Annotated in this window: 52 protein-coding genes; 23 read left to right on the top strand and 29 right to left on the bottom strand. The window is 56.8% G+C overall.

Going from position 1 to position 53,922, the window contains the following annotated elements; translation table 11 throughout:
* On the top strand, positions 1-930 hold a 930-nt coding region (gene ttcA / locus QRD42_RS15185), incomplete at its 5' end, for a tRNA 2-thiocytidine(32) synthetase TtcA (protein WP_321987534.1).
* A 42-nt stretch (positions 931-972) separates the two neighbouring features.
* On the opposite strand, the gene dbpA is transcribed toward ttcA, so the two are convergent.
* The 4 genes from dbpA to QRD42_RS15205 all read right to left on the bottom strand — a co-directional run bounded on the left by dbpA (position 973) and on the right by QRD42_RS15205 (position 4,946).
* Positions 973-2,346, bottom strand: a complete 1,374-nt coding sequence (dbpA, locus tag QRD42_RS15190; RefSeq protein ID WP_318363633.1) for an ATP-dependent RNA helicase DbpA — start codon at positions 2,344-2,346, stop codon at positions 973-975.
* A 61-nt stretch (positions 2,347-2,407) separates the two neighbouring features.
* A complete protein-coding gene (locus QRD42_RS15195) occupies positions 2,408-2,557 on the bottom strand; it encodes a hypothetical protein (protein ID WP_318374986.1) in 150 nt (49 codons plus the stop codon).
* A 275-nt stretch (positions 2,558-2,832) separates the two neighbouring features.
* Positions 2,833-3,816 carry a zinc transporter ZntB gene (gene zntB / locus QRD42_RS15200; RefSeq protein WP_318363634.1) on the bottom strand — a complete coding sequence of 328 codons (984 nt, stop codon included), beginning with the start codon at positions 3,814-3,816 and terminating at the stop codon, positions 2,833-2,835.
* Positions 3,817-3,851: 35 nt separating this feature from the next.
* The gene (locus tag QRD42_RS15205) at positions 3,852-4,946 is read right to left on the bottom strand and encodes a methyl-accepting chemotaxis protein (protein WP_415877717.1); all 1,095 of its coding nucleotides are present in this window, start codon (positions 4,944-4,946) and stop codon (positions 3,852-3,854) included.
* Between the two features lie 594 nt (positions 4,947-5,540).
* Between QRD42_RS15205 and QRD42_RS15210 the strand changes: the two genes are divergently transcribed.
* Complete coding sequence (locus tag QRD42_RS15210; RefSeq protein WP_318375502.1) at positions 5,541-7,121, top strand: sensor domain-containing diguanylate cyclase; 1,581 nt, start codon at positions 5,541-5,543, stop codon at positions 7,119-7,121.
* Between the two features lie 26 nt (positions 7,122-7,147).
* Here the strand turns inward: QRD42_RS15210 and QRD42_RS15215 are convergent, their stop codons facing one another.
* Positions 7,148-8,764: a peptide ABC transporter substrate-binding protein gene (locus QRD42_RS15215; protein ID WP_321987536.1), complete on the bottom strand. Its 1,617-nt coding sequence runs from the start codon at positions 8,762-8,764 to the stop codon at positions 7,148-7,150.
* 159 nt (positions 8,765-8,923) lie between these two features.
* On the opposite strand from QRD42_RS15215, the gene mpaA reads away from it, so the two are divergent.
* Positions 8,924-9,637, top strand: coding sequence for a murein tripeptide amidase MpaA (mpaA, locus tag QRD42_RS15220; protein WP_072568584.1), 714 nt, complete (start codon positions 8,924-8,926; stop codon positions 9,635-9,637).
* Here the strand turns inward: mpaA and ycjG are convergent.
* The gene (gene ycjG, locus QRD42_RS15225; protein ID WP_318375503.1) at positions 9,628-10,593 is read right to left on the bottom strand and encodes an L-Ala-D/L-Glu epimerase; all 966 of its coding nucleotides are present in this window, start codon (positions 10,591-10,593) and stop codon (positions 9,628-9,630) included. The two genes, mpaA and ycjG, sit on opposite strands and share 10 nt — an antisense overlap.
* Positions 10,594-10,710: 117 nt before the next feature.
* Between ycjG and tpx the strand changes: the two genes are divergently transcribed.
* A complete protein-coding gene (tpx, locus tag QRD42_RS15230; protein ID WP_072568586.1) occupies positions 10,711-11,217 on the top strand; it encodes a thiol peroxidase in 507 nt (168 codons plus the stop codon).
* Positions 11,218-11,287: 70 nt separating this feature from the next.
* Here tpx and tyrR read toward each other — a convergent pair whose 3' ends face one another.
* Positions 11,288-12,829 (bottom strand): transcriptional regulator TyrR, encoded by a 1,542-nt coding sequence (gene tyrR, locus QRD42_RS15235; RefSeq protein WP_072568587.1) that lies wholly within the window; start codon positions 12,827-12,829, stop codon positions 11,288-11,290.
* Positions 12,830-12,958: 129 nt separating this feature from the next.
* A complete protein-coding gene (locus tag QRD42_RS15240) occupies positions 12,959-13,861 on the bottom strand; it encodes a LysR family transcriptional regulator (RefSeq protein ID WP_321987537.1) in 903 nt (300 codons plus the stop codon).
* Between the two features lie 97 nt (positions 13,862-13,958).
* Between QRD42_RS15240 and QRD42_RS15245 the strand changes: the two genes are divergently transcribed.
* Positions 13,959-14,738 carry an SDR family oxidoreductase gene (locus tag QRD42_RS15245; protein WP_321987538.1) on the top strand — a complete coding sequence of 260 codons (780 nt, stop codon included), beginning with the start codon at positions 13,959-13,961 and terminating at the stop codon, positions 14,736-14,738.
* Position 14,739: 1 nt separating this feature from the next.
* Here the strand turns inward: QRD42_RS15245 and QRD42_RS15250 are convergent, their stop codons facing one another.
* From QRD42_RS15250 to pspA, 6 genes are all read right to left on the bottom strand, one after another.
* Entirely contained in the window at positions 14,740-15,795 is a 1,056-nt protein-coding gene (locus tag QRD42_RS15250) for a YcjF family protein (RefSeq protein WP_321987539.1), read from the bottom strand.
* Positions 15,792-17,189, bottom strand: a complete 1,398-nt coding sequence (locus QRD42_RS15255) for a YcjX family protein (RefSeq protein WP_321987540.1) — start codon at positions 17,187-17,189, stop codon at positions 15,792-15,794. Before QRD42_RS15255 ends, QRD42_RS15250 begins: the two co-directional genes overlap by 4 nt.
* Before the next feature lie 129 nt (positions 17,190-17,318).
* Positions 17,319-17,561, bottom strand: coding sequence for a phage shock protein PspD (gene pspD / locus QRD42_RS15260; protein ID WP_072568592.1), 243 nt, complete (start codon positions 17,559-17,561; stop codon positions 17,319-17,321).
* A gap of 27 nt (positions 17,562-17,588) precedes the next feature.
* Positions 17,589-17,948, bottom strand: coding sequence for an envelope stress response membrane protein PspC (gene pspC / locus QRD42_RS15265; RefSeq protein ID WP_072568593.1), 360 nt, complete (start codon positions 17,946-17,948; stop codon positions 17,589-17,591).
* Positions 17,948-18,172: an envelope stress response membrane protein PspB gene (gene pspB, locus QRD42_RS15270; protein ID WP_072568594.1), complete on the bottom strand. Its 225-nt coding sequence runs from the start codon at positions 18,170-18,172 to the stop codon at positions 17,948-17,950. The genes pspC and pspB overlap by 1 nt, the downstream gene beginning before the upstream one ends.
* Positions 18,173-18,222: 50 nt before the next feature.
* Entirely contained in the window at positions 18,223-18,891 is a 669-nt protein-coding gene (gene pspA, locus QRD42_RS15275; protein ID WP_318375509.1) for a phage shock protein PspA, read from the bottom strand.
* A gap of 152 nt (positions 18,892-19,043) precedes the next feature.
* Between pspA and pspF the strand changes: the two genes are divergently transcribed.
* Positions 19,044-20,033, top strand: a complete 990-nt coding sequence (pspF, locus tag QRD42_RS15280) for a phage shock protein operon transcriptional activator (RefSeq protein ID WP_321987541.1) — start codon at positions 19,044-19,046, stop codon at positions 20,031-20,033.
* Positions 20,034-20,036: 3 nt separating this feature from the next.
* On the opposite strand, the gene yajD is transcribed toward pspF, so the two are convergent.
* Both yajD and QRD42_RS15290 read right to left on the bottom strand, forming a co-directional pair.
* On the bottom strand, positions 20,037-20,381 hold the full coding sequence (yajD, locus tag QRD42_RS15285) for an HNH nuclease YajD (RefSeq protein ID WP_072568597.1): 345 nt from the start codon (positions 20,379-20,381) through the stop codon (positions 20,037-20,039).
* Between the two features lie 41 nt (positions 20,382-20,422).
* Positions 20,423-21,331 (bottom strand): LysR family transcriptional regulator, encoded by a 909-nt coding sequence (locus tag QRD42_RS15290; protein ID WP_321987542.1) that lies wholly within the window; start codon positions 21,329-21,331, stop codon positions 20,423-20,425.
* A 147-nt stretch (positions 21,332-21,478) separates the two neighbouring features.
* Between QRD42_RS15290 and QRD42_RS15295 the strand changes: the two genes are divergently transcribed.
* The 10 genes from QRD42_RS15295 (at position 21,479) to pdeR (ending at position 34,844) form a co-directional block, all read left to right on the top strand.
* Positions 21,479-22,861 carry an MFS transporter gene (locus QRD42_RS15295; protein ID WP_321987543.1) on the top strand — a complete coding sequence of 461 codons (1,383 nt, stop codon included), beginning with the start codon at positions 21,479-21,481 and terminating at the stop codon, positions 22,859-22,861.
* 99 nt (positions 22,862-22,960) lie between these two features.
* Entirely contained in the window at positions 22,961-24,607 is a 1,647-nt protein-coding gene (sapA, locus tag QRD42_RS15300; protein ID WP_321987544.1) for an ABC transporter substrate-binding protein SapA, read from the top strand.
* Entirely contained in the window at positions 24,604-25,569 is a 966-nt protein-coding gene (gene sapB / locus QRD42_RS15305) for a putrescine export ABC transporter permease SapB (RefSeq protein ID WP_321987545.1), read from the top strand. The genes sapA and sapB overlap by 4 nt, the downstream gene beginning before the upstream one ends.
* A complete protein-coding gene (gene sapC / locus QRD42_RS15310) occupies positions 25,556-26,446 on the top strand; it encodes a putrescine export ABC transporter permease SapC (RefSeq protein ID WP_072568601.1) in 891 nt (296 codons plus the stop codon). Before sapB ends, sapC begins: the two co-directional genes overlap by 14 nt.
* Complete coding sequence (sapD, locus tag QRD42_RS15315) at positions 26,446-27,438, top strand: putrescine export ABC transporter ATP-binding protein SapD (RefSeq protein ID WP_072568602.1); 993 nt, start codon at positions 26,446-26,448, stop codon at positions 27,436-27,438. The genes sapC and sapD overlap by 1 nt, the downstream gene beginning before the upstream one ends.
* Position 27,439: 1 nt before the next feature.
* Positions 27,440-28,246, top strand: coding sequence for a putrescine export ABC transporter ATP-binding protein SapF (sapF, locus tag QRD42_RS15320; protein WP_321987546.1), 807 nt, complete (start codon positions 27,440-27,442; stop codon positions 28,244-28,246).
* A gap of 158 nt (positions 28,247-28,404) precedes the next feature.
* On the top strand, positions 28,405-29,193 hold the full coding sequence (fabI, locus tag QRD42_RS15325; RefSeq protein WP_072568604.1) for an enoyl-ACP reductase FabI: 789 nt from the start codon (positions 28,405-28,407) through the stop codon (positions 29,191-29,193).
* A 181-nt stretch (positions 29,194-29,374) separates the two neighbouring features.
* On the top strand, positions 29,375-30,523 hold the full coding sequence (locus QRD42_RS15330) for a carboxymuconolactone decarboxylase family protein (RefSeq protein WP_321987547.1): 1,149 nt from the start codon (positions 29,375-29,377) through the stop codon (positions 30,521-30,523).
* 78 nt (positions 30,524-30,601) lie between these two features.
* Positions 30,602-32,536: an exoribonuclease II gene (locus QRD42_RS15335; protein ID WP_321987548.1), complete on the top strand. Its 1,935-nt coding sequence runs from the start codon at positions 30,602-30,604 to the stop codon at positions 32,534-32,536.
* A gap of 316 nt (positions 32,537-32,852) precedes the next feature.
* A complete protein-coding gene (gene pdeR / locus QRD42_RS15340; protein ID WP_321987549.1) occupies positions 32,853-34,844 on the top strand; it encodes a cyclic di-GMP phosphodiesterase in 1,992 nt (663 codons plus the stop codon).
* Here pdeR and QRD42_RS15345 read toward each other — a convergent pair.
* Positions 34,841-35,707, bottom strand: a complete 867-nt coding sequence (locus tag QRD42_RS15345; RefSeq protein WP_321987550.1) for a crotonase/enoyl-CoA hydratase family protein — start codon at positions 35,705-35,707, stop codon at positions 34,841-34,843. The two genes, pdeR and QRD42_RS15345, sit on opposite strands and share 4 nt — an antisense overlap.
* A 191-nt stretch (positions 35,708-35,898) precedes the next feature.
* Here QRD42_RS15345 and QRD42_RS15350 point away from each other — a divergent pair, with 191 nt between their 5' ends.
* The 3 genes from QRD42_RS15350 (at position 35,899) to osmB (ending at position 37,331) form a co-directional block, all read left to right on the top strand.
* Positions 35,899-36,081, top strand: coding sequence for a hypothetical protein (locus QRD42_RS15350; protein WP_072569456.1), 183 nt, complete (start codon positions 35,899-35,901; stop codon positions 36,079-36,081).
* 10 nt (positions 36,082-36,091) lie between these two features.
* Positions 36,092-36,850 (top strand): DNA-binding transcriptional regulator YciT, encoded by a 759-nt coding sequence (locus QRD42_RS15355; protein WP_321987551.1) that lies wholly within the window; start codon positions 36,092-36,094, stop codon positions 36,848-36,850.
* 262 nt (positions 36,851-37,112) lie between these two features.
* Entirely contained in the window at positions 37,113-37,331 is a 219-nt protein-coding gene (osmB, locus tag QRD42_RS15360; RefSeq protein WP_072569457.1) for an osmotically-inducible lipoprotein OsmB, read from the top strand.
* Positions 37,332-37,437: 106 nt separating this feature from the next.
* Here the strand turns inward: osmB and yciH are convergent, their stop codons facing one another.
* From yciH to pgpB, 5 genes are all read right to left on the bottom strand, one after another.
* On the bottom strand, positions 37,438-37,764 hold the full coding sequence (gene yciH, locus QRD42_RS15365) for a stress response translation initiation inhibitor YciH (protein ID WP_321987552.1): 327 nt from the start codon (positions 37,762-37,764) through the stop codon (positions 37,438-37,440).
* Positions 37,765-38,502: an orotidine-5'-phosphate decarboxylase gene (gene pyrF, locus QRD42_RS15370; RefSeq protein ID WP_105310582.1), complete on the bottom strand. Its 738-nt coding sequence runs from the start codon at positions 38,500-38,502 to the stop codon at positions 37,765-37,767.
* Positions 38,503-38,691: 189 nt separating this feature from the next.
* A complete protein-coding gene (gene lapB, locus QRD42_RS15375) occupies positions 38,692-39,861 on the bottom strand; it encodes a lipopolysaccharide assembly protein LapB (protein WP_321987553.1) in 1,170 nt (389 codons plus the stop codon).
* Positions 39,862-39,867: 6 nt separating this feature from the next.
* On the bottom strand, positions 39,868-40,176 hold the full coding sequence (locus QRD42_RS15380) for a LapA family protein (RefSeq protein ID WP_072568613.1): 309 nt from the start codon (positions 40,174-40,176) through the stop codon (positions 39,868-39,870).
* Between the two features lie 182 nt (positions 40,177-40,358).
* Positions 40,359-41,120 carry a phosphatidylglycerophosphatase B gene (gene pgpB / locus QRD42_RS15385; RefSeq protein WP_318374463.1) on the bottom strand — a complete coding sequence of 254 codons (762 nt, stop codon included), beginning with the start codon at positions 41,118-41,120 and terminating at the stop codon, positions 40,359-40,361.
* Between the two features lie 200 nt (positions 41,121-41,320).
* Between pgpB and ribA the strand changes: the two genes are divergently transcribed.
* Positions 41,321-41,908: a GTP cyclohydrolase II gene (gene ribA, locus QRD42_RS15390; protein WP_072568615.1), complete on the top strand. Its 588-nt coding sequence runs from the start codon at positions 41,321-41,323 to the stop codon at positions 41,906-41,908.
* A 47-nt stretch (positions 41,909-41,955) separates the two neighbouring features.
* Here the strand turns inward: ribA and acnA are convergent, their stop codons facing one another.
* The 5 genes from acnA to topA all read right to left on the bottom strand — a co-directional run bounded on the left by acnA (position 41,956) and on the right by topA (position 49,429).
* On the bottom strand, positions 41,956-44,631 hold the full coding sequence (gene acnA / locus QRD42_RS15395; protein WP_321987554.1) for an aconitate hydratase AcnA: 2,676 nt from the start codon (positions 44,629-44,631) through the stop codon (positions 41,956-41,958).
* A 170-nt stretch (positions 44,632-44,801) separates the two neighbouring features.
* Positions 44,802-44,894 (bottom strand): small membrane protein YmiC, encoded by a 93-nt coding sequence (gene ymiC, locus QRD42_RS15400; RefSeq protein ID WP_234007187.1) that lies wholly within the window; start codon positions 44,892-44,894, stop codon positions 44,802-44,804.
* A gap of 306 nt (positions 44,895-45,200) precedes the next feature.
* On the bottom strand, positions 45,201-45,341 hold the full coding sequence (locus tag QRD42_RS15405; RefSeq protein ID WP_234007231.1) for a YmiA family putative membrane protein: 141 nt from the start codon (positions 45,339-45,341) through the stop codon (positions 45,201-45,203).
* Between the two features lie 338 nt (positions 45,342-45,679).
* A complete protein-coding gene (cysB, locus tag QRD42_RS15410) occupies positions 45,680-46,654 on the bottom strand; it encodes an HTH-type transcriptional regulator CysB (RefSeq protein WP_072568618.1) in 975 nt (324 codons plus the stop codon).
* Between the two features lie 177 nt (positions 46,655-46,831).
* Positions 46,832-49,429, bottom strand: a complete 2,598-nt coding sequence (topA, locus tag QRD42_RS15415; RefSeq protein ID WP_321987555.1) for a type I DNA topoisomerase — start codon at positions 49,427-49,429, stop codon at positions 46,832-46,834.
* Between the two features lie 397 nt (positions 49,430-49,826).
* Here topA and QRD42_RS15420 point away from each other — a divergent pair, with 397 nt between their 5' ends.
* Entirely contained in the window at positions 49,827-50,078 is a 252-nt protein-coding gene (locus tag QRD42_RS15420; RefSeq protein ID WP_072568620.1) for a YciN family protein, read from the top strand.
* Between the two features lie 40 nt (positions 50,079-50,118).
* On the opposite strand, the gene sohB is transcribed toward QRD42_RS15420, so the two are convergent.
* A complete protein-coding gene (gene sohB, locus QRD42_RS15425) occupies positions 50,119-51,165 on the bottom strand; it encodes a protease SohB (RefSeq protein WP_321987556.1) in 1,047 nt (348 codons plus the stop codon).
* 256 nt (positions 51,166-51,421) lie between these two features.
* Between sohB and QRD42_RS15430 the strand changes: the two genes are divergently transcribed.
* Both QRD42_RS15430 and cobO read left to right on the top strand, forming a co-directional pair.
* Positions 51,422-52,183, top strand: a complete 762-nt coding sequence (locus tag QRD42_RS15430; protein ID WP_321987557.1) for a YciK family oxidoreductase — start codon at positions 51,422-51,424, stop codon at positions 52,181-52,183.
* Positions 52,180-52,770, top strand: a complete 591-nt coding sequence (gene cobO, locus QRD42_RS15435; RefSeq protein WP_321987558.1) for a cob(I)yrinic acid a,c-diamide adenosyltransferase — start codon at positions 52,180-52,182, stop codon at positions 52,768-52,770. The genes QRD42_RS15430 and cobO overlap by 4 nt, the downstream gene beginning before the upstream one ends.
* 93 nt (positions 52,771-52,863) lie before the next feature.
* Here cobO and rluB read toward each other — a convergent pair whose 3' ends face one another.
* Positions 52,864-53,760, bottom strand: a complete 897-nt coding sequence (gene rluB / locus QRD42_RS15440) for a 23S rRNA pseudouridine(2605) synthase RluB (protein ID WP_072568624.1) — start codon at positions 53,758-53,760, stop codon at positions 52,864-52,866.
* Between the last annotated feature and the right edge of the window lie 162 nt (positions 53,761-53,922).

The following is a 53,922-nucleotide window of genomic DNA, read 5'->3' on the forward strand; positions in this document are numbered from 1 at the left end:
CAAAATCAAGAAGTTAACAAAAAAGAACAGTATAACCTGAACAAACTCCAGAAGCGTCTGCGCCGCAATGTGGGTGAAGCCATTGCGGACTTCAACATGATTGAAGAAGGCGATCGCATTATGGTGTGTCTGTCAGGCGGTAAAGACAGCTACACCATGCTGGAGATCCTGCGCAATCTGCAGCAGAGCGCGCCGGTCAATTTCTCGCTGGTGGCGGTGAACCTCGATCAGAAACAGCCTGGCTTCCCGGGTCATATTCTTCCTGAATATCTCGAACAGCTCGGCGTCGAATATAAAATCGTTGAGGAAAATACCTACGGCATCGTAAAAGAGAAGATCCCGGAAGGTAAAACCACCTGTTCACTCTGTTCGCGTCTGCGTCGTGGCATTCTTTACCGTACCGCCACCGAGCTGGGCGCCACGAAAATCGCCCTCGGCCATCATCGCGATGACATTCTGCAAACGCTGTTTTTGAATATGTTCTACGGCGGCAAAATGAAAGGCATGCCGCCGAAGCTGATGAGCGACGACGGCATGCATATTGTGATCCGTCCGCTGGCCTACTGCCGCGAGAAAGACATCGAGCGTTTTGCCGAAGCGAAAGGCTACCCGATTATTCCGTGCAACCTGTGCGGTTCGCAGCCGAACCTGCAACGTCAGGTGATTGGCGACATGCTGCGCGACTGGGATAAACGCTATCCGGGCCGTCTGGAAACCATGTTCAGCGCCATGCAGAACGTGGTGCCATCGCACCTGAACGACGTTAACCTGTTTGATTTTAAAGGTATTACGCAGGGGGCTGAAGTGGTGGATGGCGGCGATCTGGCCTTCGATCGTGAATCCATTCCGCTGCAACCGGTAGGCTGGCAGCCGGAAGACGAAGACGCTCAACTCGATGAGCTGCGCCTTAACGTTGTTGAAGTGAAATGATGTTGCGCCTCTCTGGTCATATGGCCAGAGAGGCATTAAGGCTTATTTCAGTAAACGTACGCGGCAGGTCTTGCCCTTAATTTTCCCGCTCTGGAACTGCTTCCACGCCTGACGCGCCACGCCCTGACGCACCGCCACATAAACATGCGCCGGATGAATGGTAATCTTACCGATATCTGCGCCATCCATGCCCATATCCCCGGTCATTGCCCCCAGCACATCCCCGGCGCGCATTTTGGCTTTTTTACCGCCATCAATGCACAGCGTCGCCATTTCGGCTTCCAGCGGCACAACTTTCACGTTTGCTGGCGGGTTCAGCCAGTTCAGCTTCAGTTGCAGCATTTCAGACAGGATATTGGCGCGCTGGGCTTCTTCCGGCGCGCAGAGGCTGATCGCCAGACCGCTGTTACCGGCTCGCGCCGTACGACCAATACGGTGCACGTGCACTTCCGGATCCCACGCCAGCTCGTAGTTCACCACCAGTTCGAGGGATTTGATGTCCAGCCCGCGCGCCGCCACGTCGGTGGCCACCAGCACGCGTGCGCTGCCGTTGGCAAAGCGCACCAGCGTCTGATCGCGGTCGCGCTGCTCCAGATCGCCATGCAGCGCCAGCGCGTCCTGCCCTGCTTCGTTCAGCGCATCGCATACTTCCTGACAATCTTTTTTGGTGTTGCAGAATACCACGCAGGACGCCGGGCGGTGCTCGCTCAGCAGCTTTTGCAACAGGCTGATTTTGCCGTTGCGGGAAACTTCAAAAAATTGCTGCTCAACGGCAGGCAGATCGTCGACGGTATCAATTTCGATAGTTTCCGGATCGCGCTGCACGCGTCCGCTGATGGCGGCGATAGCCTCCGGCCAGGTGGCGGAAAACAGCAGCGTCTGGCGCGAGGCGGGCGCAAAGCGAATCACCGCGTCAATGGCATCACTGAATCCCATATCCAGCATGCGATCCGCTTCATCCATCACCAGCGTTTGCAGGTGATCGAGCGCCACGGTGTTCTTTTGCAGGTGATCCAGTAAACGCCCCGGCGTGGCGACGATAATATGCGGCGCATGTTGCAGCGAATCGCGCTGCGCGCCGAATGGCTGGCCGCCGCACAACGTCAGGATCTTAATGTTCGGCATAAAACGCGCCAGTCGGCGCAGTTCGCTGGCAACCTGATCCGCCAGTTCACGGGTCGGGCATAAAATCAGCGACTGCGTCTGAAACTGGCTGGCGTCAATGTGCTGCAACAGCCCTAAGCCAAAAGCCGCCGTTTTCCCGCTCCCGGTTTTTGCCTGCACGCGGACATCTTTCCCGGCAAGGATCGCGGGCAACGCCGCTGCCTGGACAGGTGTCATGGTCAGATAGCCCAGTTCGTTCAGGTTTTCGATCTGGGCGGCGGGTAGAGCATTCAGGGTAGAAAAAGCGGTCACAGTATATTCTCGCGATAAAAGGCCAGGTTCAGCAGGCGCGTATCCTCTCAGATCTGCCCGCTCAACGCGACAATTTAATCGGCACCTCGTCCGGCGGCGGATCGGGTAATGGCTGTGGATGGGGAATGGGATCGGGCACCGGAACCGGGTCAACGGGGATCGGGTCGGTGGGCAGCGTATCAACAGGACTGAACAAATTGAGACGGGACATAGTTACCTCCGCATGAATGAAGCACACCTTAAGGGTAGAAGCTCACGGAAAAGAGGCAAAAAAAAGCCGACTCTTTAAAGCCGGCGTCGTACGAATCAATTGTGCTATGCAGTAATTCAAAAAAAGGAAGTAAGACAATATGGAGCGCAACGCCCATCGCTTGACGTTGCATTCACCTGCGGGAGAGATAGTGCCCTGAATGAACCGGCGTTTTATTGATTTCGCTCAACTAAGGTGGCCTTTTCATGTTTGCATTTTGTTAAAAACGTTAAAATTTACAACCATTTACTGCGATGTAACCACCAGGTAACTCCGCCGATCAATACCACCAGCATCAAGCAGAAGATCGCAAAGCCCAGATGCCAGCTGCCGCCGGGAATGCCGCCAAGGTTAACGCCAAACAGCCCGGTCAGGAAAGTACTGGGTAAAAATACCATTGCCATCAACGACATGGTGTAGCTGCGTCGTGACAATGACTCCTGCATCACCTGGGTGATCTCATCGGTCATCACGCCGGTACGGGCGATACAGGCGTCGATTTCATCCAGCCCGCGTCCCAGCCGGTCAGAGATATCCTGCATGCGGCGGCGCTGATCGTCATTCATCCACGGAAAACGCTCGCTGGCGAGACGGGCATACACATCCCGTTGCGGGGCCATATAGCGACGCATTACGATCAGCTGTTTGCGCAGCAGGGCCAGAAAACCCCGCGGGGGAATTTGCTGATCGAGCAGGTTATCTTCCAGATCGATGATTTTGTCGTGCAGCACTTCGATAAATTCGCTGGCATGATCGGTCAGGGCATCGCAGACATCCACCAGCCAGCCGCCGACGTCCGTCGGCCCGGTGCCTTCCTGGAGATCGTGTACCACGTCATCCAGCGCCAGCACTTTACGCTGCCGTGTCGAGACAATCAGCCGCTCATCCATATATAAACGCATCGCCACCAGCTGATCCGGGCGCTCATCGGTACTGCCGTTAATGCAGCGCAGCGTGATCAGCGTCCCCTCGCCTAAGCGGCTGACGCGCGGCCGCAGGCTGTCGCCCGCCAGCGCATCGCGCACGTTGTTGGGAAGCAAAGGCGTGGTCGCAAGCCAGGCCGCGCTCTCCTGATTGGTATAGTTGAGGTGCAGCCAGCAAGGATGCTTGTCGTCAATAACGTCTTCATCGCTCAGCGTCGTCACGCCGCCTTTGCCATCCAGCAGCCACGCATAGACTGCATCCGGGACGTTAACGTCCGATCCCTTAATTGCCTCCACGGCCCCTCCGCATTCAGCACTGTAATGAAAACAGTCTAGCTGTCTGCCGGGCTTAAGCAATCAGAAAAGGTGCCAGTGCGCTGAATTTTATGGAGAAATGCCGCGCCTGCCTGCGCCACAGGCTGCGGCGCGTTTTCCAGCCGGAAACTGCGCGTTCTGCCCTGGAGTTCAAGCACCTGGTTTTTCAGCACATCCGCCGAGCCGGACAGCTCATCCACCATAGTGACATTGCTTTGGGTGAGTTTTTCCAGCTCAGACAGCGCCTGGCTGATTTGCGCGATACCTTTTTCCTGTTGCAGCGTTGAAACCGAAATCTCATCCATAAGCTGGCTCACCTGCCCGGCCCCGGCGACGATCTCGTGCATGTTTTTACCTGCTTCTTCGACCACCTGCGCGCCCTGGCTGACGTTTTGCGTCGTCACCGCGATCAGCGATTTGATGCTTTTGGCGGCTTCGGCGCTGCGGTGCGCAAGGGTTCTGACCTCTCCCGCTACCACCGAGAAACCTTTACCATGATCCCCCGCACGGGCGGCTTCCACCGCGGCGTTAAGGGCCAGAATATTGGTCTGGAATGCGATGCCGTCGATCATGGCGATAATATCAGTCATCTGCTGCGCACAGTCGGTAATGGACTGCATATTGTTCGAGACTTGATCCATTAGCTCACCGCCCCGGCGCGCGCTGCCGGTGGCTTCGCTGGCGTACTGCGTGGCGCGCTGGGTGTTTTCCGCGTTATTTCTGGTGCTGGCCGCCATTTGCTCCATGCTGGAAGCGGTCTGGATCAGCGCGGCGGACTGTTCTTCGCTTTTCACCGCCAGCTCCGCGCTGCGGGAGTGCAGCTGCCCGGAAAGATCCATGGCCGCCTGCGAGGAGGCGCGGATTTCCCGCACCAGCGTGGCGATGTTACTGGAAAGATGATTGATGCCAGGGATCAACCGCCCCGCACAGTTGTTACCGAAAATCGGGATGGTAATAGATAAGTTACCGGCGATGACTTCATCGATGCTTTTTTTAACGGTATTGATCGGCGAAACTAAATAAAACGTCATATATGCCCATAATAAACCGAGCGTTATCAGCGATAAAATAGCCAGCAGAGTAATTAAGGTGACGTCTTTTGAGACGGCCATCACTATTATTTCCATGACAACAAATGTACTCAGCAGGAATAACATGATGAAGGTTCGAACACTAATATGTTTAAGCATAAACAGGCCTGCTAATACGTCAGGGAGGGATTCAGTAGCTTTATAGCATCTGGAATACCCTTTTTCACTCTCATTTTTAAGGCGCATCATGTTCGCCGTTAATAGCGGAAAGTTTTACCCAAGGGATAGTTTTTCACTGCTTAAAATATTTTTATAAGTGGATAACACTACATCTGTAGCATAAACGTTTTTGACGCCGCAGCGCGATTGTCTCAGGGATAAGCATGGCGGTATATTTAGCGTCCTTTCACGCTCTGCCCCTGAAATTTAATGTAGCCGTACTTAAATACGAAGAAATAATGTGCAACGCAAAAGCTAATGCGCCTTTTTAATAATTCGGTGATAAAGGCTAACGTCAGCCAAAAATTCCGGCGCGCATAATCTGTTATTTGACCGCTTTGTTACAGCGCCTCCTCCCGCCGGGACAGGGTAAAATCGCTTAATAAACAAACAGCTTTTTAGCGCCTGGTTTGCTAACATAGCGCCCCTTTTACCTGCTATCGACGACCAACCGGCATGTCCAAAAAAAGAATCGGGCTTCGTTCGCTATTGATCATCCTCTCTGTGGGCAGCGTCACGCTGACCTCCCTGCTTCTGCTCAGCACGCTGTGGCTCATACAGAAAGAAAATATTGAGGACAGCCTGCTGCGCAGCAATATCGCCTATGCGCGCAAACTGGCGGACACCACCGACGGCTACTTTTCCACAGCGCAGCGCGAACTTGCCTATAGCGCACAGCAAATCAAAACGCTGCGCGATGAGGATAATCTGCATCGCGAAGCGGAACGGTTACGCCTGCAATCCGGATTTTTTAACTCGGTGGTGATCGTCACCTCCCAGGCGGTGGTGGCTGCCGCCTCGCCTGAAAGTCTGGGGCTGGTCGGGCAAAAGCTCACCTCTGACGCCACCAGGCGCGCCATCGCCCTTAAACAACCCTTTATTTCCAGTCCGTTTATGTCAGCTGCCGGAAATTATGTGGTGTTTATCTCCCAGCCGCTTTATGCCGCTGACGGACATTATCTCGGCTTTGTCGGCGGCTCTATCTATCTGAAAAAGCCGAGTATGCTGAGCAATATTATCAGCCAGCATTTTTATGAAGATGATTCTCAGGTGAGTATTGTCAGTAACGATGGCAAAGTTATTTATAATCACGATCCCTCCCTCGTCGGTGGCCATATCGCGGTTAATCCTGAGCTTAAAGATAAATTAATCCACGAACAGAGCGGTAAATATTTACTGACTCATCAGGGACAGGAATATCTGCTCGGCTATGCCAGCCTGAAGGCGACCGGCTGGAATGTCTTTATTTACGGCACCTCAGATAATGTGCAGCGTATTCTGGCGCTGACGGCGGAAAACGCCACCTGGATCCTGCTGACGCTGATCAGCCTGATGATCGCGCTGGTGGCCTGGCTCTCCTCGCGAATCTCCGCGCCGCTGGAAAAGCTGGCGGAACTGACGCGCTCGGAGGACAGCACCCGCACGCTGAAAGCGCTGCCGGGGATCCAGGCCTGGTATGCGGAGGCGGCGAATCTGCGGGAAGCGGTGTATCACCACGTGCTGATGATGGTCAACCGGGTCAGCGCGCTGAACGACGAGGCGATGACCGACCCGCTTACTGGCCTGTATAACCGTCGGGGTTTCAGAGAGATGACCCGCCGCTACCGGCACAGCGATCACCACTGCCTGCTGGCGTTGGATATCGATCACTTTAAGGTGATCAACGACGAGCACGGCCATGACGCCGGGGATGCGGTGCTGATAAGCCTGGCGGTATTGCTGAAAGCCGTCTGCCGCGAGAGCGACATTATTAATCGCTTCGGCGGTGAGGAGTTTGTGATCTTCCTGCCGGACACCTCGTTGAGCGAGGCCATCGCGCTGGCGGAGCGTATCCGTAAAACGGTGGAAAACACCGATTTCCCGTACACGCACCAGATGCGGCTTTGCGGCGGCGTGGTCAGTTTGCAGGATGAGGGTAACGACATGGAAGCGGCGCTGCGGCGGGCAGATGTGGCGCTTTATAATGCCAAAGCCAGCGGCCGCAACCGCGTAATGTTCAGCAAAGGCGATGAGATTTACCCTCACCAGGCGGGATAACGGGCTGGCAAGCCAGCCCGCGTCTGTCAGTGCTGCAAAATATACATCGTGCGGGTGTAAGCCACGTCTTCCGGATTGTTAATCGGATAGCCTTTCAGCCAGGGTTTGATCAGTCGTCCGTTACTGTACTGGTAGATAGGGGCAATCGGCGCTTTTTCGGCAATGATTTTTTCCGCTTCGTTATAATCGGCATTACGCGCTTCCGCAGTGGTTTCCTGCGCGGCCTGATTCAGTACTTTATCGTAAGCCGGATCGTTAAAGCGCGAAATATTGCCGCTATGGCTGGAAGTCAGCAGCGACAGGAAAGTTGACGGCTCGTTGTAATCCCCCACCCATGACGCGCGGATCACATCAAAATTGCCGGTGTTGCGGCTGTCGATGTAGGTTTTCCACTCCTGGTTTTGCAGCTTCACATCCACGCCCAGATTTTTCTTCCACATCGACGCCACCGCAATGGCGATTTTCTGGTGCGTTTCCGAGGTGTTATACAGCAAGGTCAGATTCAGCGGGCGCTGCGGGCCGTAACCTGCCGCCTGCAACAGGGTTTTCGCCTGCGCGTTCCGCTCTTCCTGGCTCATGGAAGCAAAAGGCGATGGCGAAGCTTTAAACCCGGCCGTCACGTCCGGCGTGAAATGCCACGCGGGTTTCTCGCCGGTGCCCAGCACTTTGTCCGCCATCAGCTGGCGGTCAATGGTCAGGCTCAGCGCCAGCCGCACACGCGGATCGGCGGTCGGGCCTTTCTGGGTGTTAAAGGCGTAATAATAGGTGCCCAGCTGCGGCGGCGTGTAGACCTGGCCCGGAATGTCTTTCATCAGCTTCTGATAGAGGTTTTTCGGGAAGGATTCGGTGATATCAATATCGTCCGCCAGATAGCGTTTGGTGGCGGCGCTCTCCTGGTTGATCGGCACAAAAGTGACCTGCTGGATCACCGTACGGGCGTTGTCCCAGTAATTGACGTTCGGCACCGCCACCAGTTTTTCATTCACCACGCGATCTTTTAATACATAAGCGCCGTTACCGATGAGCTTGCCGGGCTTCGTCCACTCCGCGCCCTGCTCCACATTCGCTTTCTGTACCGGATAAAACGCGAAGCTGGCGGTCAGATTGGCAAACCAGGGCAGCGGTTTATCAAGCTGAACGCGCAGCGTGTGGGGGTCAACGGCAGTGACGCCGAGCTTGTCCGGCGTGGCTTTGCCGTCAATGATGTTTTGCGCATTGCTGACGCCCGCCAGCGCCGCAAACCAGGCGAATGGCGAAGTGGTTTTTGGATCGACCAGCCGCTGCCAGCTGTAGACAAAATCCTGCGCGGTCACCGGCGTGCCGTCCGACCATTTTGCATCGTTGCGCAGAGTAAAAGTCCAGACGCGGTTATCGTTGCTCTGCCATTTGGTGGCGACGCCGGGCACCAGCTCGCCCTTCTCATTCTGATTCACCAGCCCTTCGAACAGATCGCGGATCACCTGGATTTCCGGCAGGCCAACGGCTTTAGCCGGATCCAGTGATGCAGGCTCGTCTTTAATGTGGCGCACCAGCACCTGCTTTTTCGCCAGCACTGCGCCCGCTGGCACCTCGGCGGCAACAGAAATCGACGAAAAGCTGCACATCAACAGCGCACAACAGGTTAGCGAAACGGAATGTTTCATGAGATCCCCTCAAAAGTAGGTGCCGGCCGGCGAAAGATGAGGTAATTATTTGTTTTAACAACAGGGAAAGCAAACATATCCCTTCAGAAAATAACGATTTGAAAAGGATCGTGTTTTGCTTAACACTTTTAACCATCACCCGACAGAGTAAGGATGTCTATGTCCGTTTCCCTTCCGCGCGCCGAACGAGGGGCTTTTCCCCCGCTGACGGAACATTATGGCATCTCCGGGCTTGGGGCGCCGCTGATCTGGTTTCCCGCGCCGCAGGCCTCGTCGGACAGCGGGCTGATCATTGCCGGAACCCATGGCGATGAAAATGCCGCCGTGGTTACGCTGTCATGCGCGCTGCGGACGTTAAGCCCGCAGTTTCGTCACCATCATGTGGTGCTGGCGGTGAACCCGGACGGCTGCCAGCTCGGTTTACGCGCCAATGCGAACGGCGTCGATCTGAACCGCAACTTTCCGGCGGCCAACTGGCGGGCCGGGGACACGGTGTATCGCTGGAACAGCGCCGCCGAGGCGCGGGATGTGGTATTACAGACCGGCACGACGCCCGGCTCCGAACCGGAAACGCAGGCGCTGTGCCAGTTGATCCACCGTATTCATCCGGCATGGGTGGTGACCTTTCACGATCCGCTGGCCTGTATTGAAGATCCCGCGCAAAGCGAGCTGGGGGCGTGGCTGGCGCAGGCGTTCGCCCTGCCGCACGTCACCAGCGTCGGCTATGAAACGCCCGGCTCTTTTGGCAGCTGGTGCGCCGACATAGGCCTGAACTGCATCACCGCCGAGTTTCCGCCTATCTCAAACGATGAGGCGAGCGAAATCTATTTGCAGGCGATGATGGATCTGCTGCGCTGGACGCCTCAGAGGTGAAGCTGACCGGTGGAGAAGCGCAGTCCCGGCTCCACGTCCACCGCCAGCCAGGTCGGGCCATCCAGATCGGCGAAACGCACTTTGCCCGCCAGCGGCAGCGCCGCGCTGATGGCCCGCGAGGTGCAGAGCATACAGCCGAGCATCAGTCCCAGCCCCTGCGCTGAAGCGGCGTCGGCCAGCGCCAGCGCCTCGGTCAGGCCACCGGTTTTATCCAGCTTGATGTTGATCATCTCGTAGCGGCCCTGCAAATTTTGCAGGCTGCTGCGCGTGTGGCAGCTTTCATCGGCGCAGATGGGCAGCGGATGGATAAAATTCGCCAGCATGGCGTCATCGCTGGCGGGCAGCGGCTGCTCCAGCATCGCCACGCCCAGATCCGCCAGCAGCTGGCAGCGCGCCGCCAGCCCTTCGCTGTGCCAGGACTCATTGGCATCGACAATCAGGGTGGCGTCGGGCACCGCCGAACGTACCGCCACCAGCCGTTCGCTGATAAACGTATCATCGAGTTTCACCTTCAGCAGACGCGCGCCCTTTTCCCACAGCGCCGCCGCGCTGGCCGCCATCTGCTGCGGCGTGCCGATCACCACCGTTTGCGCGGTGGTCACCGTGCCCGTCAGCGGCACGTGCAGGAGATCCATCAGATTCTGTCCTGCGCGACGCGCCTCCAGATCCCACAGGGCGCTGTCCACGGCATTACGCGCCGCGCCAGGCGGCAGGAGCGATTGCAGATCCTGACGCGTCAGCCCGCCTTCCAGCTGCGGCACCACGGTCATGATTTGCGCGATCACCGAGGCATCGCTTTCACCATAGCGCGGATAGGGCGTACATTCGCCCACTGCCCGCACACCATTCTCTTCCAGTTCAACCACCACCACCCGCGCTTCATTGCGGCTGCCACGCGAGATCACAAAGGGCGTATGCAGCGGCCAGTTCTCTTCATAAACCTTGACGGTTCTCATTCCGTTACTCCTCAGGCGCGATGTGGACAGTATAGTGATGAAAATAGGTTTGCCGAGTTCCTGAATAATCCCGTAAACTAGCCGCGACGTTAACTATATGTAAACAGGAAGCTATTTATGTCACAACTCGTTCATTTTCAGGGCAATCCGGTCGCTGTTGCCGGCACCATTCCCCAGGCTGGCAGCAAAGCGCCGGCATTCACGCTGGTGGCAAAAGATTTAACGGATGTCACGCTGGGCCAGTTCGCGGGCAAACGCAAAGTACTGAATGTCTTCCCGAGCATTGATACCGGCGTCTGCGCCGCGTCCGTGCGCAAATTCAACCAGCTCGCCACCGAGATGAAAGACACCGTTGTGCTGTGCATCTCTGCGGATCTGCCGTTCGCCCATTCCCGTTTTTGCGGCGCGGAAGGTCTGAGCAACGTCATCACCCTTTCCACCCTGCGTAATGCAGAGTTCCTGGAAAACTACGGTATCGGCATCACCGAAGGCGCACTGAAAGGCCTGGCGGCCCGTGCAGTTGTGGTGATCGACGAGAACGACACCGTGCTGTTCAGCGAGCTGGTGAACGAAATCACCAACGAACCGAATTACGACGCCGCGCTGGCTGCGCTGAAAGCGTAATTTCAGGTTAGTTCGCCCGGCGGCGCAGGCTTGCCGGGCTTATCCATTGCACCCGGCACTCATTTCCCGCTTACTCCTCGCCCTTCTTCTGGCTTAAGCCGTATTCCCGCAGTTTATTGGCAATCGCCGTATGGGATACGCCAAGGCGTTTCGCCAGTTTGCGCGTGCTGGGATAGCTCCGGTAGAGCTGCGTCAGCACCGAACGCTCAAAGCGGCTGGTGATGTCATCCAGCGAGCCTTCCATCGCCTCTTCGCCCACGGCCAGGCTACCGGCGTCATAATCGGGCAGCAAAATATCCTGCGAGCGTAACTCATAACCTTCGAGCTGCGTCAGCGCGCGATAAATGGCGTTTTTAAGCTGACGCACGTTGCCCGGCCAGCCATAGCGCATCAGCACCGTATTCAGCTCGGCGGACAGTTTCGGGCGCGGCACGCCCTGCTCATCGGCAAAACGCGCCACGAAAAGTTCGGTCAGCGGCATGATATCCTGCGGACGATCGCGCAGCGGCGGCAGATTGAGCGTCAGCACGTTCAGACGATAATAGAGATCTTCCCGGAACAACCCTTTCTGCACCAGTTCCACGAGGTTTTTCTGCGTGGCGCAAATTACCCGCACATCCACATGCACCTCATGATCTTCCCCGACGCGGCGGAACGTGCCGTCATTAAGGAAGCGCAGCAGTTTGACCTGCATGCGCGGCGACATTTCGCCGATCTCATCCAGCAGCACCGAGCCGCCGTTTGCCTGCTCGAAAAAGCCTTTTTTGCCTTCCGGCGCGTGACCAAAGAGTTCGCTTTCCACCGCATCCTCCGGAATGGAGGCGCAGTTTAATGCCAGATAGGGCTTAGCAGCGCGCGGGCTGGCAAGATGACAGGCGTGCGCCAGCAAATCTTTGCCGGTACCGGTATCGCCGACGATCAGCAGCGGCGCGGTAAGCATCGCCAGTTTGCGGGCCTGATCCACCACCTGACGCATTTTCGGGCTGACGGCGACGATCTGGCTGAAGGCGCTGACGTCCTGCGTGGTCATATTTTGCAGCTGGCGGCCCATGCGGATGGTCGAACGCAGCATCACCACCGCGCCGGTCAGCACCGGCGTCCCCGCTTCGCCTTCCAGATGCACCGGGGTGATTTCCATCAGGAAATTTTGCCCGTTGATCACCACATGTTCGTTATGGGACGCCTGCGGATTCCCCTCCAGCCAGCGCTGGAAGTTAAAACCAGGGATAAGCTGCATCGCGGTATGGTTGCGCAGCTTTGCCTGCTCAAGCGCGAACAGCTGGCAACTGGCCGGGTTCGCCAGCTCCACTTTGCATTTCATATCGACCGAGAGCACTGGCTCCGGCAGCGCTTCCAGTAAGGCGCTGAGCGCCAGATGTTCACGCTCCGACGGCATCCACAGTACGGTGCGCACGTCGGTGACGCCCGCGATACGGCGGATCTCCGCCATCAGGCTGCTGAAGGTGGTGAACTCCAGTTCAGCAAAATTAAGGTAGATGCGACCGATAGGGTCGATTTCGATACCGCGCAGATCTATGCCGCGTAATACCAGCAGATCGAGCAGCTCGCGGGCCAGACCAAGGCGGTCTTCACAAAACACTTCCAGACGCATGAGGGCTTCACCCTGAATAGTTAACCTATGATGAAATGATAAGCCACTTATTGGCTGGCAGGAAGCTGTCTGTCAACAAATATTGACAGCCTGACGGAAAAACAGGCACTCACGCGTAAAGTTATAGGTTCAGGGCGTGTTCTGCGTCAGCTCACGAGCCAGCGCGAGGAAGGCAGCCAGCCCCGCCGACGGATGACGCCGTCCAGGATAATAGAGACACAATCCGGGGAACGGCGGCGTCCACTCCTCCAGCAGGCGCACCAGCCGTCCGGCGCGCAGGTCATCAATAATGTCCTGTTCCAGAAAGAAGCCGATGCCGACATCCTGCAATACCTCCGCCCGCACCAGCGAGGCCTCGTCCAGCGTTAGCGGCCCGCGCACCTCCGGCAGCACGACCTCGCCCTGCTTTTCCAGATGCCAGCGATACAGAGATCCATCGGGTAAACGTACCCGAATACAGGAGTGCGCCAGTAAATCCATGGGTTTGAGGGGACGGGGATGTCGGGCCAGATAGGCGGGGGACGCCACCACCGCAAAGCGCTGCGGTTGCCCCAGCGAGACGGCAATCATATCAGCGGGGATCAGATCGGCGACCCGCACGCCGATATCAAAGCCTTCCGCCACAATGTCGACGAGTTTGCCTTCGGTGACCAGATCCACATGCATTTCCGGAAAGCGACGCAAAAACTCCAGCACAATGCTATTGAGCAGCGTACGGGCGGCAAAGGGCGGCGCGTTAATGCGCAACACGCCCGTCGGGGTTTCCCGCCGGGAACGCACCGCGTCCAGCGCGTCATGCACGCCCTGCAACGACGGCCCCATGCGCTCAATAAAAAGCCGCCCGGCATCGGTCAGCGCCACGCTGCGGGTAGTGCGATTGAACAGCCGCACACCCAGAGTGGCCTCGAATTTTGCCACCATATGACTCAGTGCCGTAGTGGATACGCCCAGTTCAATAGCCGCCGCCCGGAATGTTCCCCGGCGGGCAATAGCCATCACTGCGTCCAGATCTGACAGTGCAATACGTGACATTATCCCGCTCCTTTCATCACGGCATCCCGGTTTGTCCCGATTGTTTAAATTATAAAGCCTTCTTAAAGTGAACGGACACACTACAGGAGAAAAACGTATGCATGATTTTCTGGCACTGACTGACAAACGTGTCCTGATCACCTCTGGCACTAAAGGCGCAGGCGCGGCAACCGTAGCGCTGTTTCGCGAGCTGGGCGCGCAGGTGATGACCTGCGCCCGCCATCATCCGGACGATCAGGCGAGCGATCTGTTTGTCGTCGCCGATCTCACCACCGAAGCGGGATGCGCGCAGCTGGCAGAGGCAGTACAGCAACGGCTGGGGGGCGTGGACGTCATCGTGCATATGCTGGGCGGCTCCTCATCGCCAGCCGGAGGGTTTGCAGCGCTTGACGACGCGCAATGGCAGCGGGAGCTGGCGCTCAATCTTTTCCCTGCCGTCCGGCTGGATCGTCTGCTGGCGCCGGGCATGGTGAGTCAGGGCAGCGGTGTGATCGTTCATGTTTCGTCTATTCAGCGCACATTGCCATTACCGGAGGCCACCACCGCTTACGCCGCTGCGAAAGCCGCACTGTCCGTCTACAGCAAAAGTTTGTCCAAAGAGATATCGCCGAAAGGCGTGCGGGTAGTGAGCGTGTCGCCGGGGTGGATTGAAACCGAAGCTGCCGTGCGTCTGGCAGAACGGCTGGCGGTGCAGGCAGGAACTGATTATGACGGCGGTAAAAAAATCATTATGGATGCGCTGGGGGGTATTCCGCTGGGACGTCCAACGCGGCCGGGGGAAGTCGCGAGCCTGATTGCGTTCCTGGCCTCCGATCGCGCCGCCGCCATTAACGGCACCGAGTACGTTATTGACGGCGGTACCATCCCGACGGCGTAAATCAGGCCGCCGGTTTGCCCTTTTGCAGCGTCTCTTTCATCTGGCTGATGAGCTGACGGCGGAAATCGCCAAGGCGCGGTTTGTCGTCGTCGATCCACGGCAGCGGGCGGCACAGTTCCATTGCTTTAATACCCAGACGCGCCGTGAGTAACCCCGCGCCGATCCCCTGCGCGGCACGGGCGGAAAGCCGCGCCGCCAGATCCTGCGACACCCAGTCCATGCCAACTTCCCGCACCAGTTCACTGGCCCCGGCGAAGGCGATATTCAGCAGCACCAGACGGAACAGGCGCAGACGACTGTAATACCCCAGCTCAATGCCGTACAGCCGGGCGATACGGTTGATCAGCCGGATATTGCGCCAGGCGATAAACGCCATGTCCACCAGCGCCAGCGGGCTGACGGCGATCATCAGGGTGGATTCCGCCGCCGAGCGGCTGATCTCCCGCCGCGCCTGGGCATCAAGCACCGGCTGCACCAGATGGGCATACAGGGTGACGATCTCGCGATCGCTTTGGGTTTCATGAATGGCGGCGTACCAGCGCTGGAGCGCCGGATGGGATTTATCAATGCCCGCCTGCTGCGCCAGTTTTTCGCAGAAAGCCCGCCCCCTGCCCGCGCCGTGGCTGTGCAGCAGATCGCGCGCTTCATCCCGCTCCTGCGCCCGTTCCCGCAGCCGCCACAGCCGACGCCATTCAGTGGCCACCGATCCGACGCCAGCGCCGATGATCAGCGCCCCTGCGGCACAGCCGCCGAGCGCCACCCAGTCCTGCGTCTGCCAGGCGTGCATTGTCCACTGTACGCCCTGGCCAACCACGCTTACGCCGAACAGCGCCAGACCGGCCATCACCATTTTGCGCCACAGGCTGCGGCGCGGACGCAGCGCCGCGTCAATCACCGCTTCGGGCTTGTCATCCACGAGTAGCGTCTCATCGGTGACGGCTGGCGAGAAATTATCGGCTTCCGGCCCGGCGAACGTCTGCGCGGTTTTGAACGTCTCCGCCTGCTCTGACTCCAGCGGACCGGCAAAGTCGATGCGCGGTTTTAAAGGTTCGTTCATCGCAGTTTATCTCCTATTAAAAACTCCAGCGCCGCATCCAGACGGATATGCGGCAGCGGTTTGTCCACATCCATGACCTGCGGGCGAAACGCCTCAAACTGAAAGCCCTGTTTTTCCCAGAAGGCCTGCCCCGGCAGCCGCGCCGGAACTTCGCCGGGATAGACCGTCAGCGGCGCGCCATCGCTTAACCGGTTGCCGCGCAGGGCGGGAATTTTCTCGCCCCTGACGTCAATCAGCCCGCTTTGCGTCGCCTGCACGGCGGCAAGCCCCATGCAGTCCATACTGATACCTTCAAAGGCGGCGTTTTGCCAGGCGTCCTGGATCAGCTGCTGCAACAGCGACACCATATTGGCGTGCTGGTCGAGGGTCACATGGTCGGCTTTGGTGGCGGCGAACAGGAGTTTGTCGATCACCGGCGAGAACAGACGGCGGAACAGCGTGCGCTGTCCGTAATGAAAACTCTGCATTAACTGCGTGAGCGCGAGGCGCATATCATTAAACGCCTGCGGCCCGCTGTTCAGCGGTTGCAGACAGTCGACCAGCACGATTTGCCGGTCAAAGCGCAGGAAGTAATTTTTATAAAAGCCCTTCACCACTTTTTCGCAGTAGTAGTTGTAGCGCTCGCGCAGCATACCGGCGTTGGTGCTTTTATCCGCCTGCGCCAGTTTCGCTTCGCCGCTGGCGTCCACGTCCGGCCACGGAAAGAATTGCAGCGCGGGGGCACCGGCCATATCGCCGGGCAGCACAAAACGTCCCGGCTGAATAAAATGCAGCCCCTGCTGTTTGCACTGGTGCAGATAGTCGGTCCAGGCGGCGGCGATTTCCGCCAGGCGGTTTTCATCGGCGGGCGCCAGCGGATCGAGACCGTCGCACAGTTGCCGCCAGCGGGCAGACCACTCTTTTCTGTGACCCTGTAACAAACCGGTCATTTGTCGCGACCAGGTCAGGTAATCCTGCGCCAGCATCGGCAGATCCAGCAGCCATTCACCTGGATAATCGACGATTTCCAGATACAGCGTGGACGTGTCTTTAAAATGGCGCAGCAGGGAGTCATTTGAACGATAGCGCAGCGCAAGGCGCATCTCACTGACGCCACGCGTCGGCGTCGGCCAGTCCGGCGGCGTGCCGTAAAGCTGGGCGATGCCTTCATCATAGGTGAAGCGCTGAATGCCAAAATCCCGCTGCGGCACCCGTTTCACGCCAAGCAGCCGTTCTTCACGCACGGCGCTGAGCAGCGGCAGACGCGCGCCGTTGTGGACATTTAACAGCTGATTGACCATGGCGGTAATAAAAGCGGTTTTCCCGCTGCGGCTAAGACCGGTCACTGCCAGCCGCAAATGGCGATCCACGCCGCGATTTACCAGAGCACTGAATTCGTTTTTTATTCTGTTCATAAGCATCCAGGTTGCATGAGGGATCCAGAACGTACAGATCAGAAGGTTTCACTACATGAGAAGCAGTATGCCATTAAAAACGGGGGAATTGAGAGGTCGGGATGAAAGGCTTCACCCCGACAAAAGCCGTTAACGAACGGGTTTAACAGGTTTGTTGTTAAAACGGGCGGAAACTTTGCGCGCCATGCGTGACAGCAGAGGTTCCAGCACCAGCGCCAACAACATTTTTGCCGGACGACGGGCAACGGATTTCACCGCCCACCCCGCCACACCGGCCGGACCGTAACGCAGCGCTGTCAACAGCACCAGTTTTCCGGCGATTTTCAGACCGGGTTTCATTTTTTGTCCTGCCTGTTGCCAATTACGCGCCATCAGAAACCTCATTCGTTAAACAGTTAATTATAGCTGGCGAAAACGGCTGCGCAGGGAGAAGGTGTCAGAGGTGACATAGCGCTCCATGTCGCGCAGACGCTTCTCGCCCGCGGCCAGCTCGGCATCGACCGCATCCAGCAATTCGCCGCTGGTGGGCACCGCCTCGCCGTCGGCCAGATTATCCGGCATCGGGTCAAGCATGAATGTCATGATGATGTAGGCCACCACCACAAAGAAAAACAGCCCGAAAAACATCGCCAGCACGGTGATCAGGCGAACCAGTTTGACCGGCACGTCGAAGTAGTGCGCCACGCCGGCGCAGACCCCTTTCACCATGCCCTGCTGCGGCATACGCCAGAGCTTTTTATTCAAATCTAATCCAGCCATTAGCGATCCCTCCAGTTCGGATGTTCAGCATCCAGGATAGATTCCAGCGCCTGGATGCGTTCGCGCATACGTTGTGCGTCGGCATTCAACTGCGCCAGGCGTTGCTGTTCGCTTTGCGACAGCGCGTTGCGGGACGACCGGTTGTTGTAATGCAGCCACAGCCAGATGGGCAGCACGAACAAAATAAACAGCGTCAGGGGAATAGCCAGAAACAGCGCGCTCATGTGTACTCCTTACAGGTGAGGTAAAGGCGCGCTCAGGCGCCTTATCGTTATTATTGAAGATCCTGTTTCATTTTTGCTTTCAGCTGCGCCAGCTGCTCGCTGATGGCGTCGTCGGCTTTCAGTTCCGCAAACTCCTGATCCAGCGATTTCTGCTTACCGAAAGCATGGCTTTCCGCCTCGGCTTCCATGTGGTCGATACGACGCTCGAAAGATTCAAAACGCGCCATCGCTTCGTCGATTTTGCCGCTGTCGAGCTGGCGTCGCACATCACGGGACGAGCTGGCCGCCTGGTGGCGCAGCGTCAGCGCCTGCTGGCGGGCGCGGGTTTCGCTGAGTTTGTTCTCAAGCTCGCCGATCTCTTTCTTCATGCGCACCAGCGTATCATCCACCAGCGTCACTTCATGTTCGAGGGTGGCGATCACGTCAGTTAATTTCTGTTTTTCGATCAGCGCCGCACGGGCCAGATCATCTTTTTCTTTACGCAGCGCCAGTTCCGCTTTTTCCTGCCACTCTGCCTGCTGGGCGGTGGCCTGTTCAATACGGCGTGACAGCTGTTTCTTTTCAGCCAGCGCACGGGCTGAGGTGGAGCGAACTTCGACCAGCGTGTCTTCCATTTCCTGGATCATCAGACGCACTAATTTTTGCGGGTCTTCAGCCTTTTCCAGCAGTGAGTTGATGTTGGCGTTCACGATGTCGGCGAAACGAGAAAAAATACCCATAATTCAGTCCTCATATTTTCTGTTATCGGGCCAGGCCCTGCTGATTGAGTAATACAATTCTCGTGCCAGCTTTTTATCTCACTGATAATAAAGGAAATGATTAATTTTACCGCAGCGGTGAAATGGGTTAGAGTGGTGAAATACACCAACCATTGGCGAATTTCATCATGGCGGAATACAAAGATAATCTTCTTGGCGAAGCAAACAGCTTTATCGATGTGCTGGAGCAGGTTTCCCGTCTGGCGCCGCTGAATAAACCGGTGCTGATCATCGGCGAGCGCGGCACCGGCAAGGAGCTGATAGCCAACCGCCTGCACTTTCTCTCTTCCCGCTGGGACGGGCCCTTTATTTCGCTTAACTGTGCCGCGCTGAATGAAAATCTGCTGGATACCGAGCTGTTTGGCCATGAAGCCGGGGCTTTTACCGGCGCGCAGAAACGCCATCCGGGACGCTTTGAACGCGCCGACGGCGGCACGCTGTTTCTCGATGAGCTGGCGACCGCGCCTATGCTGGTGCAGGAAAAACTGCTGCGCGTGATCGAATACGGCGAGCTGGAGCGCGTCGGCGGCAGCCGTCCGTTACAGGTGAACGTACGGCTGGTGTGCGCCACTAACGCCGATTTACCACAGATGGTGGAGAATGAAACCTTCCGCGCCGACCTGCTCGACCGGCTGGCCTTTGATGTGGTGCAACTGCCGCCGCTGCGCGAACGGCAAAGCGACATCATGCTGATGGCCGATCACTTTGCCATTCAGATGTGCCGCGAACTGGGGCTGCCGCTGTTTCCGGGCTTTACCGAACGCGCCCGCGATACGCTGCTGGGCTACCGCTGGCCGGGGAATATTCGTGAACTGAAAAACGTTGTCGAGCGCTCGGTGTACCGCCACGGCAGCAGCGATACGCCCCTTGATGAGATTATTATCGATCCCTTTCACCGCGTCCCGTCGCCGGTCAGATCAACGACGGATAGCGAAGCGCTGCCCGCCCTGCCGCTGGATCTGCGCCAGTTTCAGCAATCCCAGGAAAAAGCGCTGCTGGAAAGCAGCCTGCAACAGGCGAAATTTAACCAGAAACGCGCGGCGGAACTGCTGGGACTGACTTACCATCAGCTGCGCGCGCTGCTGAAAAAGCACGCGCTGTAAGGGCTATTTTTTATTCATCATCGCTTTCAGATCGGCGAAAGGATTATATTTCGCCTCGCCGACATCTTTCTGCGCATCTTCCCCGGCGATCACCGTTGAGCCGTACTGATCCGCCTCGGTGTATTTCGAGTGCTCATGATCGTGGCAGTACAGGCACAATAGCTCCCAGTTGCTGCCGTCCGGCGGGTTGTTGGTATGATCGTGATCGATATGGTGCACCGTTAACTCACGCAGGTTTGAGTAGACAAATTCGCGGGAGCACCGGCCGCACACCCACGGATAGATCTTTAACGCACGTTCCCGGTAATCCACTTCCAGGCGGGCATAGTTCTTCGGAATAATAGCCATCGCGGCAATCCTTTTGGTCACAGAGATAGACCACCATAATATCAGGCGGGGGCGTGTTTGCGGCAAATATCCCGCACAAACTCCCGCAACCAGCGATGACCGGCATCGGCTTCCATACGGGGATGCCACATCTGGGAAATGGTGATCGGGCGGGTTTCTACCGGCAGCGCAAAGGTGTGCAGCCTTGCCGCCTGCTGGTGGATCAGAAAAGAGGCAGGCACCAGCGCCACCAGATCAGACGCCTGGGCCACCGCCAGCGCCGCCGGAAAGCCGGGCACCACGGCGGCGATATGGCGTTCGAGACCAAGCGCCGCCAGCGCCTCATCCACCGGCCCGCCCGCCTTGCCGCGCCGTGACGCCACCACGTGACCCTGGGCGATATACTCCTCCACGCTGACCTCCGGCCTGGCGGCCAGCGGGTGCCCGTGCCTGACCACGCCAACAAAACGATCGCGAAACAGCGCCTGAATGCGGATCTCCGGCCCCATATCACCAAGCACGCCGATTTCCAGATCAATCTGCCCTTCCCGCAGGGGCGCGGCATTTTTCGCAAGCTTAGGCGCAAAACACAATCGCACCTGCGGGGCCTGTTGTGCGGCGGCGACAATCAGCTTTGGCCCGAACGCCTCCACAAAGCCGTCGTTAGCCCGCAGGGTAAAGGTGCGGCGGTAAGTGGTTAAATCCAGCTTCTCCGCCGCCGGACGCAGCACGGCCAGCGCATCAAACACCGTCTGCCGGGTGCGCTCGCGCACCGCACCGGCATAAGGCGTCAGCACCATATGGCGTCCGGCGCGCACCAGCAGCGGATCGCCGGTAACCGTCCGCAGACGGCTGAGGGTGCGGCTCATCGCCGATTCACTGAGGCCAAGCCGCCGGGCCGCCCCCGCCACGCTGGCTTCCGCCAGCAGCGCATCAAGGGCGATCAGTAAGTTCAGATCCGGTTGGTTCATGTCAGCCTTTCCTTATTTCCCCGCTCATCAATCGCACTATAACAGGCGTCCGGTGCAGGTTATAACTGCAATTGCTGCGTCTTCCGCCGGGTGTGGTACGCCGGTAGGCTGTCAGCAGATGACAATGCGCTTAACAAGGTGAATACGATGGAACTCTTTTCTGACAAAGCGGGCGACGAAGGCTTACCCGGACGCCCGCGTGCGCTGGCAATGGCGGCGGTGATGACCTCCACCACCATGGCGGTGTTTGACGGATCAATGGTGAATATCGCCCTGCCGCAGATCGCCGCTGCGCTTAAGGTTGCTGCCCCGGCGGCGGTGTGGGTGGCGAACGGTTATTTGCTGGCGGCGGCGATGACGCTGGCGATTTTCGCCGCGCTGGCGAACCGCTTTGGTTTTCGTCTGCTGTTTGCCTGTGGGCTTGGCCTGTTTACGGTGGCCTCGCTGGGATGCACCCTGTCCTCCTCCCTGACGGCGCTGACCAGCTGGCGTATTGTGCAGGGGATCGGCGGGGCCGCGACCCTGAGCATCGCGCCTGCGATCCTGCGCTCCATCTTTCCCGACCGGCTGCTCGGCCGCATTCTTGGGCTGCATGCGTTGCTCATCGCCGCCAGCACCGCGCTGGCCCCGCTGCTTGGCGGCACGCTGCTGGCGACGCTGAGCTGGCGCTGGCTGTTTGCCGTTAATCTGCCGCTCGGCGTGATGGCCCTGGCGTTAACCCTGCGAACGATCCCCGGCAAAAAAGCGCCGCAGCGCGAACCCTTTGACGCCGCGGGCGCGCTGCTGTCGGCGATAATGCTCGGCGCGCTGATCATGACCGCCAGCACCTTTGCCCGGCCGGAGAAAGACGACGGTATGCTGATAACCGCCCTGGCATACGGACTGCTCGCCATTGTCGCAGGCGTGCTGTTCGTCTGGCGGCAACAGCGCGCGCCAAACCCGCTGCTGCCGCTGGCGATGTTCTCATCAATGCGTTTTTCTCTGGCGGCGCTCACCTCGCTGGCATCCTTCGTCAGCCAGGGGATGACCTTCGTCGCGCTGCCGTTTTTATTCCAGAGCCTCTACGGTTACAGCGCCTTTGAATCGGCGCTGCTGTTTACTCCCTGGCCGCTGGGCATCGTTCTGGCCGCGCCGCACGCCGGACGTTTTGCGGATCGCCATTCCCCCGCGCTTATCTCCACCGTCGGCCTGTGTGTGTTTGCCGCAGGTCTGGTCCTGCTGGCGCTGTTGCCGGATCACGCCCCGATGTGGGACATCGGCGTGCGCAGTTTTGTGTGTGGCCTGGGGTTTGGCTGTTTTCAGAGCCCGAACAACCGGGAAATGCTGGCGAACGTCTCGCGGGAGAACAGCGGCTATGCCTCCGGCGTGCTGGCGATCGTGCGTACCTTCGGACAATGTCTGGGCGCGGCGCTGGTCGGCGTGTTGCTGTCGCTGTCCGGTGATGCGCTGGCGGTACACCTCAGTTTGTGGGTGGCGGCGATGGCGACGGCGGTGGCGCTGCTGTTCAGCGTTAGTCGCCTGAGAAAGTGACGCGTTTGATGACTTTTCCGCCAGTTATCCGCAGACATTTTTACGCGGCGGCGTTAAGTGCGATACACTTTGCAGATCAGTCTTAAAACCAAAGAAATTATGCGCCTAATTTTATCGTCTCTGCTGATGAGCGCCGGTCTGTTAAGCGGACTGGCGCAGGCCGAGCCTGTGCCGCCCGCCGCCCGCGATATTCGTGACAGCGGCTTTGTGTACTGCGTGAACGGTCAGGTGAACACCTTTAACCCGCAAAAAGCCAGCAGCGGCCTGATTGTCGACACCCTCGCCGCCCAGCTTTACGATCGTCTGCTGGATGTCGATCCCTATACCTACCGGCTGGTGCCGGAGCTGGCGGAAAGCTGGGAAGTGCTGGACAACGGCGCGACTTACCGTTTTCGCCTGCGCAACGACGTGTCCTTCCAGACCACCGCGTGGTTTAAACCCACCCGTAAGCTGAATGCGGACGATGTGACCTTTACCTTCCAGCGTATTTTCGACCGCAAACATCCGTGGCATAACATTAACGGCAGCAGCTTCCCCTATTTCGACAGCCTGCAATTCGCCGATACCGTGGAGAGCGTGCGCAAAATCGACAACCGCACCGTGGAGTTTCGTCTGCGCCAGCCGGATGCATCTTTCCTCTGGCATCTGGCAACCCATTACGCGTCGGTGATGTCAGCAGAGTACGCCGCGGATCTGGCGAAGAACGACCATCAGGAGCTACTGGATCGCCAGCCGGTCGGCACCGGCCCGTTCCAGCTCGGCGATTACCGCGCCGGGCAGTATATTCGGTTACAACGTCACGAACGATTCTGGCGCGGCACGCCGCTGATGCCGCAGGTGGTGGTCGATCTCGGCTCCGGCGGCACCGGACGGTTATCCAAACTGCTGACCGGCGAATGCGATGTGCTGGCCTGGCCCGCCGCCAGCCAGCTTACCAGCCTGCGTGACGATCCGCGTCTGCGCCTGACGCTGCGACCCGGCATGAACATCGCTTATCTGGCGTTTAATACCGACAAGCCGCCGCTGAATAATCCGCAGGTGCGCCACGCACTGGCGCTGGCGATTAATAATCAGCGGCTGATGCAGTCCATTTACTATGGCACCGCAGAAACCGCCGCGTCGATTTTGCCCCGCGCCTCCTGGGCCTATGATAACGAAGCGAAAATTACCGAATACAATCCCGATGAAGCGCGCGCACGGCTTAAAGCGCTGGGACTGGAAAACATGACCCTTGAGCTGTGGGTGCCGACCAGCTCCCAGGCCTGGAACCCCAGCCCGTTGAAAACGGCAGAGCTGATCCAGGCGGATATGGCGCAGGTGGGCGTGACGGTGAAGATCGTGCCGGTAGAGGGCCGTTTCCAGGAGGCGCGTCTGATGGACATGAATCATGATCTCACCCTTTCCGGCTGGTCAACGGACAGTAACGATCCGGACAGTTTCTTCCGTCCGCTGTTGAGCTGCGCGGCGATCGAATCGCAGACCAACTTCGCCCACTGGTGCCACCGTGAATTCGATAACGTGTTGCAAAAAGCCCTGCGTTCGCAGCAGCTGGCGTCGCGCATTGAGGCTTACGACGAGGCGCAAACCATTCTCGCCCGTGAACTGCCGGTGCTGCCACTGGCCTCCTCACTGCGCTTACAGGCGTATCGGTACGATATGAAAGGCCTGGTGTTGAGTCCCTTTGGTAACGCCTCTTTTGCGGGCGTGTCGCGTGAAAAAGAGCATTCTGAGGATAAACAGCCATGATCATTTTTACGCTGCGGCGCATACTTCTGCTGATGGTCACGCTGTTTTTGCTGACCTTTGTCGCCTTCAGCCTGAGCTATTTTACGCCCCATGCGCCGCTGTCAGGGGCGTCACTGTGGAACGCCTGGGCGTTCTGGTTTAACGGCGTGCTGCACTGGGACTTTGGTGTCTCCAGCATTAACGGCCAGCTGATTTCCGAACAGTTAAAAGATGTGTTTCCGGCCACCATGGAGCTGTGCATTCTGGCCTTCACCTTTGCGCTGGTGCTCGGCATTCCCGTCGGTATGCTGGCGGGAATTTCGCGCAATAAATGGCAGGATAAATTTATCAGCGCGCTGGCGCTGCTCGGCTTTTCCATTCCGGTGTTCTGGCTGGCGCTGCTGCTGACGCTGTTTTTCTCGCTCACCCTTGGCTGGCTGCCGGTGTCCGGACGCTTTGATCTGCTCTATGAAGTGAAAACCGTGACCGGCTTTGCCATTATTGACGCCTGGCTGTCGGATTCGCCCTGGCGTGATGAGATGATCATGAGCGCCCTGCGCCATATGGTGCTGCCGGTGCTGACGCTGGCGGTGGCTCCGACCACAGAAGTGATCCGCCTGATGCGCATCAGCACCATCGATGTGTTTGAGCAGAATTATATTAAAGCCGCGGCCACTCGCGGCGTGTCGCGGCTGACGATTTTGCGCCGCCATGTGCTGCACAACGCCCTGCCGCCAGTGATCCCGCGTCTCGGTTTGCAGTTCTCCACCATGCTGACGCTGGCGATGATCACCGAAATGGTGTTCAGCTGGCCGGGGCTGGGACGCTGGATGATCAACGCTATCCGCCAGCAGGATTACGCGGCGATTTCCGCAGGCGTAATGGTGATTGGCGCACTGGTGATCATCGTGAACGTGATTTCTGACATTGTGGGCGCGCTGGCGAACCCCTTGAAACATAAGGAATGGTATGCCCTCCGATAACGTCTACAGCGAAAAGCGCGCCCCCGGCGCGCTGCGCAACGTCTGGCGCAAGTTTTACAGCGATACCGCGGCGATGGTCGGTCTGTACGGCTGCGCGGGTCTGATGCTGCTGTGCCTGTTTGGCGCCTGGTTTGCGCCTTATGGCATCGATCAGCAGTTCCTGGGCTATCAGCTGCTGCCGCCGTCCTGGTCACGCTACGGCGAAGTGTCGTTTTTCCTTGGCACTGACGATCTGGGGCGCGATGTATTGAGCCGTCTGCTCAGCGGCGCGGCCCCGACGGTGGGCGGCGCGTTTCTGGTGACCCTCGCGGCAACCCTGTGCGGGCTGGTGCTGGGCGTGGTCGCCGGGGCGACGCACGGGCTACGCTCGGCGGTGCTGAATCATATTCTGGATACGCTGTTGTCGATCCCTTCGCTGCTGCTGGCAATCATTGTGGTGGCGTTTTCCGGCCCACACCTCAGCCACGCGATGTTCGCCGTCTGGCTGGCGCTGCTGCCGCGCATGGTGCGCTCGGTCTACAGTCTGGTGCATGATGAGCTGGAAAAAGAGTACGTGGTTGCCGCCCGTCTGGATGGCGCGACGACAATGAACATTTTGTGGTTCGCCGTGCTGCCGAATATGACCGCCGGGCTGGTGACGGAAATTACCCGCGCCCTGTCGATGGCCATTCTGGATATTGCGGCGCTGGGCTTTCTCGATCTGGGGGCGCAACTGCCCTCCCCGGAATGGGGCGCGATGCTTGGCGACGCGCTGGAGCTGATTTATGTCGCGCCCTGGACAGTGATGCTGCCGGGCGTGGCGATCATGCTGAGCGTCTTGCTGGTTAACCTGCTGGGCGACGGGATCCGTCGTGCGGTCAATGCGGGGGTGGAATAATGCCGTTACTCGATATTCGTAATCTGACCATTGAGGTCAAAATTGGCGAGCAGTGGGTTCGCGCTGTTGACCGGGTGAGCATTACGCTGGCCGAAGGGGAGATCCGCGGGCTGGTGGGCGAATCCGGCTCCGGCAAAAGCCTGGTCGCGAAGGCGATTTGCGGCGTCAACAAAGATAACTGGCGCGTCACCGCCGACCGTATGCGTTTTGACGACATCGATCTGATGCGCCTCTCCGTGCGCGAGCGGCGTAAGCTGCTCGGCCATAACGTGTCGATGATCTTCCAGGAGCCGCAGTCCTGTCTCGATCCTTCCGAGCGCGTCGGCAAACAGCTAATGCAGAATATCTCCGGCTGGACCTATAAAGGCCGCTGGTGGCAGCGTTTCGGCTGGCGCAAACGCCGCGCCATCGAACTGCTGCACCGGGTGGGGATCAAAGATCATAAAGACGCGATGCGCAGCTTCCCCTACGAGCTGACCGAAGGCGAGTGCCAGAAAGTGATGATCGCCATTGCGCTGGCCAACCAGCCGCGTCTGCTGATCGCCGATGAGCCGACCAACGCCATGGAGCCAACCACCCAGGCGCAGATTTTCCGCCTGCTGTCCCGGCTTAATCAGAACAATAACACCACCATTTTGTTGATCAGCCATGACCTGCAAATGCTGAGCCAGTGGGCGGATCGCATTAACGTGATGTACTGCGGCCAGACGGTGGAAACCGCGCCGAGCGAGGATTTGATCAGCACGCCGCATCATCCTTATACCCAGGCGCTGATCCGCGCCATTCCTGATTTTGGCAGCCCGATGCCGCACAAAAGCCGTCTTAACACCCTGCCGGGAGCCATTCCGTTGCTTGAACAGTTACCGATAGGCTGTCGTCTGGGGCCGCGCTGCCCGTATGCGCAGCGTAAATGTATCGACACGCCGCGCCTCGCGGGGCCGAAAAACCATCTTTTCGCCTGTCATTTTCCCCTTAATATGGAGCGCGAATAAGATGCCGGAAACGCTGCTTGAAGTGCATAACCTGAGCAAAACCTTCCGTTACCGCACCGGCTGGTTCCGCCGTCAGACGCTGGAGGCGGTAAAACCGCTCAGCTTTACCCTGCGCGAGAAACAGACGCTGGCGATTATTGGCGAGAACGGCTCCGGCAAATCGACGCTGGCAAAAATGTTGGTGGGCATGACCGAGCCGACCACCGGCGAGCTGCGCATCAACGATCATCCTCTGCACTATGGCGATTACTCGTTCCGCAGCCAGCGCATCCGTATGATTTTTCAGGATCCCTCCACCTCGCTGAATCCGCGTTCGCGCGTTTCGCAGATCCTCGATTTTCCGCTGCGGCTGAACACCGATCTGACGCCGGAAGCGCGCCGCAAGCGCATCGCCGAAACGTTGCGCATGGTCGGGCTGCTGCCGGATCACGTCAGCTACTATCCGCACATGCTGGCCCCCGGCCAGAAACAGCGTCTGGGGCTGGCGCGCGCGCTGATCCTGCGTCCGCAGGTCATTATTGCCGATGAGGCGCTGGCCTCGCTGGACATGTCGATGCGCTCGCAGCTGATTAATCTGATGCTGGAGTTACAGGAAAAACACGGTATTTCATATATTTACGTGACCCAGCATATCGGCATGATGAAGCATATTAGCGACCAGGTGCTGGTAATGCACCAGGGCGAAGTGGTGGAGCGCGGCAGCACCGCCGACGTGCTGGCATCGCCGCTGCATGAGCTGACCCGGCGCTTGATTGCCGGGCATTTTGGCGAAGCCTTAACCGCTGACGCCTGGCGTAAAGATGTCTGACCTGGGGCGCAGCAGCGTACCGCGGGAAAAATAACGTGACAGATCCCATTGTCAGTGGGATATAATTTACCGTTAGTGTTGAATAATTGTGACTTAATAATCGTAACCTAATGATTATTAAGTCATAAAATGAGCAGAAACTATAAGGATTCAAAACTATGGGTTTTCTTACCGGTAAACGCATTCTGATTACTGGCGTTGCCAGTAAACTCTCCATTGCCTGGGGTATCGCGCAGGCAATGCATCGCGAAGGCGCAGAGCTGGCCTTTACCTACCAGAACGACAAGCTGAAAAGCCGTGTCGAAGGGTTCGCCGCTGACCTGGGCTCCAGCCTGGTACTGCCGTGCGACGTAGCGGAAGATGAGAGCATCGAAGCGCTGTTTACCGAACTGGCTAAAAGCTGGCCGAAATTCGACGGTTTCGTACACTCCATCGGTTTCGCACCGGGCGATCAGCTGGATGGCGACTACGTGAACGCCGTAACCCGTGATGGTTTTAAAATCGCGCACGACATCAGCTCCTACAGCTTTGTGGCTATGGCAAAAGCCTGTCGCGCAATGCTGAACCCGAACTCCGCCCTGCTGACCCTCTCCTACCTGGGCGCAGAGCGCGCTATCCCGAACTACAACGTGATGGGTCTGGCGAAAGCGTCTCTGGAAGCGAACGTGCGTTACATGGCGAACGCCATGGGCCCGGAAGGCGTGCGCGTAAACGCCATCTCTGCCGGTCCGATCCGCACCCTGGCGGCGTCTGGTATTAAAGACTTCCGTAAAATGCTGGCTCATTGCGAAGCGGTCACCCCGATCCGTCGCACTGTGACCATCGAAGATGTGGGCAACAGCGCCGCTTTCCTGTGCTCTGACCTCTCCGGCGGTATTTCGGGTGAAGTGGTTCACGTTGACGGCGGCTTCAGCATCGCCGCGATGAACGAACTGGAACTGAAATAATCCCCCTGACGCCCCTTCCGCCCGGAGGGGGTGTTTTCCCCGTTATGCCTTTCTGATCTTTGTTATCACCCAACAATATTTCATCCTCCTCCCCGCTTACGCCAGGATAATGCTGCGAAAAAGATCCGGCGCATCCTGATGTCACGTCTCCGGATCGTCACTTTCAGATCAAGGAACGCTCATGGAACAACGCCGTTTTTCCGGCAAAGGTCACTGGTATCATGAAACCCAGTCGAGTACCGGCCAGACTCCCGCGCTACCATTAGTTCCCGAAGCCGCCACCGTTAACGACCGCTTTTTGCTGGATTTACCGCTGACGAACGACATGCTGGCCGCCTGTGACTCCTGGCTACGCCCGGCACGCAATCTGTGCGCCCGTCTGTTTCCGCAGCAGGTAGCCGTGAGCCGCCTGCGCACCTTTACCGCTTACGACCGCCTCAGCACGGCGCTGACCGCAGCCCAGGTGTATGGCGTCCAGCGGCTGTGCAATCACTATGCCGCACGCCTCGCGCCGCTCAATGGCCCGGATCCCTCACGGGAAAGTAACCGCCGTCTGGCACAAATCACCCAGTACGCCCGGCAGCTCGCCAGCTCGCCGGAGGTGATTGATAACCGCGCCCGGCAGCAGCTTGATGAGGTTGGCCTGACCTGCGACGACATTATTCTGATGGATCAGATCATCGGCTTTATCGGTTTTCAGGCGCGCGTGGTCGCCGCGTTTCAGGCGATGCAGGGCATGCCGGTGCGCTGGCTGCCAGGCATGGAAATGCAGGCCTGGGCTGATGCAGAACGCTTTAGCGCCGGGGCTGACGGCTGGTCCGCGGCCTTCAGCGGCGTAGAACTGCGCCGCGCCAGCGCAAGCCAGCTGGAAGCCCATGCGCAATGGCAGACGCAGCCGGAGCTGCGCGTGCTGGCGGCGTCGCTGGCCCATGAGCATGTTGTGCTTAATGAACTTGGCGCGATCCTGGAAAGCGGTTTACGGGCTGAACTCCCTCCGGCGGTAGTGCAGCTGGTGGCGCAACTCACCGCGCGCATTAACGGCAGCGTGGACTGTTTTGCGGCCAGCGCGCAACGCGATGAGACGCTGCGCACCGCGTTGCAGGACGGTGAGCAGGCGCTGCTGGCATGGAGTCAGGACGACGCACAAACGCGGGCGGTTATTGTCGCCGTACAACTGCTGACCCGGGCGGCGGATCGCTTCAGCGCCGCGCAGTTTATTCCGCTTACCGAGCAGGGTTTTACCACCCATCAGGCGCTCTCGCTGCTGGCGTGGAGCGGGTTATGCGGCTGGCTGAACCGTCTGAAAATCGCGCTGGGTGAGCGCCAGTAACGCGAAAGAGCGCTTGCTGCGCCCCCCGTATTCGCGTAAAACTGTCAGCCGCTCTTTTGGCCACGAAAATACAAAATTATGTTCCAGGACAACCCGCTGCTTGCTCAGCTAAAACAGCAATTACATTCTAAGACGCCTCGCGCGGAAGGCGTCGTCAAAGCCACGGAAAAAGGCTTTGGTTTCCTCGAAGTTGATGCGCAGAAAAGCTATTTCATTCCGCCGCCGCAGATGAAAAAAGTAATGCATGGCGACCGTATTATCGCGGTGATCCATAGCGAAAAAGAACGTGAATCCGCCGAGCCGGAGGAACTGGTTGAACCTTTCCTGTCGCGCTTCGTCGGTAAAGTGCAGAAAAAAGACGATCGTCTGTCCATCGTCCCTGATCATCCCCTGCTGAAAGACGCCATCCAGTGCCGACCGGCGCGCGGTGTCGAGCACAATTTTGCCGATGGCGACTGGGCGGTTGCAGAAATGCGCCGTCACCCGCTGAAAGGCGATCGCGGCTTTTACGCGGAGCTGACCCAGTTTATTACCTTCGGCGACGATCATTTCGTGCCGTGGTGGGTGACCCTTGCCCGTCACAATCTGGAAAAAGAAGCGCCGAACGGCGTCGCTACCGAAATGCTGGACGAGGGCCTTGAGCGTGTCGATCTGACCGCCCTGGATTTCGTCACCATTGACAGCGCCAGCACCGAAGATATGGATGATGCTCTGTACGCCGAAGAGCTGGCGGATGGCCGCCTGCAACTGACGGTGGCCATTGCCGATCCGACCGCGTGGATAGCCCAGGACAGCAAGCTGGATAACATTGCTAAAGTTCGTGCTTTCACTAACTATCTGCCGGGCTTTAACATCCCGATGCTGCCGCGCGAGCTTTCTGACGATCTCTGCTCCCTGCGTCCGCAGACCCTGCGCCCGGCGCTGGCCTGCCGCATGACCATCAGCGCAGACGGCACCATTGAAGACAATATTGAATTCTTCGCTGCCACCATCGAGTCGAAAGCCAAGCTGGTGTACGACGAGATCTCTGACTGGCTGGAAGGCAAAGACGGCTGGACGCCGCCGACGGATGCCATCGCCGCGCAGATCCGTCTGCTGCATCGCATCTGCCTTGCCCGCGCTGAATGGCGCACCACCCATGCGCTGGTGTTTAAAGACCGCCCGGATTACCGCTTTGTGCTGGGCGAAAAAGGCGAAGTGCTGGACATCGTTGCCGAGCCGCGCCGCATCGCTAACCGCATTGTTGAAGAGTCGATGATTGCCGCCAACATCTGTGCCGCCCGCGTGCTGCGCGATAAGCTCGGTTTCGGCATCTACAACGTGCATTTAGGGTTCGATCCGGCAAATGGCGAAGCGCTGGCGGCCCTGCTCAGCACCCACGGTCTGCATGTGGATGCCGAAGAAGTGCTGACGCTGAACGGCTTCTGTAAGCTGCGTCGTGAACTGGACGCACAGCCGTCTGGTTTCCTCGACAGTCGCATTCGCCGCTTCCAGTCTTACGCGGAAATCAGCACCGAGCCAGGCCCGCACTTTGGCCTCGGTCTTGAGGCCTATGCCACCTGGACGTCACCGATCCGTAAGTATGGCGATATGATCAACCATCGTCTGCTGAAAGCGATCATTAAAAATGAAACCATCGCCCGTCCGCAGGCCGATACCACGGTGCAGATGACCGAACGCCGTCGCCTTAACCGTATGGCGGAGCGCGATGTCGGCGACTGGCTGTATGCCCGTTTCCTGAAAGACAAAGCCGGAACCGATACGCGCTTTGGCGCAGAGATCATCGACATCAGCCGTGGCGGGATGCGCGTCCGTCTGGTGGATAATGGCGCGGTGGCCTTTATTCCTGCCCCGTTCATCCACGCGGTGCGCGACGAAATGGTTTGCAGCCAGGAAAGCGGTACCGTGCAGATCAAAGGCGAGACGGTGTATAAAGTCACTGATGTGATTGATGTGACCATCGCCGAGGTGCGTATGGAAACCCGTAGCGTTATCGCCCGCCCTGTGGCATAAAAGCCGAACGGTATATAAACCGGTCTCGCTGTTCTGGCGAGACCGTTACTCTCTCCTGACGTCTGCCGCGCTACGTCAAAATTCCGGATTTTTTCCCCCACATTTGGCTAAAAACAGCCACACTTAGTTATGCACTTTTACGCATGAAAAGTCGTTCAGAACAAGAGTTTAGCAATAGATATGCAATTTGTTAGCCACGCTTTATTATAAGAATGCGAATGGAAAACAGTAAGTTCAACCTGCTCCTGTGAAGAGACAGTGTGAAAACTTCACCGTTATAAGGTTCTGTTGCGCTTTGGGTGGAATGGGAGACTGCATGAAAGACGATGTGGAGCAAAATTTGCTGTTTCGTTACCTTGGGACAACCAGCCCTTTCTGGCGTCTCACCGCTGACAGCAACGCACTTCATCTTGCCGCGAGTGAAACCGCAGACATCAGCCAGGTGTTTGCGCTGAGCGATCATCAGGCGGATACGATCCGTGAAATGACGGTGATTACCACCAGTTTGACCATGACCATTTCCATGTTTGGCGATGACGTGCCGCTGCATCTGGTGGGCCGCAAGATATCGAAAAAAGAGTGGGCGGGTACGGCGTCTTCCTGGAATGATACTTCCTCCGTAGCCCGTGATTTGGTGCAGGGGTTGTCCTTTGCGGAACAGGTGGTATCCGAAGCCAATTCGGTCATTGTGATCCTTGATCGACACGGCAACATCCAGCGCTTTAACCGGCTGTCTGAAGAATATACGGGGATGCGCGAGCAGGAAGTTATCGGGCAGAACGTTTTTAAATTATTTATGAGCCGCAGCGAGGCGCTCGCCTCAAAGCGTAATATCAGCGAGTTTTTCCGTAACGGCAGTTCCTATGAAGTGGAGCGCTGGATCAAGACGCGCAAAGGCCAGCGACTATTTTTGTTCCGCAATAAATTTGTGCACAGCGGCAGCGGCAAAAACGAAATTTTCCTGATTTGTTCCGGCACCGACATTACCGAAGAGCGCCGGGCTCAGGAGCGGCTGCGCGTACTGGCCAACACCGACACCATTACCGGACTGCCGAACCGCAATGCCATCCATGAACTGATCAGCGATGCCATTGCCTGCCGCGACGATACGCAGGTGGGCATTGTTTATCTCGATCTGGATAATTTTAAAAAGGTGAACGATGCCTACGGGCATATGTTTGGCGATCAGCTGTTACAGGCGGTGTCGCTGGCGATTTTAAGCTGCCTGGAAGAAGGCCAGGTGCTGGCGCGTCTGGGCGGCGATGAGTTTATCGTGCTGGCGACGAATTCGTCGCAGAGTACGCTGGAAGCCATGGCCTCGCGTATTCTGACGCGCCTGCGCCAGCCGTTCCGCATCGGGCTTATCGAAGTCTATACCGGTTGTTCGCTGGGGATTTCCCTTGCGCCGCAGCACGGCAACGATCGCGAGAGCGTGATCCGCAACGCGGATACCGCGATGTATACTGCCAAAGAGAGCGGCCGCGGTAAGTTCTGCGTCTTCTCACCAGAAATGAATCAGCGGGTATTTGAATATCTGTGGCTGGATACCAATCTGCGTAAGGCGCTGGAGAACGATCAGCTGCTGATCCACTATCAGCCGAAAATCACCTGGCGCGGCGAGATCCGCAGCCTGGAGGCGCTGGTGCGCTGGCAGTCGCCGGAGCGCGGCTTAATTGGCCCCATGGAGTTTATCTCTTATGCCGAGGAGTCCGGGCTGATTGTGCCGCTGGGACGTTGGGTTATGCTCAACGTGGTGCAGCAGGTGGCGAAATGGCGCGACAAGGGCATTCATTTGCGCGTGGCGGTGAACGTTTCGGCCCGTCAGCTGGCGGATCAGACCATTTTCAGCGATCTGAAACAGGCGCTGAGCGATCTCAATTTTGAATATTGTCCGATCGACGTGGAGTTAACGGAAAGCTGCCTGATTGAAAACGAGGAGCTGGCGCTGTCAGTGATCCAGCAGTTCAGCGCGCTGGGGGCGCAGGTGCATCTGGATGATTTCGGTACCGGCTATTCGTCGCTGTCGCAGCTGGCGCGCTTCCCGCTGGATGCCATTAAGCTCGATCAGTCCTTTGTGCGCGATGTGCATAAGCAGCCAATTTCCCAATCGCTGGTACGGGCCATTGTCGCTGTGGCTCAGGCGCTTAATTTGCAGGTGATTGCGGAAGGAGTGGAAAGCGCCAAAGAAGACGCCTTTCTCACGAAGAATGGCGTCAATGAACGGCAGGGTTTTCTCTTTGCTAAGCCCATGCCCGCAGCCGTATTCGAGCGATGGTATAAACGTTATCTGACGCGCAAAGCGCGTTAGCTGGCTTTACTCAGACTGGCGACATGCCGGTTTTGTAACTGCACCAGACGTTCCATGTAGGCGATGTCTTTGGGTTGCAGGCAGAACGCCGCGTCCACCCAGTCTTCAGTGATGTCCATCAGTTCACTGCGAGGCAACTGTATGACCCGCTGACGCGCGCGCAGCATGGCACGGACGCCATTGAGACGCGGGTGCAGCGTATCGATGAAGGTGCGCACGGCAACCGCCCCCTGCCCCGGTTCGAACAGTTCATCCACCAGGCCTTTAGGTTCGTACCATTCCGCCGTATGGGATTCGCCTTTATAGATCAGCTCCTCGGCCAGCTTCATGCCCGAACGCCGGGCGACCAGCGAATATCCGCCCATGCCAGGAAACAGGTTAAAGGCGATTTCCGGGAAGCCCAGGCGTGCGTCCCGCTGCGCGAGCACAAAATGGTGCGCTAGCGCGGCTTCAAAGCCGCCGCCCAGCGCACTGCCTTCCACCATCGCCAAACTAATCGCCCCGGTATCGAAACCGCGTGAAGCGGCGTGCACACAGTCGACACAGGCCCGCGCGTAGGCCCTTAGCGCTTCACGACGGCCATTTTGCAGGCAGTCAACAAAGAAACCCAGATCGCCTCCGGCGTTATAAATACCGGGGACCAGTGAGCCTGTTACCCAAAAATCCACCGCGAACCCCGCCTGCCTGACCAGCCAGGAAATATTCATGATCTCCTCAATCAGTCCGTGATTGAAGCATGGGCGGGGTTGCGCCCGTAACATCATCCAGACCGTGCGACGTTCCTCTTCGTAGTAGCCTGCCAGTTGGGTAAAGCGCTCTGTATCAGTGAACAATTTGCATGATGCATGGTTGGTAACTGTCATGGTCTTTTCCTCATTAATTAAAGCGCATTGCGCGCAGATTTAGACTAATGCAGGAGCAAACCAGGCAGTATGTGCGTAAGCTAATTTATAATTGGTACTTATGCTTTTTTAAGATTTCCTTTTTTCCCTTCTCTTTTTACACTAATTTCTGCATCATTGAATTTATTAACTTTTCGATATAGGGTGACGACATGGCCGACATCGACGCAAAGCAACTGGCAGGACGTATTGATACGGTGCTGGACATTCTGGTGGCGGGTGATTACCACTCCGCCATCCATAATCTGGAAATCCTGAAAGACGAATTACTCGCTCTTGACGCCGCCGGGCAAATATCCCCGCAGGGTGCGCCAAAAACACCCTGGGAAATCTGAATAAGACACTATGAATTCCCGACAACAAATTATTCTGCAAATGGTCATTGACCAGGGCCGCGTCAGCGTGGCTGAGCTGGCGAAAATAACCGGCGTTTCTGAAGTCACCATCCGTCAGGATCTCAACACCCTGGAGAAGCAAAGTTATCTGCGTCGTACCCATGGCTACGCCGTGCCGCTGGAAAGCGACGACGTGGAAACCCGCATGATGAGTAACTTCACCCTCAAGCGGGAACTGGCCGCTTTTGCCGCGTCGCTGGTGTCTCCAGGTGAAACGGTATTTATCGAAAACGGCAGCAGCAATGCTCTGCTGGCCCGCGCGCTGGCCGATGAGAAAGACATCACTATTATTACCGTCAGCGCCTACATCGCCCATCTGTTAAAAGAAACAGCCTGCGAAGTGATCCTGCTGGGGGGCATTTATCAGAAGAAAAGCGAAAGCATGGTCGGCCCGCTGACGCGCCAGTATGTGCAGCAGGTGCATTTCAGCAAGGCATTTATTGGCATTGACGGCTGGCAGCCGGAAACAGGCTTTACCGGACGGGATATGATGCGGGCCGATGTAGTCAATGCGGTGCTGGAAAAAAGCTGCGAAGCCATTGTGCTGACGGACAGCTCAAAATTCGGCGCGGTACATCCCTATACTTTAGGGCCAATGGGACGATTTAACCGGGTAATTACCGATGAAAAACTGGATGCAGCGCAGCAGGCGCAATTAACGCAATCCGGGCTGATTGTCGATATAGTAAAAAAAGCTTCCGCACAATAACTCGCCAGCGCCCGCCATGCGCGGGCTAACCTTTCATCTCTGAGACTTTTCTGACCTGCCAATTAAGACTATTTACCTGTCTCGTTTAGCGGCAGGAAGTAAAATTATGTTGAACGATATAACAGGACGTAACTATCACTCAAGTGATCTAAAGTAACACCTGCGCAACATAATTTACGGAAATGAACTTAAGTTTGCTGAACAGGCACTATACTCATAGAGAAATTCTTTCCGTGGATACCTATTTCAGGAGATTAGTATGATGATGTTATCTGGTAAAAAAATGGCTACAGCGGTACTGGCGGTAACGCTGGCAATGTCTCTGAGTGCTTGTTCTAACTGGTCTAAACGCGACCGTAATACCGCGATTGGCGCAGGCGCAGGCGCACTGGGTGGCGCAGTATTAACTGACGGTAGCACGCTCGGCACATTAGGTGGCGCGGCAGTCGGTGGTATTGTGGGTCACCAGGTCGGTAAATAATCGTACAGGTGTCGCGCAGTACAGAATATATACTGGCGTTATTGCGTAAATACGCAGTGAATTAAAAGGCCACGGCATTTGCCGTGGCCTTATCTTATTTATCCGCTTAACCGCCAGCCAGTTTTACCTTCATACCTTTGGCTTCCAGTAATGATTTAATCAGGTCGCGTTTATCGCCCTGAATTTCAATTACGCGATCCTTTACTGCGCCACCACAACCGCATTTCTTTTTCAGCTCCGCGGCCAGACGAGCAATTTCTTCATCATTGGCATCAATACCGGTAATCAGACAGACGCCCTTCCCTTTACGGCCGCTGGTCTGACGCTGGATACGGACAATGCCGTCACCTTTCGGGCGCTCGACCACCGGTTTGGGTTCATCGATACGTCCACTGTCGGTGGAATAGACCAGCCGGCTGTTTGCATCCTTCATTTAGGCCTCCACACGTAATGAAGCATTAATGGCCTTCAGCGTCTGCGCCGGATCGGCAGATTGCGTCACCGGACGGCCAATGACCATGTAATCCACACCGGCAGCCTGCGCCTGTTCCGGCGTCATAATGCGGCGCTGGTCGCCAGCATCACTGCCCTGTGGACGAATACCCGGCGTGACCAGTTTAAAGGCCTGCCCCAGTTCGCTTTTAAAGCGTACGGCTTCCTGTGCAGAACAGACGACGCCGTCAAGACCACAGTTTTGCGTCAGACGCGCCAGGCGTTCGGCATGTTCCGCCGGAGTGCTGGTGATCCCCAAATCATGCAGGTCGCTCGCTTCCATGCTGGTCAGTACCGTCACAGCAATCAGCAGCGGCGCATCTTTACCGAAAGGCATCAACGCTTCACGGGCCGCGCTCATCATTCGCGCCCCGCCGGAGGCATGAACGTTCACCATCCACACGCCCAGCTCTGCGGCGGCGGCTACCGCATGTGCCGTGGTATTGGGAATATCGTGGAATTTGAGATCCAGGAAGACGTCAAAGCCGCGCTGTTGCAGGTCGCGGACAAATTGCGGGCCAAACAGCGTGAACATTTCTTTCCCGACTTTCAGGCGGCAATCCGACGGGGAAATACGGTCGACGAAAGCCAGCGCCTGATGGCGATCGGCGTAATCAAGGGCAACAACCACAGGGGAATGCGTTACAGCAGCAAAAGAGGATGTAGCAGTAGACGTCATGATCAGACCTTCCTGATGATGGGCACCCGCGCAGGCGCAATGAGAATAAACGGCGTGCATTCTACCTGCGCGCCGTAGAAAAGGACAGAATGCATTTTTTTGCTGCCAGGCGATAAGGGCACGATGCCGCCGTAGTTATGCATGGGAATAATAAGTATGTTGTAACTAAAGTGCGGGCTTTTTTTAATATTACTGACCATCAAGGCCACGAATGGGCTTGACGGTGGACCATGCGCGGCAGGACGGACAATGCCAGTACATGGTGAAAGCGGTAAAGCCGCATTTGTGGCAGCGATAGCGTGGCTTACTGCGGATCTGCTCGCCCACCATGTCACGCAACGCCATCAGGCTCTCTTTCGCGCGCCCTTCTTCGGCTTCCTGCAAATGGTAATCCATCAGTTTGTGGAAGACGCGCATGGTGGGCTGACGCTGGAGTTGACGCGTCACCAGCATTTGCGCCGTATCCTGCCCTTCGCGTTGCTCGACAATATCCGCCAGCATCAGATCGGCTACCGCGCCGGTGTTCTCTTCCACACAGCGCTGAAGAAATTCCGCCCACTCCTCGGTTTTACCGGTATGCAGATAGCAGGTTTGCAGCATCTCCAGCGTTTCGCTGACCAGTTCTTTATCCTGATCCACCACACGCAGCAGACTTTCGATAGCTTTTTCGTACTCCCCTTTCTCCATCAGCACGCGGCCCATCATGATGGAAACGCGCGGGCTGTTGCGATCGGCAGCGGCTCCCTTCTTCAGCAGCGCCATGGCACGATCCAGATCGTCGTTGCCCATCTGCTGTAACGCCAGCTCACAGTAGAAGTGGGCGATTTCAACACGCTGTTTATCTTTACCCAGCTTGACCAGACGTTCGGCCACATCAATGGCTTTCTGCCAGTCGCTGGTCGCCTGATAAATTTGCAGCAGCTGTTGCAGCGCGCCGATACGGAAGTCGGTTTCGTCAACCAACTGATTGAACATGTCTTCAGCACGATCGTACAGACCCGCCGCCATGTAATCGCGGCCCAGCTGTTGCACGGCCAGCAGACGCTGATCGTAAGACAGCGAGGCGCTTTCCATCAGCGTCTGGTGAATGCGGATTGCGCGGTCAACCTCGCCACGCGAGCGGAAGAGGTTTCCGAGGGTGAGATGGGCCTCAACGGTGCCCGTATCCTCTTTTAGCATATCGAGGAACAGGTCAACCGCTTTGTCCTGTTGATTACTAAGCAGAAAGTTAACGCCCGCCACGTAATCACGCGAGAGTCGGTTTGCTTCATCCTGCTTTGTTTGTTGCGCGCTTCTGCGCCCCATATACCAGCCATACGCGGCCGCTACGGGCAACAGCAGAAACAACAACTCAAGCATATAATGTTATTCCTTGACGGACGGCGTGCCGGTCGTTACGGGAACGTCGTTTGCGGGGGCAAGCTGATGTTCAAGTCGTTTAATTTTACGTTCCGCGCGTACCAGCGAAACACGCACACGCAGCCAGAACAGTCCGCATACCAGCCAGCCAATCACAAAGCCTGCGGCAAACAGACACGCCAGCAGCGTTGAAATACGGAATTCACCCTGCGCCAGCAAATAATTGAATGTGACGAGCTGATCGTTCTGTGCACCCAGCGTGACCGAAATGACAAAAATCGCTAACACCAGTAAGAAAATGAGTAAATATTTCACATTACGTCCCGTTATGTGGATTGGAGCGAATAAATTCTGTTCAACTGACTGCATCCAGCCTTATAACCTACCATTTTCGCGACCTGGACGAAATGGAAAAGCGAGTGACCTGATGGATTTGCGGGCGAAATTCGCTATTTCAACCCCGGATGCGCGTTAACCCATCAGGCCCGTCGATAATATTATTCGTCGTCGCGGTCGGCGATCTCTTTCTTCTCTTCGACCGGCGGCGTTAATGGCCCGCAGATACGCTGCGCCAGCATGGTGGCGAAGGTGACAAGCAGTCCGGAAATCAGCGTGGCGACCACCAGATCGCGGGGCCAGTGCATTCCCAACAGCATGCGGCTGCCCATCACCGCCGTCGCCCACACCAGCAGCACGGCAATAGTGATAGTGCGTCGCCGTGGCCACAACAAACCTACGCCCAGCAACGCCCAGCTGGCGGCAAACATGGTATGCCCTGACGGGAAAGCGAAACCGGTCTCTTTTTGCCAGTGTTTGCGCAAGAACGCCGGAATGTTCTCTTCACCGCTCAGCTGCTCTTTTACCAGATGCCCGCGATCCTTACGTTTTAAAGTGTAGAACTCATCAACCGGAATATGGTGTGTTTTTTCAAGCCAGATGACAAAAGGCCGCGGCTCCTGCACCCGATCCTTCACCCAGGACTTCACGCCCTGCCCGATTAGGATAGCGGCGGCGAGGATCACAAAAAGCATCAGCGCGGCTTTCAGACGAAATCGCAGACACCATAAAAACCAGCCGCAGAGCAGCACATGGGTGATGATCCCCCAGGGCTGCGTCACCGTTTCGGTTACCCAGTACAGCGCCTTCAGCCACGCGCTGTTGTTACCTGGCGTCCACTGCCAGCCGGATCCCCATACTATCAGCGGCATAATCAGTAATATCCCCACCCCCGCCATGGTGCGCTTTACAATAGACAGCATGTTCTCTCCTTTATGTGCCAGGCCGCTTAATAGTAACTGAAAAACAACATCACCGGCAGGAGTGACGGATTTGTGCGCTTAATCTTTACAGCCCGTTGACGCAATTAGAGAAGTTGGCCGCCTTGTGGCAAAATACCCCCAGAATGAAAGCCTGAGGGCGACAAGGCACGTCAGGTGCCAGAATAAATCCGGAGAATCACATGCAGCTTAAACGTGTGGCAGAAGCCAAACTGCCAACCCCATGGGGCGATTTCCTGATGGTGGGTTTTGAAGAACTGGCCACCGGGCAGGACCATGTTGCGCTGGTCTATGGCGACATTTCAGGCCAGACGCCGGTGCTTGCCCGCGTCCATTCAGAGTGTCTGACCGGCGATGCCCTGTTCAGTCTGCGCTGCGACTGCGGTTTTCAGCTGGAAGCGGCGCTGTCTCACATTGCCGAAGAAGGCCGCGGTATCCTGCTCTATCATCGTCAGGAAGGCCGTAATATTGGGCTGCTGAATAAAATCCGCGCGTATGCGTTACAGGATCAGGGTTACGACACCGTAGAAGCAAACCATCAGCTCGGCTTTGCCGCCGATGAGCGTGATTTCACTTTATGCGCGGACATGTTCAAACTGCTGGGCGTGGACGAAGTGCGTTTGCTGACAAACAACCCGCGCAAAGTGGAGATCCTCACCGAAGCAGGCATTAATATTGTCGAACGCGTACCGCTGATCGTCGGGCGCAATCCAAAAAACGCGCATTACCTTGATACCAAGGCCGCGAAAATGGGGCATTTGCTGGATTAATAAAAAAAGCCCGGCGGTATGTCCCGCCGGGCTAGCGTGAAGGGTTATCAGTGCAGCATGTTGCGGATCACATAATGCAGGATCCCGCCGTGCTGGTAGTAAGTCAGCTCGGTTGCCGTATCAATACGGCAGCGACAGGAAATCACTTCCTGCGAGCCGTCAGCGCGGGTCAGGCGTACCGGTACCGTCGCACCAGGTTTAAGTCCGGTCAGATCTTCCACATCCAACCGCTCTTCCCCATTCAGCCCCAGCGTTTTACGGGTGACGCCCTGCGGGAACTCCAGCGGCAAAATGCCCATGCCGATCAGGTTAGAACGGTGGATACGCTCGAAAGATTCAGCGATCACCACGCGGATCCCCAACAGACGCGGGCCTTTCGCCGCCCAGTCACGGCTGGAGCCGGAACCGTATTCTTTACCGGCAATCACCGCCAGCGGCGTGCCCTCCTGCTGATAACGCATCGCAGCATCATAAATGGAGATCACTTCACTGCCCGGTAGATGGCGCGTCATGCCCCCTTCCACACCGGGCACCATTTCGTTGCGGATGCGGATGTTGGCAAAGGTGCCGCGCATCATCACCTCATGGTTACCGCGTCGTGAACCGTAGGAGTTAAAGTCGCGACGCTCCACGCCATGATTTTGCAGATAGCGCCCCGCCGGGCTGTCAGCTTTAATGCTGCCAGCCGGTGAGATATGGTCAGTGGTCACGGAATCGCCGAGCATCGCCAGAATGCGCGCGCCCTGAATATCCTGTACCGGCTTCGGCTGGGCTTCCATCTCTTCAAAGAACGGCGAGGAGCGGATGTAGGTGGAATCAAACTGCCAGCCGTAGGTATCGGAAGCTTCCACTTTGATAGACTTCCACTCGTCAGTCCCTTCAAACACTTCCGCATATTCTTTGCGGAACATGTCGGTGGACACCTGTTCTACCGCACGGGCGATCTCCTGTCCGCTCGGCCAGATATCTTTCAGATAAACCGGATCGCCCTTGCGATCGTGGCCCAGTGGATCGGTCGCCAGGTTGATGTTCATATTGCCCGCCAGTGCATAGGCTACCACCAGCGGCGGCGAGGCCAGCCAGTTGGTTTTCACCAGCGGATGAATACGACCTTCAAAGTTGCGGTTGCCGGAAAGCACGGCCCCGACGGTCAGATCGCCTTTTTTAATCGCCTGCTCGATGGGATCCGGCAGCGGGCCGGAGTTACCGATACAGGTGGTGCAACCATAGCCCACCAGGTTAAAGCCCAGCTCATCGAGATACGGCGTCAGACGCGCCTGCGCCAGATAATCCGATACTACTTTCGAGCCGGGTGCCAGCGAGGCTTTCACCCACGGCTGACGCTTCAGCCCGAGGGTGACGGCTTTTTTCGCCAGCAGACCGGCCGCCATCAGCACACTCGGGTTCGAGGTGTTGGTACATGAGGTAATGGCTGCGATCACCACCGCGCCATCTGGCAGCTGATACTGATGACCGTTCAGAACATAATCCACCGACTGGCGATCTTTCTGGGCGGTATTGAGCTCCAGCTCGGTGCTGGCTGCAAAGGCTTTTGGCACATCGCCCAGCGCCACGCGATCCTGCGGACGTTTTGGTCCGGCAAGGCTGGCTTCGACGCTGCTCATATCCAGTTCCAGGGTGCTGGTAAAGACAGGCTCATCACCCGGCTGACGCCACATGCCCTGCGCTTTCGCATAGGCTTCCACCAGCGCTACCTGATCGTCGCTGCGGCCGCTAAGACGCATGTACTCCAGCGTCACGTCATCAATGGGGAAGAATCCGCATGTCGCGCCATATTCCGGCGCCATATTGGCGATAGTGGCCCGGTCCGCCAGCGGCAGGGAGTCGAGACCGTCGCCATAAAATTCCACAAACTTACCCACTACGCCGTGTTTACGCAGCATTTGCGTCACGGTGAGCACGAGGTCAGTGGCGGTGATGCCTTCGCTCAGTTTACCGGTGAGCTTAAAGCCCACCACATCCGGGATCAGCATGGATACCGGCTGACCAAGCATGGCGGCTTCCGCTTCGATACCGCCCACGCCCCAGCCAAGCACGCCCAGCCCGTTGATCATGGTGGTGTGGGAGTCGGTGCCGACCAGGGTATCCGGATAAGCGACCCACTCTTTATCCTGCAGCTCGCTCCAGACGGCTTTACCCAGATATTCCAGGTTGACCTGATGGCAGATGCCGGTGCCCGGCGGCACAACGCTGAACCGGCTGAAGGCCTGCTGGCCCCAGCGCAGAAACACATAGCGTTCGTGGTTACGCTCCATTTCCAGACGGACGTTTTCTTCAAAGGCGTCGTCATCGCCGAAATGGTCAACGGTGACAGAGTGGTCGATAACCAGATCAACAGGGGAAAGCGGGTTAACTTTAGTGGTATCGCCACCAAGGCGCTTCACGGCTTCACGCATGGCGGCGAGATCAACAACAGCGGGAACGCCGGTAAAATCCTGCATCAGCACGCGGGCGGGACGATAAGCGATTTCACGATCGGCGTGGGCGGATTTCAACCAGCCTGCGAGGGCATGAATATCTTCCTCAGTGACGGACTCACCATCCTGCCAGCGCAGCAGGTTTTCCAGTAACACTTTTAACGACTTGGGCAAACGGGAAATATCCCCAAGTTCCTTTGCGGCCAGGGGCAGGCTGTAGTAGTGGTAGGTTTTGTTTTCAGCCTGCAATGTGTCCTTACTGGCTTCGCGTAGGGTCGACGACATAAGCTCCTCCTTAATACAGGGATTGCAATTCCCTGATTATCATCAGGGTCTGTATTAAAGATAACACAAACATGCTGTAACGTTTTGATAACAACTCAAATTGATAAAAGAGGTAAAACCATTGAAGGGATAAAAACAAAAAACCCCGCTTAAGCGAGGTTTTTATGCGGTTAGTGAGCCATCATCCAGACCAGTTGTCCCCAGAACATAACCGAGACGGTGAATGCGCCCATCCATGACCAGTATTTGAGATTATTTATCATTTATACACCCTACGAATTAATCAAGCGCCACACCGGGTTGTTACCCGTTTCTATATTGCTGAGGTGTATTTATTAAGAAGTACAAAAGACCACTGGGCGTCAGGCTAATTTCGCGCCCACGCTGTTGGTTAAATTATTGTTTTTTTGGTTCGTCTTCTGCGAACGTTTCAATAAAGGCGCGCTGCTGCGGGGTGAGTTCCCATTCGTCAGGAATACGCACCTCGGCGTCCTTTTTGGCGCTAAGAGGCTTGTCATGTAACTGACATACTGGCTTCACTGTGCCGAACTGCCCCGTAAACACCATTCTCAACCCCAAAATTTCCACACCAGCAAGGCTACAACCACCCAGAACAGGGCTGAGCCAAGAAACACCGCCAGCCAGGCTTTGCGTTTCAGCGCGTGATCCCTTTGCGATTCGTCGCTTCCTGATGGCATTGCTAACCTCACACAATCGACATCACTTATCATTTTGACACCTAACAATAGGTATAAGTAATCACTAGATGAGACAAATCCTAAAATAAGTTTAGGAAAAAAGCCAGCGAATTTACCAATGATTTCCAGTTAAATATTCAATCTTTTGACCGGAAATAAATAATTGAAGAATAAAGTTTGCGGACCCGTAAATTACTTTCTACTTTTGTCGCGAAAACACGACACAATTGCGGTTAAGTTGTGACAGGAATCACTCGGGGAAATGTGCGTTAAGGCAGATGATGATAATTCTGATTTAGGTTTAGGGCGATAAAAGGGTATCTTCCCGGGCGGGAAGATACCGCAGGAAATTATTTTTCTGGCAGCTTAATGTCCTGGAACATGGCTTCAATATCATCATTTGAACGCAATGCCACGGCGGTATCCACCACGTCACGGGTTAAATGTGGCGCGAAGCGCTGAATAAAATCATACATATAACTGCGCAGGAAGGTGCTGCGACGAAAACCGATTTTCGTGGTGCTGTGGCTGAACACATCCTGTGCGTCCAGTTTTACCAGATCCGGATCCGATACCGGATCAACCGCCATGCTGGCGATCACCCCTACCCCAAGACCCAGGCGCACATAAGTTTTGATCACGTCAGCGTCCGTGGCGGTAAAGACGATACGCGGCGTCAGCCCGGCGCGGTTAAAGGCGGTGTCCAGCTCTGAACGGCCGGTAAAGCCAAAGGTGTAAGTAACCAGCGGGTACTGCGCCAGCTCCTCAATGCTCACCGACTGTTTGCCCGCCAGCGGATGATCGGGCGTGACGACAATCGAACGATTCCAGTGGTAGCACGGCAGCATGACCAGATCGTCATACAGGTGCAGCGCTTCGGTGGCGATGGCGAAATCAGCATTGCCTTTGGAGACGGCTTCCGCAATCTGCGTCGGCGAGCCCTGGTGCATATGCAGCGAAACACGTGGGTAGCGCTCAATAAAGCCCTTGATTACGCCGGGCAGCGCATAACGCGCCTGGGTATGGGTGGTCGCGACGTAGAGCGAGCCTTTATCCGGCCAGGTATGCTCTCCCGCCACCGACTTAATGGCATCAACTTTGGAGAGCACTTCACGGGCGATGCGTATGATCTCCTCACCGGCAGGCGTGACCTGGGTAAGATGCTTGCCGCTGCGGGCGAAAATCTGGATCCCCAGCTCATCTTCCAGCATACGGACCTGTTTGCTGATGCCGGGTTGCGAGGTGTATAGCCCCTCAGCGGTAGAGGAGACATTAAGGTTGTGATTCACCACCTCAACGATATAACGAAGCTGCTGTAGTTTCATGACGGACCATCCGGTTGAGCGCTGACGAGCAATCGTTTAAGACGATTTAATAATAAGAAATGACTTAACTATAACCACTATATCATTAATGCCCGGTCTGTATAGACAGGAACGCAAAATTATAAGCAACAAAAAAGGGCCGGATATCCGGCCCTTGCAGGGAGCAGACAGGCTAAATTACTTCTTACCTTCCACCCATTTGCCGTCGATGAAGAAAGCTGACCAGCCGGTCGCTTTACCCTCTTTCTCGGCGGAAACATACTGCTGCTTAGTCTTACGGCTAAAGCGAACGACCGTTTTGTTGCCTTCGGGATCCGCGACAGGCGCATCGGCCAGATAACGCAGTTTTTCCGGCAGACGATCGCGGAAGCGATGCAGCTCTTCCACCAGCGGTGCGCGGGTTTCACGGGATTTCGGGAAGGTGTTGGCCGCCAGAAATACCCCTGCCGCACCGTCACGCAGCACAAAATAGGCGTCTGATTTTTCACATGGCAGCTCAGGCAGCGGCACCGGATCTTCTTTCGGTGGCGCGACTTCGCCGTTACGCAGGATCTTACGCGTGTTTTTGCATTCGTCGTTGGTGCAGGCCATGTACTTGCCGAAACGCCCCATTTTCAGGTGCATTTCAGAACCACACTTCTCACACTCCACGATCGGGCCGTCATAGCCTTTGATGCGGAATTCGCCCTCTTCGATTTCATAGCCATCGCAGGTCGGGTTGTTACCACAGACGTGCAGCTTACGCTTGGGATCGATCAGATAGCTGTCCATAGCGGTGCCGCATTTCACGCAACGACGCTTAGCACGCAGGGCGTTGGTTTCGGCGTCGTCGCCTTCCAGCACGTTAAGGACTTCGTTTTCCGGCACCAGGTTAATGGTGGTTTTGCAGCGTTCTTTCGGCGGCAGCGCATAGCCGGAACAGCCGAGGAACACGCCGGTGCTGGCGGTACGGATACCCATTTTGCGACCGCAGGTCGGACAGTCGATACTGGTCAGCACCATCTGATTCGGACGCATGCCGCCTTCTTCCGGATCCTTTTCCGCTTTTTCAAGCTGGCCGGTGAAGTCGGTAAAGAAGTTGTCCAGCACGCCTTTCCATTCCGCTTCATGGTTGGCAACCTGGTCAAGGCTGTTTTCCATTTGCGCGGTGAAATCGTAGTTCATCAGCTCGCGGAAATTCTCTTCCAGACGGTCAGTGACGATTTCGCCCATTTTCTCGGCATAGAAGCGGCGGTTTTCTACACGCACGTAGCCGCGATCCTGAATGGTCGAGATGATAGAAGCATAGGTCGACGGACGGCCGATACCGCGTTTTTCCAGCTCTTTCACCAGGGATGCTTCGCTGAAACGCGCAGGCGGCTTGGTAAAGTGCTGCGCCGGGAGCAGTTCCACAAGGGATACCACGTCGCCTTTGTTCACCGCTGGCAGCGTGCGATCTTCATCGCCCTTACGCAGCTGCGGCATCACCTTCGTCCAGCCATCGAAACGCAGCGTACGGCCACGCGCCTTCAGGCGGAACTCGCCCGCTTCCACGGTCAGGGTGGTGGAATCGTACTGCGCTGGCGTCATCTGACAGGCGACAAACTGACGCCAGATCAGCTGATACAGCTTCTGCGCGTCCGCTTCCATATCCTTCAGGGACTCCGCCAGCACTGCCACGTCGGAAGGACGGATGGCTTCGTGCGCTTCCTGAGAGTTTTCTTTGCTGGCGTACTGATTAGCGCTTTCCGGCAGGTATTTTTTGCCGAAATTATCGCTGATGTAGCCACGCACCATGCTGACGGCGTCCTGACTCAGGTTGGTGGAGTCGGTACGCATATAGGTAATGTGGCCCGCTTCGTACAGACGCTGCGCCATCATCATGGTTTTCTTCACCCCAAAGCCAAGGCGCGTACTGGCCGCCTGCTGAAGCGTGGAGGTAATAAAGGGCGCGCCAGGCTTGCTGCTGGTGGGCTTATCTTCCCGATCCGTAACGGTGTAGCGCGCTTTTTCCAGCAGGCTTACCGCCGCCATGGTCTGCTCGCGATTAACCGGACGGAAAGGCTTGTCCTGCTGATGCGTCACCTGCAACGGCAGCGCCTCGCCGGAAGGCGTGGTAACGCTGGCGTCGATTTCCCAGAACTCTTCCGGGACAAAGGCTTTGATTTCGCGCTCACGCTCGACCACCAGACGCACCGCCACGGACTGAACGCGTCCGGCAGACAGGCCGCGGGCGATCTTTTTCCACAGCAGCGGCGACACCATGTAACCCACCACGCGATCCACAAAGCGGCGCGCCTGTTGTGCGTTTACACGGTCGATATTCAGTTCACCCGGCTTTTCAAACGCCTGTTGGATAGCGTTTTTGGTGATTTCGTTAAACACCACGCGGCTGTAGCGCGAGTCATCGCCCCCGATCACTTCCCGCAGGTGCCAGGCAATGGCTTCCCCTTCGCGGTCAAGGTCGGTTGCGAGATAGATATGGTCCGCTTTTTCAGCGATGGCTTTCAGTTCGGCAACGACTTTTTCTTTGCCCGGAAGCACTTCATAGCGTGCATCCCATTCGTTCCATGGGTCAACGCCCATGCGGTTGACCAGCGCGCCACGTTCATCCTTTTTAGGCTTTTTGGCCGTTTTGGTGGTGGCGGAGTCGGCGCTCTTTTTGGGTGCTGAGCCACTGGTCGGCAGATCGCGGATATGACCGACGCTGGATTTCACCACGTAGTCATTACCCAGATACTTATTGATCGTTTTGGCTTTTGCCGGGGACTCAACGATGACGAGTGCTTTACCCATATTCACCTTTACCTAATTTGATTCTTCCAGGAATACGTCGCACGTTGATTCACTCTCCACCGCGACATCCGATGATGTGGCGGCGATATCCGTGGTTATCAACCCCTCTTTAAAACCGGGCGCGTGAAGTGTGGTGCCCAGGTGACTGAGTTCACAGGTGTTTTCGCGCATCAGTGCTGTAGCACGACGGACTTAAGGTCGAATGTCAAGCAATTCTGTTGCCAGATTGACGAAAGCGCACACTCTACCTGATAAAATTCGTTACGCAACTTTATTAGCATGCAAAAGCAAATCACGCCAGCCAGTCCCCGGTGTGAAAACCATTTTAAAAACAGGGAAAATTTGCGCCCGGCCTACCGGCAGACGTAGAATAAATGCCTTGTCAGAGGAGCAGACTATGCACGAGAACATTCAACCTATCGATCGCCAGTCACTATTAGCTGAAGCTAACCGAATCATCCGCGAGCATGACGATTTTATTCAGGGCATCGAAGCGACGGATGTCACTGAACGCAACGGCGTGCTGGTGTTCAGCGGCGACTATTTCCTTGATGAGCAAGGCCTGCCGACGTCGAAAAGTACGGCGGTGTTTAATATGTTTAAACACCTGGCCCATGTGCTGTCCGAAAAGTATACCCTTGCGGACTGACGGCAATAAAAAAGCGAGGTGATTCACCTCGCTTTTTGTTTTACGGCAACGGTTTTTCACCGCGCTGCCACCAGCGCAACAGCAGCCGGTCAGCGGCTTCCGCCGCACTGCCGGTAAAGCGGTCCATCAGCTTTTTACGCTGGGCGTAACGGACGCCGATCACCTCGCGCTCTTTAATCAGCCCCAGCAGCAGATCGTCGCTGGTGCCTACTTCATCCACCAGCCCTTTTTCCAGCGCCTGTACGCCATACCAGTGCTCGCCAGTGGCGACCTGGTCAATGTCCAGCGACGGACGCATCTGCTTCACATAATCTTTAAACAGATCGTGCGTCTCGTTCAGGCTCTCACGGAACTTCTGCCGCCCTTCCTCGGTGTTTTCACCCAGCAGCGTCAACGTACGCTTGTACTGCCCGGCGGTGTGCAGCTCGATGTCGATGTCTTTGCTTTTCAGGAAGCGGTTAAAGTTCGGGATTTGCGCCACCACGCCGATAGAGCCGACGATGGCGAAAGGCGCAGCCACGATCTTATCTGCCACGCAGGCCATCATATAGCCGCCGCTGGCCGCTACTTTATCCACCGCCACCGTTAAGGGGATGTTTTTGTCGCGCAGGCGCTGGAGCTGGGAAGACGCCAGCCCGTAGCCATGCACCACGCCGCCGGGACTTTCCAGACGCAGCAACACCTGGTCTTCCGGCCCTGCGATGGTGATCACCGCGGTGATCTCTTCGCGCAGGGAGTTCACTTCGTGGGCATCCATACTGCCTTTGAAATCCAGCACAAAAACCCGGGGCTTCGTGGCCGTAACCGGGGTGCCCTGCTTCGCGCTGGCCTTCGCCGCTTTCGCGTCCTGCTTCGCTTTTTTCTTCTGCGCTTTATGCCACAGCTTTTGCTGATGATCGTCCAGCAGCGCAACGGAGACCTCCTCCTGCATCTCCTTATATTGCTCGCTCAGCCTGGTGACACGTAATTCACCCCGCTGACGCTTGCGCTGGGCAAGATTTACAATCAGTACCGCCACGACAACAATCGCCAGCACAACGGTGGCAATCTTTGCCAAAAACAACCCATATTCAGACAGTAATTCCACGCGTACCACCTTGGTTAAACCGCATTACGTTCGCATTCAGTGTACATGACAGGTTCTGGCTCGTCTTCTGCCACCGCACAATGTTACGAGGCATCTTCCTGATTTTTTTAGACTCCATGAAAAGGTTGCAAAGTGTTAACCTGCGGGATTGTCTGCCTTTGGCTGATTGAAATGCGGCCCGGTTTAAGGCATAAAACCAGCAAGTCAAGACGAAGTCAGCCTGGTGCGCCACGAACGCGACGCCTGAGGAGAGAATGTGTATTACCAGCCACAACGAGATCTACTGCAAAACCGCATCATTCTGGTCACTGGTGCCAGCGCAGGTATTGGCGAAGAAGCAGCGCGTACCTATGCCCGCCACGGTGCCCAGGTGATCCTGCTGGGGCGTAACGACGAAAAGTTGCGCCGGGTTGCGCAGGCCGTTGCGGATGAATGCGGGCAGATGCCGCGCTGGTTTACGCTGGATATGGAAACCTGCACCCCTGCAGACTGTGAACAGCTCGCGCAGACTCTTGCCGCACATTATCCCCGACTGGATGGTATATTACATAACGCCGGTCTGCTTGGCGATATCTGTCCGATGGATCAACAAAATCCGCAGGTCTGGCAGCGGGTGATGCAGGTCAACGTCAATGCCACCTTTTTCCTCACCCAGGCACTGCTTCCTTTATTACTGAAATCAGAAGCCGGTTCGCTGGTATTTACCTCCTCAAGCGTTGGGCGTCAGGGTCGCGCCAACTGGGGCGCCTATGCCGCCTCCAAGTTTGCCACCGAAGGCATGATGCAGGTGCTGGCAGAGGAGTATCAAAGCCGCCATCTGCGGGTAAACTGCATTAATCCGGGCGGAACCCGCACCGGTATGCGCGCCAGCGCCTTCCCGACGGAAGATCCGCAAAAACTGAAAACTCCGGCGGATATTATGCCGCTCTATTTATGGTTAATGGGCGATGACAGCCGTCGCAAAACCGGCCTGAGCTTTGATGCTCAGCCAGGACGTAAACCGGGAATATCACAATGAGTGAAGATCGTTACCAACAGCGTCAGCAGCGCGTAAAAGAAAAAGTCGATGCGCGCGTTGCCGCCGCCCAGGATGAACGCGGCATTATCATCGTCTTTACCGGCAACGGCAAAGGCAAAACCACCGCGGCCTTCGGCACCGCGACACGCGCTGTCGGACACGGCAAAAAAGTGGGAGTGATCCAGTTTATCAAAGGCACCTGGCCCAACGGCGAGCGCAATCTGCTGGAGCCGCACGGCGTGGAATTTCAGGTGATGGCCACCGGCTTTACCTGGGACACGCAAAATCGTGAGTCGGACACCGCCGCCTGCACCACCGTCTGGGAGCATGGCCGCCGGATGCTGGCGGATGCTTCTCTGGATCTGGTGATCCTCGATGAGCTGACCTACATGGTGGCCTATGACTATTTGCCGCTGGAAGAGGTTATCAGCGCCCTGCAAAATCGTCCCCCGCAGCAGACGGTGATTATTACCGGGCGCGGTTGTCATCGTGACATTCTGGAACTGGCGGATACCGTCAGCGAGCTGCGTCCGGTTAAACATGCTTTTGATGCGGGCGTAAAAGCGCAGATGGGAATAGATTATTGAGTGATTTTGCCAGGTGGCGCTACGCTCACCTGGCTTGCCAGTCACAGTCCTGAAAACCCGCGCAAGCGAAGCGCCGCCGGGCTTGTGTACAGATTAACCGTTGGTTTTGTTACGAGTGCTTGAGCGGCGACCAGTTGATGCCGGACGCGGGTTTGAGGTCTGGCTGTGACGTTTTACCGCACGGCGGATCTGATTCGCTTTCACCCGGCGGCGATCTTTCTCGACGGCCACTTTTGATTCGGTTTCCGGTTTCAGCTCTACCAGCTCACGCAGGTAGTTGGTCTGCGCCAGATCCAGTTCGGTATAACCCCCACGCGGCAGGCCTTTCGGCAGCGGAATGTCGCCATAGCGAACGCGGATCAGGCGGCTGACCTGCACACCCACGGCTTCCCACAAACGACGCACTTCACGGTTGCGCCCTTCGGTTAAGGTAACGTTGTACCACTGGTTGATGCCTTCGCCGCCGCTGAACTTGATGGTTTTGAAGGCGGCCGGGCCGTCTTCCAGCTGGACGCCACGGGCCAGTTCACGCAGCTTGTTATCGTCGACCTGACCGAATACGCGTACGGCGTATTCACGTTCCACTTCGCGGCTCGGGTGCATCAGACGGTTAGCCAGTTCGCCGTCGGTGGTGAACAGCAACAGGCCGCAGGTATTGACGTCAAGACGCCCTACGGCGATCCAGCGCGCGCCGCGCAGTTTCGGCAGACGATCAAATACGGTCGGACGCCCTTCCGGATCGTTGCGCGTACACAGCTCGCCTTCGGGTTTGTAATAGGCCAGCACGCGGCAGATTTGTTCAACGGATTCTTTAACGGAGATCAGATGACCGTCGATACGGATTTTCAGGCCCGGCTGGACCTCAACGCGATCGCCCAGCTTAGCAATTTTGCCGTCTACGCTGACGCGACCCGCTTCGATAATGGTTTCAATTTCACGGCGTGAGCCGTGGCCGGCACGCGCCAGCACTTTCTGTAGTTTTTCGCTCATGGAGCATCCTTCAGGTGTCGCCTTCACAGGCGTCTGGTATACTTTCAAAAACAACGAGTTATCAATTTCACCCTCGCTGCTATGTAAAATCGCTGGCGTCAAAGAACGCGCCCAATTTCATGTGGCCGCACATATTACACGAATTTATGCATGAATGCTGCA

This window comes from Enterobacter sp. PGRG2 (assembly GCF_030291195.1).
In the GTDB taxonomy this organism is placed as follows: domain Bacteria; phylum Pseudomonadota; class Gammaproteobacteria; order Enterobacterales; family Enterobacteriaceae; genus Enterobacter_D.

Coding starts and splice junctions, on each gene's coding strand:
- QRD42_RS15195 (WP_318374986.1), bottom strand. CDS start 2,557: ATGTCCCGTCTCAATTTGTTCAGTCCTGTTGATACGCTGCCCACCGAC.
- QRD42_RS15205 (WP_415877717.1), bottom strand. CDS start 4,946: ATGGCCGTCTCAAAAGACGTCACCTTAATTACTCTGCTGGCTATTTTA.
- QRD42_RS15210 (WP_318375502.1), top strand. CDS start 5,541: ATGTCCAAAAAAAGAATCGGGCTTCGTTCGCTATTGATCATCCTCTCT.
- QRD42_RS15215 (WP_321987536.1), bottom strand. CDS start 8,764: ATGAAACATTCCGTTTCGCTAACCTGTTGTGCGCTGTTGATGTGCAGC.
- mpaA (WP_072568584.1), top strand. CDS start 8,924: ATGTCCGTTTCCCTTCCGCGCGCCGAACGAGGGGCTTTTCCCCCGCTG.
- ycjG (WP_318375503.1), bottom strand. CDS start 10,593: ATGAGAACCGTCAAGGTTTATGAAGAGAACTGGCCGCTGCATACGCCC.
- tpx (WP_072568586.1), top strand. CDS start 10,711: ATGTCACAACTCGTTCATTTTCAGGGCAATCCGGTCGCTGTTGCCGGC.
- tyrR (WP_072568587.1), bottom strand. CDS start 12,829: ATGCGTCTGGAAGTGTTTTGTGAAGACCGCCTTGGTCTGGCCCGCGAG.
- QRD42_RS15240 (WP_321987537.1), bottom strand. CDS start 13,861: ATGTCACGTATTGCACTGTCAGATCTGGACGCAGTGATGGCTATTGCC.
- QRD42_RS15245 (WP_321987538.1), top strand. CDS start 13,959: ATGCATGATTTTCTGGCACTGACTGACAAACGTGTCCTGATCACCTCT.
- QRD42_RS15250 (WP_321987539.1), bottom strand. CDS start 15,795: ATGAACGAACCTTTAAAACCGCGCATCGACTTTGCCGGTCCGCTGGAG.
- QRD42_RS15255 (WP_321987540.1), bottom strand. CDS start 17,189: ATGAACAGAATAAAAAACGAATTCAGTGCTCTGGTAAATCGCGGCGTG.
- pspD (WP_072568592.1), bottom strand. CDS start 17,561: ATGGCGCGTAATTGGCAACAGGCAGGACAAAAAATGAAACCCGGTCTG.
- pspC (WP_072568593.1), bottom strand. CDS start 17,948: ATGGCTGGATTAGATTTGAATAAAAAGCTCTGGCGTATGCCGCAGCAG.
- pspB (WP_072568594.1), bottom strand. CDS start 18,172: ATGAGCGCGCTGTTTCTGGCTATTCCCCTGACGCTGTTTATTTTGTTC.
- pspA (WP_318375509.1), bottom strand. CDS start 18,891: ATGGGTATTTTTTCTCGTTTCGCCGACATCGTGAACGCCAACATCAAC.
- yajD (WP_072568597.1), bottom strand. CDS start 20,381: ATGGCTATTATTCCGAAGAACTATGCCCGCCTGGAAGTGGATTACCGG.
- QRD42_RS15290 (WP_321987542.1), bottom strand. CDS start 21,331: ATGAACCAACCGGATCTGAACTTACTGATCGCCCTTGATGCGCTGCTG.
- QRD42_RS15295 (WP_321987543.1), top strand. CDS start 21,479: ATGGAACTCTTTTCTGACAAAGCGGGCGACGAAGGCTTACCCGGACGC.
- sapA (WP_321987544.1), top strand. CDS start 22,961: ATGCGCCTAATTTTATCGTCTCTGCTGATGAGCGCCGGTCTGTTAAGC.
- sapB (WP_321987545.1), top strand. CDS start 24,604: ATGATCATTTTTACGCTGCGGCGCATACTTCTGCTGATGGTCACGCTG.
- sapC (WP_072568601.1), top strand. CDS start 25,556: ATGCCCTCCGATAACGTCTACAGCGAAAAGCGCGCCCCCGGCGCGCTG.
- sapD (WP_072568602.1), top strand. CDS start 26,446: ATGCCGTTACTCGATATTCGTAATCTGACCATTGAGGTCAAAATTGGC.
- sapF (WP_321987546.1), top strand. CDS start 27,440: ATGCCGGAAACGCTGCTTGAAGTGCATAACCTGAGCAAAACCTTCCGT.
- fabI (WP_072568604.1), top strand. CDS start 28,405: ATGGGTTTTCTTACCGGTAAACGCATTCTGATTACTGGCGTTGCCAGT.
- QRD42_RS15330 (WP_321987547.1), top strand. CDS start 29,375: ATGGAACAACGCCGTTTTTCCGGCAAAGGTCACTGGTATCATGAAACC.
- QRD42_RS15335 (WP_321987548.1), top strand. CDS start 30,602: ATGTTCCAGGACAACCCGCTGCTTGCTCAGCTAAAACAGCAATTACAT.
- pdeR (WP_321987549.1), top strand. CDS start 32,853: ATGAAAGACGATGTGGAGCAAAATTTGCTGTTTCGTTACCTTGGGACA.
- QRD42_RS15345 (WP_321987550.1), bottom strand. CDS start 35,707: ATGACAGTTACCAACCATGCATCATGCAAATTGTTCACTGATACAGAG.
- QRD42_RS15350 (WP_072569456.1), top strand. CDS start 35,899: ATGGCCGACATCGACGCAAAGCAACTGGCAGGACGTATTGATACGGTG.
- QRD42_RS15355 (WP_321987551.1), top strand. CDS start 36,092: ATGAATTCCCGACAACAAATTATTCTGCAAATGGTCATTGACCAGGGC.
- osmB (WP_072569457.1), top strand. CDS start 37,113: ATGATGTTATCTGGTAAAAAAATGGCTACAGCGGTACTGGCGGTAACG.
- yciH (WP_321987552.1), bottom strand. CDS start 37,764: ATGAAGGATGCAAACAGCCGGCTGGTCTATTCCACCGACAGTGGACGT.
- pyrF (WP_105310582.1), bottom strand. CDS start 38,502: ATGACGTCTACTGCTACATCCTCTTTTGCTGCTGTAACGCATTCCCCT.
- lapB (WP_321987553.1), bottom strand. CDS start 39,861: ATGCTTGAGTTGTTGTTTCTGCTGTTGCCCGTAGCGGCCGCGTATGGC.
- pgpB (WP_318374463.1), bottom strand. CDS start 41,120: ATGCTGTCTATTGTAAAGCGCACCATGGCGGGGGTGGGGATATTACTG.
- ribA (WP_072568615.1), top strand. CDS start 41,321: ATGCAGCTTAAACGTGTGGCAGAAGCCAAACTGCCAACCCCATGGGGC.
- acnA (WP_321987554.1), bottom strand. CDS start 44,631: ATGTCGTCGACCCTACGCGAAGCCAGTAAGGACACATTGCAGGCTGAA.
- ymiC (WP_234007187.1), bottom strand. CDS start 44,894: ATGATAAATAATCTCAAATACTGGTCATGGATGGGCGCATTCACCGTC.
- cysB (WP_072568618.1), bottom strand. CDS start 46,654: ATGAAACTACAGCAGCTTCGTTATATCGTTGAGGTGGTGAATCACAAC.
- topA (WP_321987555.1), bottom strand. CDS start 49,429: ATGGGTAAAGCACTCGTCATCGTTGAGTCCCCGGCAAAAGCCAAAACG.
- QRD42_RS15420 (WP_072568620.1), top strand. CDS start 49,827: ATGCACGAGAACATTCAACCTATCGATCGCCAGTCACTATTAGCTGAA.
- cobO (WP_321987558.1), top strand. CDS start 52,180: ATGAGTGAAGATCGTTACCAACAGCGTCAGCAGCGCGTAAAAGAAAAA.
- rluB (WP_072568624.1), bottom strand. CDS start 53,760: ATGAGCGAAAAACTACAGAAAGTGCTGGCGCGTGCCGGCCACGGCTCA.